Source organism: Salinispora mooreana (assembly GCF_000379065.1).
In the GTDB taxonomy this organism is placed as follows: Bacteria; Actinomycetota; Actinomycetes; order Mycobacteriales; family Micromonosporaceae; genus Micromonospora; species Micromonospora mooreana.
Map to the genome: position 1 here is coordinate 3,552,235 of NZ_KB900614.1, position 56,394 is coordinate 3,608,628.

Below are 56,394 nucleotides of genomic sequence, written 5' to 3' on the forward strand. Positions count from 1 at the left end.
CGGTCGTGGGCTCGGGGGTGCGGATACCGGTCGTCGGAAATTCGAGAATGACGAAGCCAGCGCCGTTCAGGGCATAGTTGGGTCGCGTGTCCCAAGGCACGATTCGGATCGCCGCTACTTCTGCGGCTACTTGGTTGTGCAGGTGGTTGAGCTGTTCCGCCATGCCGGGGAACGGCCGGCGCAGTACGCCCTCATTCACTATGACGTCTAGCCGCGGAGGCTCCGGCTTCTTCCGCATGAGGATCTTCTGGCGCTCCATGCGCAGCTCGACGAGATGCCCGATCTCTCGCTCTGCAAGTTCCGGATGCGACCGGAGCAGGTGCTCGGCATACCCTCTCGTTTGAAGCAACCCGGGAAACGAGTCCGGCTCCCAGTGCCGCAGACACGATGCGGCTGACTCCATCCCTACGTACAGCTCGAACCAAGCTGGCAAGGTATCGCCGTAAGCGTGCCACCAGCCCTTGGCCTTGGTTTCAGCGGCCAAGGCAATCAGCGCCGAGGTCATCTCGGGGGACAGGCCATACAGGGCGCACATGGCCGCTACATCGCGTGCTTTGACTGCCGATCCCCCGCCCTCAATTCGGTACATGGTGGACCGCGACCACTCCAGCGCCTCGCCGGCGGCCTCCAGCGAGAGGCCAGCCTCCTCGCGTCCCTGCTTTAGGTACCGCCCAAGCTGCCTACGCGGTATGGATGATCCGGCATGGGTCATTCGGCCTCCTGTCTCAGATTGGAGCAGTCCGTCTACCGAGCGTGGGACCACTTTCGGCCCACTCTCAGGAGTGGGACACCCATCGTGACATGTCCCAGTCTAAATGATTGCACGGCTGCGCCTGGGGGCTGACAGTGGTTGCAGTGCGTGCCTGCTCCACTGTCTCTGGACGGGAGTGGGCGTTGCCTTGGCCGCTCCACTGCGGGGAGTGAAGCGGCCCTCCATACTGCTGAGGAGGTAGCCATGCTGTTCCGCTTCCCAGGTCGTCGCCGCAATCGCCAGAGCTACCGCCGGGACAACACGCCAGTGGAACCGACACCCCGGGCCCAAGGTGTCGCCCCGGGATCTTGGGGTGACCCAGCCGACCCCAATCCTCCAGCCTGGTCGGGTCGGGTGGCTGACGCCCGCTCAGACGTGGCGGGCGAATGGCGGTCGATGGTGAAACTGCACGCGCTGCCGCAGCCGAGGAACAACGCCCCGCACCCCGTGACGGTGCAGTGCGCTAGGCCGGTCAATCTGCCGGCGTGGATGACCCAGCCCACCGTCGCCAATCCCCAGGTAGGTCGCGTGGGCTGGCTCACCCCGGCCCAGCAGTGGCGAGCCAACGGAGGTCGCTGGTGACCGCGCACCAGCCGCCCGCCCGAAGCGCCGACAGGCGAGACTGAGGGGACGTCGATGGCTGTCGTTGCTACTGCCGCAGTCGTTGGGCTCGCCGTTGGCGTGCTCCTGGGCCTGGTGACCAAGAGCCGCTCGGGCAGTTGGTGCCCCAGGTGTGGTGACCTCAAGCGCTGCCTACGTGACCACCACACGGGCGGGAGCCGGCGGTGGTGAGACAGGCACACGACCCCATGCGCCCGCTCTGGCGGTGCCGGGCCTGCCGCGCCGACTGGCCCTGCCAACCCGCGCGGCTCGCGTTGCTGGCCGAGTATCGCGGCAGGAGGTCAGCGCTGCTGGCCCACCAGCAAAAGCTCCTGGCCGAGGCATCAGATCAGCTATCCCGACTCAACGGCACCAGACCGGACCTCAGGGAGAGGTTTGTCGACTGGTGCTGGCAGGCGGAACCCGACCACCCCACAACCAGCGCCGTCGAGCCGGCAGACCTGGACCGGGACCTGGTGTTTCGCGGAATCGAAATGATCATCCGTAGCCACTGGGGAGGGCGAACCTGCCCCCGGTGCGTGAACAAGGGTTGTCCGCATCTCGACTGGGCCGACGACTGGCTGGCCCAACTTCGACGAACACCGCACGGCAATCAGGCAGAGCGCCCCGGGCAGCGTTCCGTCACTACTTCCAGCGGAAGTGCACGAAGACCCGGCCGAAGTTCTTCGAATCCTTCTCCACCCGATGGTAGAGCGCCTTGACGTCCTTCTGATCAAGGAACCGCAGCACCCGCTTCTTGAGCTGGCCGGACCCCTTGCCGGGGATGATCTCCACCAGGGTGGCTTTCTTCGCCACCGCCTCGTCGATGATTCCGCGCAGGGCCCGGTCGATGTCGGCGCCTCGGTTGTAGATGTCGTGTAGGTCCAGCTTCAGCTTCACCGCCGGGCCTCCGCCACGTCGACTCCGTTGCCAGCACCATCGTAGGTGGCGGGGTGGGCGATGGGCCTACCGGTAAGAGTCAGCGACCGACCCGGGCCTGCACCCGGCGCAACGCCGCCTGATAGTCGGCGTTGCCGTGGTCCATCGCCGCCGCGATGCGCAGATGCCGCAGCGCGTCCACCGGCCGATTCAGCCGCTCCAGCGTCCGGCCCAACACGTGGTGGGCGTAGTGGTCACTCGGGTCCCGATCAACCAGCTCGCGTAGCTGCTCCTCGGCGCGGCTGAGCTGCGCCGAGGAGAAGTATGCCCGGGCCAGTAGCTGGCGCACGGCGGTGTTGCCGGGCTCGGCCGCGAGGATGGGCTCGAGCAGCCGAGCCGCTTCGGACGGGTCCCCAGCTTCGAAGCACCGGGTCGCCCGTCGATACTCGGCCAGCAGATCCATCCGACCCACCCCTCATGTCGTGTCGGCACCCCACCGCCACCGCCCTCAGCCGTGCCACCGGCACGGTGGGCGCTCTGCACCGGCGGCGGCAGCCAGCCGGCCTATCGGTTGAGGATAGGTTCACCGGCCGAGGGCGGGAACCCGAAGTGATCCATGGCCGGTCTCCGCCCGCCGAGGCCGGGGGCATACCGGGCGGGTTTCCGGGTAACGGGCGGCCGGAGGTGGGCCATGGTCGCGCTGACACAGACACCGCCCTCAGCACAACGGCTGCGGGCGGTTGACGAGTTCCTCGCCGAGGCCTGGGCAGACCAGGCGCGGCACGACAGCCGGCTGCGGGATCTCGCCGTCGAGGTGGACTTCGACCGGGGAGTAGCCCACCTGACCGGAGAGGTCGATGAGCCGGGTGACCTACGGCTGGTGCGGGACCGGGTCGGCCGGCTCGCCGGGGTCCTGGCCGTCTGGGCTCGGGTCCGGGTCGGAGGCCGGAACCCGGTCGTGGTGGACCTGGGCTGCGGGGGGACCAAGCAGTGGCCGGACAACCTGGGCCTGGACATCTACCCCGCGGTCGGGGTTGACGCGGTGGCCGACCTGTCGCGCACCCTGCCGCTGGCCGACAACTCGGTGGACGTCTTCTTCGCCGTCCACATTCTGGAGCACCTGATCGACTTCCTGCCGTTGGTGGATGAGGCGCACCGGGTGCTCCGGCCCGGTGGCGTTCTGCACGTGATGAGCCCCTGGTGGGGGCATGTCAACGCGGTCGCCGATCCCACCCACGTACGGCTGCTGGACATCCAGACCATCAAGGGCATCTGCCTCCAACGCCCGCCGGACGCTCCGCGCTGGTACCCCCTGCACGCCGGCTGTGACGGGGCCAGCATCTTCGCCGACCTGACCCTCCTGCCGCCCGGTGCGCCTGCCCCCACCCAGGCCCACCTGGCCCGCTTCTTCGCCTGAGCTCAGTCGGGCTCGTGACCGACCCAGGTGGGATCCGGCGCACTCGGGGCACGAAGTGGCCGCTCCATGGGGCTGGTGCGGGCGGATGGGGCGACACCAGCGACGAAACGGGTCGAATCAGCGGCCAGGTCGGGGTGTTGGACTCCGAGGGCAACCGCCGCCGCCTCCCGGATGCCCAACCCCGTACCCTCGCCGTACGTCTGGTCGAAGATGACATCGCCGAGCGCCCCGCGCACCTGCGCCTGCCACCGCGCAAGATAGTCGCCGTTGATGCCCGGCACCGCCCCCAGGGCGACCCCCCGCGCCTGCGCCGCGCCGAAGAGTCGGGCGGCGGTCAACGGGTCGCCCCCCGCGGCACAGCGCACGGCAATCGCCTGCAGTGTGTCGCAGGCACGGCGGTGGAAGCCGTGCGCCATCCGGGACCGCAGCGAGACCAACAAATGCTCGTGCGCGGCGATCAGGTCGCCACGGGCGAGTGCCACCAGGCCGAGCAACATGTCCACCGTCCGGCGGCCCCGTTCCACCGGGCGTCTCGCCTCCACCGGCCGGGCCGCGCCGAGCAGCTCCGCCGCCTCCACCAAGGCACCCCGACGCCACAGCAACTCCGCCAGGCTGAGGACGGCGAAGAGGGCATCGTCGACCACGTCCTGCCGCTGCGCCCAGTCAATGACGTCCCGGCACACCTGTTCCGCCTCGACGAGCTGCCCCAGGTCAACCAGGGGAGCCGCCCGGCTGGCCAGCACCCGGGCCAGCAGGCCGGCGTCACCGGCCCGCCGGGCCACCGTCTCCGCCCGCTGCGACAGGCGCAGCTCCTCGACAAAGTCGCCGTCTGCCCCCGTGTGCAAGGAATACGTGTGGTGCGCCGCCGCCAGTTCCGCGTCCGGGATGTGCTCACCGGTCTCCACACTCCGGTCGTACAGCCGGGACAACCAGAGTCGGCCCTTCCCGGCCAGGCCCCGCTCCCGCCACCATTGGTCCAGCCCGACGACGAGCCCGAGCCCCGCCCGGGCGCTACCCCCCGTCGTGCACCAACGAAGCGCGGCCCGCAGCTCCCCGACGAGCGGATCGAACGCGTACAGCGAGAGCGTCACCGGCCGGCCGTCCGGCCCCGAGCCCAACCGCTGTAGCACGTGTGCGGACCAGGCCACGTGTCGATTCCGCGCCGCCTGCTCCTCACCCGCCGCCACCAACCGGCCGGCCGCATAGGCACGAATCGGGTCGAGCATCCGATAGGTGCTACCACCGACTTCCGGCTCGGCCAGCACCATCGACTTCTCCACCAACACCGACAGCGGATCGAGCTGGTCGCTGTCCAACAGCCACTCCACTGCCGCCAGATCCACCGGTCCGGCGAACACCGCCAGCCAGCGCAGCAGCCGGGCCGCCCCCGCGCCTAGCTGCCGGTACGACCAATGGAGGTTCGCCTGCATGCTGCGGTGCCGCACGGCCAGCCCGGTATCGCAATCACCCCGGCCGGCGTCGAGGGCACCCAGGATGTCGTCGAGACGGTCGGCGAGCTGCCCGACCGAGAGCACCCGCAGTCGGGTGGCGGCCAGTTCGATGGCGAGCGGCAGGCCATCCAACCGACGTACGACCCGACGCAGGTCCACCCACTCCACCGGGTCGGGCCGCCGACCGCCCCGCGCCGCTGTGGCACGGTCGAGCAGCAGGGCAACCGCGTCGCTCTCCGCCCCGGCCACCGGTGGGTCGACCGAGAGTGGAGGAATTCGCCACACCACCTCACCGGGAAGTCCGAACGACTCCCGACTGGTCGCGAGCACCCGCACCCCCACCCCGCCGGCGAGTAGCTGGGAGATCACCTGGGCTGATGCCGACAGCTGGGCGTCACCGGTGTCCAGCAGTATCACCATCCGGCGGGCAGCGGCGTACTCCACCAGGGTGTCCACCATCGAGCGGCCCGGCTCCGGGCGGAGGCCGAGCCCGGCGGCGACCGCGTACGCCACCAGCCTCGGCTCTGCCACGGTGGCGAGGTCAACGAACCACACACCGTCCGGATGGGACTCGACCAGGTCGGCGGCGAGCTCCACGGCCAGCCGGGTCTTGCCGGATCCCCCCGCGCCCACCACCGTGACCAGGCGGTAGTTCTCCACCAGCCGGCGCAGCTCGGCCCACTCGACCTGCCGGCCGACGAATGAGGTGACCGAGGTGGGCAGATTGTGCGCCGCCGCGTCAGCGGTACGAGGACGCGGAAACTGCCGCTCCAGACCGGCTGCGGCCAGCTGGAAGAGCCGTTCCCGGTCGTCGAAGCCACGCAGTCGGTGCAGGCCCAGGTCGAGTAGGGAGGCACCGCCGGGCAACGGGTGGGCATGCTGGGCGGTCGATGCGGAGCAGAGCACCTGTCCACCGTGCGCGGCGGCGGCGATCCGGGCGGCCCGGTGCACCTCCGCGCTCACGTACTCGCCGTCGCGGGGTTCCGCCCACCCGGTGTGCAGCCCCATCCGTACCCGCGGGGTGGCGTCCGGGGTCGGCCAGTCGTGGTTGGTCAACGCACGCTGGGCGGCCAGGCAGGCGGTCAGCGCGGCGGACGCGTCCGCAAAGGCCAGAAAGAAGGAGTCACCCTCGGTGAGCAACTCCGCCCCCTTGGTGGCGACGATCGTTCGGCGCAGCAGACGCCGGTGTTCCCGCAGCACCGGCCGGTAGTCCGGCCCGAGCAGTTGGGCCAGCCGGGTGGAGCCCTCGATGTCGGTGAAGACGAAGGTCACCCACCCGGTCGGGAGGTGGATCCGTGGCGACATGCGTGGAACCTCCGCCCAGGACGTCTGGTTCATGCTGCGAGAATCCAGCCCGTCACGCATCGCGAGCGTGACGGCCCGGTTCTGCTCCAACGTGCCACTCCGCGCCGACGTCGGCAAGCGCGGTGAGAGGTCGACGAATCGAATGCCGACTCAGCAGCCGCAGCCCCCGCCGCAGCAGCCACCACCTGCAGTGGGAGCGATCCCACCCGGTCCGCTACGACTGACTGTCGCGACCCTGGAAAGGAGTTTGACTGTGTCGTCGTGCCCCTGCGGGCAACGGGCCGGCTCGGCGGCTCGGGCCATGGGTCGGTTGACCTCGAAGGTGTCACCGCAGACGCGGCAACGGAACTCGTACCGGGGCATGCCTCCAGCCTACGACCGCCCCGGACGAACAACCGGACATGGGTGATACTCGACAGGTGGTGGACGGCGAGCAGAACCAGACCCTCCGGCCCCTGCGCCCGGCCACACCGGGTGGGGGAGCGCAGAATGGATCCGACGTGGCCGCCGGCCGCCGGTCCCGGTGGGTGCCCCGGCCGCGCCGACCATGGCTGCAACCGCCGACGGCCCCCGACGCGAAGCCCACCCAGAACCCCGACGCGAAGCCGACCCAGAGCTCCGAGGCCGACCCGGTCAACGAGGTCACACCGTCAACTTCTGGCGACGCGGACCGGGCCGACGAGGTCGAACCGGCAGGTTCCGCCGACCCGGCCGGGCCCGAACGGGCCACGAGCGCCCGGCGGCGCCGGGTCCCCTTCGCGCACGCCATCCGCCTCTCACCCACCCGGCTGGCGGTCGGTGCGGCGCGTTCGATCCAACGCTGGTCACGACGCCCCAGCGGCCAGCTCACCCTCCCCGGCGGCTTCCTGCTGCTCCTGGTCGCGGCAACCGTGGCGGCCGGCGCCCTGCTGGTGCCCGCCACCCTGCGCCCCGGCCCGAACATCGCTGCCGCCACCGCCGGCGCGACGGCACCGACCTCCGCGCCCGACGGGGCGCCCCCCGCCGGCACCCTGCCCCCACCCGACGCCACGCTGACCGCCCCGCCCCCCGGTCTCGGCCGCCCCGCCGACACGCTCGCGAGCTGGGCAGCCCAGACCGCGCCGAAGGTCGGCATCGCACCGGTCGCGCTACAGGCCTACGGCTACGCCGAACTGGTCCTCGCCCAGACCAACCGTAGCTGCGGCCTGAGCTGGACCACGCTCGCCGCGATCGGGCACGTCGAGTCGGCGCACGGGCAGGCCAACAACGCCCGGCTCGGTTCGGATGGTCGAGCCGCCCCAGAGATCATCGGCCTGCCACTGGACGGGCAGGGCGGGCGGATGCTGATCCGCGACACCGACCGCGGCACGCTGGACCGGGACGCCACCTACGACCGGGCGATCGGGCCGATGCAGTTCATTCCGACCACCTGGCAGGAGATCGGGGCCGACGCGGACAACGACGGCCGCAAGGACCCGCACGACATCGACGACGCCGCCCTGGCCGCCGCCAACTACCTGTGCAAGGGCGGCCGGAATCTGACCATCGCCAGCGACTGGTGGAACTCCATCCTGTCGTACAACAACGTGCGGCAGTACGCCCAGGACGTCTTTGACAAGGCAAACCAGTACGGGCAGGCAAGCCGGAGCTGACGTGATCATCCACGTTTCCGGGGAATCCCCTACTTCCCCCGAGCAGCAGTAGGCGGCAAGCTAGACGGGTGATGATGCGCGAATGGGACCTTAGGGCCGCGTCGTCCGCCGAGATGGTGTCCCTGCTGGACACGTTGAACGCGGTCCTCGCCGCCGATCTGCCGCAGGACCCGCCCTGGCAGGGGAGTTTCCTGCGGGAGTACCTGACCGAGATGATGCCGGGCGAACGACGAATCGCCTGGGTGGCCGAGGCCGACCCGGTCGGGCCCGGCGGGGTGGCCACACCGGGGATGGTCAACGTGCTGCTGCTCGGCAGCATCGGCGTGCTCGAGGTGCTGGTGCACCCGTCGGCGCGCCGCAGCGGCCTCGGCCGCGAGCTGGTCCTGACCGCTGCCCGCCGCGTCTACCAGGAGGGGTTCCAGACGATCGGCGTGGAGGTGGTCGGCGACACCCCGGCGGTCACCTTCTTTCAGTCGCTCGGTTTCACCCGAGAGTACGTCGAAACCCGCAGCGTGCTCGACCTGGCCGGAGTGGACTGGGCGGAGTTGGGCAGGACGGCCGACGGCGTCAGCCCGGGGTACGACGTGCAGTTCCACCCCGGTGGGCTGCCCGATCAACTCATCGACGCGTACGCGCGGGCCAAGGCGGAGGCGCGCGATGTCGAGGAGGGCGAGCTCCGCCCCAGCTCCTACGACCCGCAGCGGCTCCGGGACAGCCTCGACTGCCTGCACCGACGAGGGATGACCCCGTACATCGTCCTCGCGCTGCACCGGCAGACCGGGGAGGTGGCCGGGCTGACCGAGGTGGTGGTGCCGGCGCAGCACCCGACCCGGGCCGACCAGTACGACACGATCGTCGTACCGGCGCACCGCGGGCACGACATCGACCGGGCGATGAAGGCACGCATGCTGTTGGAGCTGCGCTCGGCCGAGCCGGCGCTCACCGAGGTGCAGACCTGGAACGCGCAGGACAACGAGGCGATGCTGAAGGTCAACGCCGAGCTGGGCTACCGCCCCGACCGGGAGTGGTACGAGTACAGCGTTGACGTTGCCGAGTTGGTGCACCGGCTCGACGCCACCGCCAAGATTTCACCATCGGGCCCTTCAGGGGATAGGGCGAGGTAGGGCACACCCTCTAATCTGCGCACGTTCCTATCCACTTACCGTGGAGGCTTCATGCGCCCGCGCCGCGCACTCGCCATCTTCGCCATCGTCACTGCTACCGCGAGCATCGCGGCCGTCGGTGTCACGCCCAACGCCGCCACCGCCGCCCCCACCGACCTGTTCATCTCCGAGTACGTCGAAGGCTCGTCCAACAACAAGGCGATCGAGCTCTTCAACGGCACCGGTGCGCCGGTCGACCTCGCCACCGGCGGCTATCGGCTGCTGCTCTACTTCAACGGCTCCACCACGCCGACCACCCTCGCCCTCACCGGCACGGTTGCGGCGGGAGATGTCTTTGTCTTCGCCCACTCATCGGCGAACGCGGCGATCCTCGCCCAGGCCGACCAGGTCACCGGTGCCGGACTCTTCAACGGCGACGACGCGGTCGTGCTGCGCCGCGACAGCACCGTGCTCGACGTGATCGGCCAGGTGGGCGTTGATCCGGGCAGCGGGTGGGGCACCGGCCTGACCAGCACCGCCAACCACACCCTCCGCCGGCTGAGCAGCGTCGCCTCGGGTGACACCGACCCCGGCGACAGCTTCGAACCGGCCGCCGAGTGGGCCGGCTTCGACACCGACACGGTGGACGGGCTCGGCGCGCACCACCTCGGCGACGGTCCGGTAGACATCCCCGCCACCATCACCTGCGGCGATCCCCTGGTCACGCCGGCGGGCACCGCGGCGTCCCGGGAGGTCACCGCGACCGACCCGGACGATGAGATCGTCGACCTGGCGGTCACGTCAGTTTCCCCGACGCCGGCCACCGGCACGATCAGCCGGACGGCGTTCACCCCGGCCGGAGCGGTCGGTGACACCGCCCGGGCCACCGTCAGCGCGAGCGCCGACCTGGACGCCGGGGCGTACTCGGTGGTCCTGACGGCGACCGACACCGACGGCACCACCGCGACCTGCACCCTGCCGGTGCAGGCCGCCCGGGAGCTGACGGTCGGCGAGGTGCAGGGCCCGACCACCGACGCCGAGGAGGGTGGCACCGACCGCTCGCCGCTCGCGCCGGCCAGCGGCAACGGTGCCAGCAGCGCGCGGTACGCCGTCCGCGGAGTGGTCACCCAGCGCACCCTGGCCCGCGACTCCGCCGGCCGGGACCAGCACGGGTTCTTCCTCCAGAGCCGCGCCGACGCGACCGACGGCGACCCCGCCAGCTCCGACGGCATCTTCGTCTTCATGGGCTCGAACACGTCTCTCATCGGCGGTTACGTGCCGACCGTCGGCGACGAGGTGGTGCTCCAGGCCCGGGTCTCCGAGTACTACCACATGACGCAGCTCTCCAGCGCCTCGCTGGTCCGGCGGATCTCCACCGGGCTGGACGTGGACCAGGTGGTCGCGGTGACCGACGCGGTACCCCCGGCGGACCTGGCCGACGCGGAGCGCTTCTGGGAGCGGCACGAGGGGGCCCGGATGCGGGTGCGCGCGGACAGTCAGACCGTGAGCGGGCGCACCGTATTCGCCTCCAGCGCCGACGCCGAGACCTGGCTGGTCGACCGGGATGACCCGCTGGTGGACCGGAGCGACCCGGACACCCGCCGGGTGTTCCGCGACGCCCACCCGCTGGACAACGACCCCACCCAGATCTTCGACGACGGCAACGGCCAGCGGATCATGCTGGGCAGCCTGGGCGTCAAGGCCGCCAGCGGCGACAACACCACACTGCTCCCACCGGCACGCACCTTCGACACGCTGACCGCCGACGCGGTGGGCGGCCTCTACTACTCGTTCCAGAAGTACGGCGTCCAGGTCGAGTCCGCGGTGTTCGCGGCCGGCACCGACCCGGCAACGAACCACCCGCCGCAGCCGGCCCAGCGGTCGACGGAGTACGCGGTCGCCGCGTACAACGTGGAGAACCTCTACGACTTCCGCGACGACCCCTTCGACGGCTGCGACTTCGCCGGAAACGACGGCTGCACCGGCGTACGACCGCCGTTCGACTACGTGCCGGGCAGCGAGCAGGAGTACCGGGACCAACTCGCCGCGCTCGCCGACCAGATCACCAACGACCTGCACTCCCCCGACCTGATCCTGGTCCAGGAGACCGAGGACCAGGACATCTGCGTGGTTGACGGCGGCACGCTGGTCTGCGGTGACACCGACGACGCCGACGGCGCTCCGGACTCGCTCCAGGAGCTCGCACTGACCATCGCCGACAACGGTGGCCCGGCCTACGCGGCTGCCCACGACCGCAGCGGCGCCGATGCCCGGGGCATCACCTCGGCCTTCCTCTACCGCACCGACCGGGTCGCGCTGGCCGAGGCGACCGCCGACGACCCGCTGCTCGGCGCTGCCCCGACCGTCCAGTACCGCGCGCCCGGGCTGCCGTCCAACGCCGACGTGCAGAACCCCAAGGCGCTCAACGCGGTCCTGCCGCCCGACGTGGACACCAGCACCGGCAGGGACGGCGACAACGTCTTCACCCGCGCACCGCAGCTCGGCCGGTTCACCATCGCCGCAGCCCCCGGTTCGGAGGAACGGCTGACGCTCTGGGCGGCCAGCAACCACTACTCGTCCGGCCCTGACCGCCGGGTGGGGCAGCGCCGGGAGCAGGCGGCGTACGGCGCTGCGATCGTCTCCGCGGTCACAGCGGCAGACCCGGACGCCCGAGTGGTGTTCGGCGGGGACCTGAACGTCTTTCCCCGTCCCGACGATCCGATCGCGACGGCCGCGGACCCGACCCCGTCGGACCAGCTCGCTCCCCTGTACGAGATGGGGCTGCGCAACCTCTGGGATGACCTGCTCGCCGACGCGCCGTCGTCCGCCTACTCGTACAGCTTCGCCGGCCAGGCCCAGACGCTGGACCACCTCTTCGTCACCGCGGCGCTCCACGATGATCTGGTGCGGATGCGGGCCGCGCACATCAATGCCGACTGGCCGGCGGAGTACGCGGGAGACGGGTCACGCGGCGCCAGCGACCACGATCCGCAGGTGGCCCGGTTCCGGTCCCGCCCGACGCTGACCGTCGCCGACGCCTCGGTGGTCGAAGGTGATCGGGGCAGCAGCGAGCTGGCCTTCACCGTCTCCGTCTCGCGTCCCCGCTCCGATCCGACTCTGGTCTGCGCCCTGACCCTGGGCCGAAGCGCGCGGCCTGGCGTCGACTACCGGTCGTACGCCGGTTGCCAGACGCTGCAGGCTGGCCACACCACGCTGACCTTCCCGGTGTCGGTGCGCGGCGACCGGAAACGAGAGACCGACGAGAGGTTGACTCTGCTGGTGGTGGGGAGCCCTGGGGTCCAGATCGCCGATCGGTTCGGCACCGGGACCATCGTCAACGACGACTGACAGCCGCTGACCTCGCCACCGGCGACGGACCGACTTCAGAAGTCGCCACGGGCGACCGTGGAAGCGGCACGGCCCGTCGGCCCGGTACTCGACCGGGCCGACGGGCCGTGGGGGTGCTGCGGACCGGCGGCTGGCGGTGGGCCGACCGGGCGCGGCGGCGTCAGTAGCGCTGACGCAGTAGCTGCGCGGCCTCGACCGCCCAGTAGGTGAGGATGATCTGGGCTCCGGCCCGACGGATCGACGTGAGCGTCTCCAGCATTACCTGCTCGCGGTCGATCCAGCCGTTAGCGGCAGCCGCCTCGACCATCGCGTACTCGCCGGAGACCTGGTAGGCGGCGACCGGCACGTCAACGGCGGCCCGGACCGCCGTGACCACGTCGAGGTACGGCAGCGCCGGCTTGACCATCACCATGTCGGCGCCCTCGGCCACGTCCAGCGCCACCTCGCGCAGGGACTCCCGCAGGTTCGCCGGATCCTGCTGGTAGGTCCGACGGTCGCCGTCCAGCGTCGACTCCACCGCGTCCCGGAACGGGCCGAAGAACGCGGACGCGTACTTCGCCGCGTAGGCGAGGATGGTCACGTCCTGGTGGCCGGCGGCGTCCAACGCCCGCCGGACCGCGCCGACCTGACCATCCATCATCCCGGACGGCCCGACCACGTGCACCCCGGCCGAGGCCTGCGCCACCGCCATCTCGGCGTACGCGGCGAGGGTGGCGTCGTTCGCCACCGACCCGTCGGATGCCAACACACCGCAGTGTCCGTGCGAGGTGAACTCATCCAGGCAGAGGTCGCTCATCACCACGGTGGCGTCGCCCACCTCGGAGACGACATCCCGGATGGCGGCGTTGAGGATGCCGTTCGGGTTGGTCCCACCGGAGCCGAGCTCGTCCCGGTCAGCCGGAACCCCGAAGAGCATGATCCCGCCAACCCCGGCCCGCACCGCCGCGACCGCCGCCTTGCGTAGCGACTCCCGGGAGTGCTGGAGCACTCCCGGCAGGGAGGGCACGGACCGGGGCTCGGTCAGCCCCTCCTTGACGAACATCGGCAGAACCAGCTCGGCTGGGTCGACCCGAGTCTCGGCGACCAGCCGCCGCAGGGCCGGGCTACGACGCAGCCGCCGGGGTCGGATCTCGGGATACGGCACGGGTCCTCCAGGGTCAGCGGAACCGGAGGGCGGTCGGCCCCTGCACCTTCGAGCCGCGCCGCTGCTTCGCCGGCATCGCGGCGAGCTTCTCGCGCAGCTCGACGGCGTAGCCGGCCAGCGCCTCCACCAGGTCGGGGACCGAGGCGTGCGGTGGCTGCACGTCAACCCGAAGGCCGAACTCGGTAGCGGTCTCCGCCGTCTTGGGCCCGATAACCGCAACAACGGTACGCGCGTGTGGCTTCCCGGCGATGCCGACCAGATTCCGGACTGTGGACGACGAGGTGAAGAGCACCGCGTCGAACCCACCCGACTTGATCGCGTCGCGGATCTCGGCCGGCGGCGGCGCCGCCCGAACCGTCCGGTATGCGGTCACGTCGTCGACCTCCCAGCCGCGCTCGGTGAGCCCGGCGGCGAGCGTCTCGGTGGCGATGTCGGCGCGCGGCAGCAGCACCCGACCGACCGGGTCGAGCACCTCGTCATGCGGCGAGAACTCGGCCAGCAACCCCTCCGAGGACTGCTCCCCGGCGGGGACCAGCTCCGGCCGGATCCCGAAGGCGCGCACCGCGTCAGCGGTCGCGTCGCCGATGCAGGCGATCTTGACACCCCCGAAGTGGCGGGCGTCGAGGCCGTGCTCGGCGAACTTCTCCCAGACCGCCCGGACCGCGTTCACCGAAGTGAAGATCACCCAGGCGTACCGGCCGTCGACCAGCCCCTTGACCGCCCGCTCCATCTGCGCGGGGGTACGCGGTGGCTCGACCGCGATGGTCGGTACCTCGCAGGGGATCGCGCCGTACGCGCGCAGTCGGGCGCTCATCACCCCCGCCTGCTCCTTGGTCCGCGGGACGAGCACCTTCCAGCCGTACAGCGGGCGGTTCTCCCACCAGCTGAGCGTGTCCCGCTGGCCGACGCCCTCGCCGAGGGTGAGCACCACCCGGCCGGTGAACCCGAGCGCCGCCGCGACGAAGGAGTCCACCGTCGACGTCGTCGTGTACTGGGTCTCGCCGGTGCCGTCGCCGGTCACGCCGACCGCGGTCGCGTCGTCAACTCCGGCGGCGAGCAACCCGTCCCGGATCGCGGCGAGATCCCCGGCGTCCACCGCGAGGGCCAGCGGTCCCCGGGTGACTGCGGCGGCCAGCGCCTCGAAGTCGAGCGTGGTGACATCCTCGACGTCGGCCGCCGTCCGGACCCCGGGCAGCGGCACACCCGCGTAGGTCGCCACCCCCTCGGCCTGGCCGACGCCCGGGACCACCTCGAACTGGCCGGCGGTCCGCGCGACCGCCTGCACCTCCCGGACCACCGCCTCGTGGCCGAACGGGTCACCGGCGACCAGGTGCACCGCGTTCAACCCGGAGCGGGCCGCCGAGATCAGGACCTTCGCCACGTCGCCCGATCCGCCCTCGGCCAGGGTTAGCTGAGCCTCCTGCTTCGCCTGGGCGCGGACGACATCGAGCAGCGCCTCGGGGACTCCCCGGTCATATACCACCTGGTCGGCACTGACCAGGGCGTCGTATCCCCGGCGGGTCAGCAGGCCCGGATCGCCGGGACCGGCCCCGACGAACGCGATGCGGCCTACGGGCTTACGGGTGCGGGTCATACTGTGCTCCCAAATTGCTGGGTCCCCGGGCCAAGGTTCCGTTGCTGGCCGAGGATCGAGTCGGCGCCGAGGTCGAGAAGATCAGTGGCGAGGGCCTTACCGATCTCCACCGCGTCGGCGGGCGTTCCGGTGCGGGACAGCCGAAGGTCACGAGTGCCGTCCGGGCTGATCACCGCCCCGCGCAGGTAGATCTCTTCACCGACGTCGCCTTCGGCGACCTCGGCGTAGGCGGCGACCGGGGCGCTGCACCCGGCCTCCAGGGTGGCGAGAAGCGCCCGCTCCGCGACGACCGTGGCGCGGGACGGTGCATGGTCGAGTACCGCGAGCAGCTCGACCAGAGCCGAATCGTCGGACCGACACTCCACCGCCAACGCACCCTGGGCGGGAGCGGGCAGCATCAGCATCGGGTCGAGCGTCTCGGTGATCGTGTCGGCGCGATCCAGACGGGCCAGCCCGGCCCGTGCCAGGACCACCGCGTCCAGGTCGGCCTCCGGCCCGAGCACCCGCGCCAACCGGGTACCGACGTTACCCCGGATCGGCTGGACCTCGAGCTGAAGCCCGAGCGCGTGGAGCTGGGCGATGCGACGCAGCGCACCGGTGCCGACCCGGGCGCCGGGCGGCAGTTCGGCGAGGGTACGACCGCCGGTGGCCACGAGCGCGTCCCGGGGATCCTGCCGGGGTGGGACGGCGGCGACGTACAGGCCGGGGGCCGCCGCGGTCGGCAGGTCCTTGTACGAGTGCACCGCGAAGTCGATGGTGCCCGCCGCAAGGGCGTCCCGGAGCGCGGAGACGAACACGCCGACACCGAGCTGGTACACCGGGGCCGCGGAGCGGTCACCGGTGGTCACCACCTCCACCAGCTCCACCGGGGTGCCGGTGGCCGCGGTGAGGGCCGCCGCGACCTGCCCGGACTGGGCCATCGCCAGGGCGCTGCCCCGAGTACCGAGGCGTAGGGGGACCTTCATCACTCACCTCCGGTGGGTAGCGGCTCGGCGTCACCGCCGAGCTGGGGGTCGACGTCGGGCACCACCACATCGGGGACGGTGCCGACCGCAGAGGTCTGCGGAACCTCCAGGTCGAAGAGATCACGCAGCAGCGCCGCGTACTGGTCGCCGCCGGGCTCGGCGGCGAGCTGGCGGACCCGTACGGTCGGCTGGTGCAGCAGGCGCTGGACGACCCGGTGCACCGTCCGGGCGACCTCGGCCCGCTGCTCATCGGTCAGATCCGAGCGACGCTGCGCGAGCCGGCCCAGCTCCGTGGCGACCACGTCGTCGGCGCGCCCGCGCAGCGCGGCCACGGTCGGTGCGACGTCAGTTCCCCGTAGCCAGGTGAGGAAGGCGTCAACCTCGGCGGCGACGATCTGCTCCACCGCGGCGACGTCGGCGGCGACGGGGCCGTCGGCGACCAGGGCCGCCATCCGGTCGATGTCGATCACCTGGACACCGGGCAGGTCGGCCACGCCGGGCTCGACATCGCGCGGGACAGCCAGGTCGAGCAGGACCAGCGGCCCCCGGGACGGGTCCCGACCAGCGAGCGCCTGGGTCACCACCGCGCGGGTGAGGACCGCCTCGGGGGCGGCCGTGGCAGCCACTACGATATCCACTGTGGAAAGCGTTTCGGCGAGGTCGGCGATCGGTATGGCGGTGGCGCCGTACGACTCGGCCAGCCGGACCGCTCGGTCGGCACCCCGGTTGGTCACGGTGACCGGCCCGGCACCCAACCGGGAGAGGGTGGCCACACCCAGCGAGCCCATCGCTCCCGCCCCCACGACCAGCGCGGGGCGGCCGGCCAGGTCACTGTCGAGCAGCTCGGCAGTGAGGCTGAGCGCGGCAGTGACGACGCTCTGCCCAGCCCGGTCGATGCCGGTCTCGGAATGGGCCCGCTTCCCCACCCGCAGGGCCTGCTGCATCAGCTCGTGCAGCAGGCGGTCAACGGTTTCCGCCTCGGATGCCCAGTGGTATGCGTCCCGGAGCTGGCCGAGGATCTGGGCCTCCCCCACCACCATGGAGTCCAGCCCGGCAGCGACCCGAAAGACGTGGTTGACCGCCGCGGCGTCGAAGTGCACGTACAGGTGGTCGGCGAGGGCTGCCGGCTGGCAGCCTGCCGGCTCGGCCAGGACAGCACAGATGTCGCCGAGGCCACCATGGAAACCGGACACAACGGCGTATACCTCCACCCGGTTACAGGTGGAGACGAGCACCGCCCCACTCACGTACGGCTGCGCTACCAGGCGGTTCAGGACACGGGGGAGATCGGCGGGGGCGACCGCGAGTCGCTCCAGAGCGGCGACCGGGGCAGTGCGGTAAGACGCGCCGACGACTAGCAGCTTCACGTGCCGATCGCCTCCTGGGGGTCGGTGGCGGCGAGGCTACCCGGCAATGGGGTGAGGGTGGCCTCGCCAGCGGCGGGGAGTGCGGTCAGGGACGCCTTACGGTGCTCGTGGAAGGACAGGATCTGCAGCTCGACGGCGAGGTCGACCTTACGTACGTCAACCCCGTCCGGCACGGTTAGCACGCAGGGCGCGAAGTTCAGGATGCTGGTCACTCCGCCGGCGACCAGCCGGTCGGCCACCCGCTGCGCGGCGGCGGCCGGGGTGGCGATCACGCCGATCGCGATCGACTCCTCGGTGGCGACCCGGGACAGCTCGTCCACGTGCCGGACGACCAGACCGTTGATCTCCTCACCGACCCGGACGGGGTCGGCGTCGAAGAGCGCGGCGATGCGGAAGCCACGGGTGGCGAAACCGTCGTAGCCAGCGAGGGCGTGACCGAGATTACCCACGCCGACCAGGGCGACCGTCCGCCGCTGGGTGAGCCCCAGGACGTACTCGATCTGATCGATCAGCAGAGCCACGTCGTAGCCGACACCCCGGGTGCCGTAGGAGCCAAGGTGGGACAGATCCTTGCGGAGTTTGGCGGAATTGACGCCCGCGGCCGTGGCCAACCACTCGCTGGAGACCGTCTCGTGACCGTTTTCGGCCAGGTTGTGCAGGGCCCGAAGATATTCGGGAAGCCGGGCGACGGTCGCCTCTGGCAGGTCCGGCAACGCCGGCACGGCGACAGAGCGTTCGGGCGCGCCGGGCGGGCGGTGCTGACTCATGAAACTCCGTGCGGTGGGATCCTGGGCCAACTCCGCCGGGCCGGGTAGGGACTCCCGCTGGCCACCGAGAAGACCGGCTGTGCTAGCGGGGCGGGTCGGAACTACAGGGTAAGCGCTTGTGAAGACACGCACAAATCGCGATCTTGGTCGCCCACGACGCGACTCCACCCGACCCCCCGTTTCACAAGATCAATGCATCGACAGCGCCCACACCGTCCGGCGATTATTACTCAATTAAGACTTCTCTGACCAATCACACGGGAGGCGCGTCGCCCACTTCCCCGTGGGCGTGGTAACACCGCGGCCCTCTCCCGGGCGCGGTAGCGCCAGCAGCTTCGAACAGGTGCGGTAACACCGGTAGTTTCCAACGGGCGTGGCAGCACCAGCACCTTCCAACGAGCGTGGTCATGCCAGCACCTCCAGACTTTCGGCCGCAGGCAGGATGGGTTGGTTCGGTCGCACTGCCTAGCCTCGGGGTATGACCGCCACCCGCGGGGCCGCCACCCCCGCTTCCCACCCGCTGCGCAACCTGCTCCGCCAACTCCTGCGCGACTCGGGCTACGTACTCTCCGGCCTACCCCTCGCCGTGGCTGGCTTCGTGGTGGCCGTCACCGGGTTCACCCTCAGCCTGGGCCTGCTGGTGACCACGCTGGGCCTGCCGGTCCTGGCCGGCACGTTCTACGCCGTCCGGGTGCTGGCCGACATCGAACGGCTCCGGCTGCCCACCGTACTGAGCGTGCCTCGGATCCGCCCCGTCTACCGGGGCCCCGATCCGGATGCCAATTTCTGGCGCCGGGTCCTGGCACCGGTACGCGATCCGCAGTCGTGGCTCGACCTGCTCCACGCATTCAGCAAGCTACTGGTAGCGGTGCCGGCCTTCGTCATCCTGGTCTGCTGGTGGGTACTGGCACTCGCCGGCATCTGCTACGCAGCATATGATCGGTACATTCCGTACGACACAGACAGCGTGTCCCTCAGCGAACTCCTCGGGATGGGCGATGGCGCCGGTGCCCGCATCTTCCTGAACACCGCCATTGGTGTCTTCGCCCTGCTCACCCTGCCGCTGGTAGTCCGCGCGTGCGCGCGGACCGAGGGTGGCCTGGCCCGCGCTCTGCTCACCGGGGTCGCCGAGTTGCGCAACCGGATCACCACCCTCGAAGAACAGAAACGAGCAGCCGCCTCCGCCGAGGCGAATGCGCTGCGTAAGCTGGAGCGAGACATCCACGACGGGCCACAGCAACGGCTGGTCCGACTCGCAATGGACCTCAGCCGGGCCCGCGAGCAGCTCACCAACAACCCGACAGCGGCCCGGGACACGCTCGACGAGGCAGTTGACCAGACCCGGGAGACCCTGACCGAGCTGCGTGCGCTGTCCCGCGGCATCGCACCGCCCGTCCTGGTCGACCGCGGACTGCCGAGCGCCCTCGCGGCGCTGGCCGGGCGCGGGCTGATCCCGATCGAGCTGCAGGTTGACGCCGGGCTCGGCAAGCCCGGCGGCCGACTCGACCCGGCGGTAGAGAGCACGGCGTACTTCGTGGTCGCCGAGGCGCTCACCAACGTCGCCAAACACAGCCGGGCCACCGAGTGCCGAGTCACGGTGGAGCGGGCCGGGCAGCGGCTGAGGGTCGGCGTCGACGACGACGGCCAGGGCGGCGCGCACCTGGCAAAGGGGCACGGACTGGTCGGCATCGCGGACCGGGTCCGGGCAGCCGGCGGGCAACTCCTCGTGACCAGCCCCGCCGGCGGCCCCACCGCGATCCGCGCCGAACTCCCTGTGACGACCGGAAAGTGGTAGACACGCAGCCATGCGGATCGTGATCGCTGATGACGCCGTCCTGCTCCGAGAAGGGCTAATCCGCCTTCTCACCGAACGCGGCCACCAAGTGGTGGCCGCCGTCGGTGACGGGGACGCCCTGGTGCAGGCGGTGGTCAACCACCGCCCCGACGTGTCGATCGTTGACGTACGAATGCCGCCGTCCCACACCGACGAGGGGCTCCGGGCCGCCGTCCACGCGCGTGCGCTGGTGCCAGCGACGCCGATCCTGGTGCTCTCCCAGTACGTCGAGGTCTCCTACGCCGACGACCTTCTGGCCACCGGGGTCGGGGTCGGCTACCTGCTCAAGGACCGGGTGGCCGCGATCGACGAGTTCCTCGACGCGCTGGCCCGGGTCGCCGCCGGGGGCACCGTCCTCGACCCCGAGGTGATCACCCAGCTCTTCGCCCGCCGCCGGCGCGACGATCCACTGCGGGCCCTGACCCCGCGCGAACGCGAGGTGCTGAGTTTGATGGCCGAGGGTCACTCCAACACCGCGATCGCCCGCACGCTGGTGGTGACCGACGGCGCGGTCGAGAAGCACGTCCGCAACATCTTCACCAAGCTCGATCTCCCGCCGGACGTCGAGCAGCACCGCAGGGTCCGCGCTGTCCTGGCCTACCTCCGCGGCTGAGCCGGGCGCGTCATCAATCAAGCTGGGCCAGAGCGACCGCCTCGGTGAGGGTCTCCGCGACCGGATGGCCGGAGGCCCGCAGCCGGGTGGGGTCGGTGAGACCCCCGGTGTAGAGGACCGCGCGGCCACCGACCGACAGGGCCGCTTCGGCGTCGTCGAGCGAGTCGCCGATCAGCACCACGTCCCGGCCATCCAGCCCCAGCTCGGCCAGGTGCCGGGTCAGTGACTCGGCCTTCCGGCCCCCACCGACCTCAGTCCGGAGCCCGTCCACCCGCAGGAAGTGCTGGGTCAGTCCGTAGGTCTGCACGGTTGGCACCAGATCCTGGTGGAACCACATGGAGAGCAACGACTGATTCCCGGGCCAGGACGACATCGCGTCCACCGCGTCATGTGCCAGCGCGCAGGTGGTCAGCCCGTCCAGGTACGCCTCGTGGAAGATCTTGTCCAGCTGACCGAACGCCGCCTCGTCCACGGTCTGCCCAAGCACCTCCGCGTAGTAGTCGGCGATCGGCCGACGAAACCGCACCCGATGCTCGTCGGCGGTCACCGCCGGCCCGCCGACGCTGGCGAAGGCGACGTTGGTCGATGCCACGATCAGGTCCAGATCGTTGAGCAGGGTTCCGTTCCAGTCCCAGACCAGGTGCGGGTGCGCAGAACTCATCGCCGTACCCTACCTGGCAGCCTCAGAGCTGAGGGGTGGTCAGATCGCGGAGCAACCGCTCCTCCTCGACCCGCCAGTAGCCGTGCTCCTTGCCGTCGAGCAGCACCACTGGCAGCCGGTCCCCGTACTCGCGCTCCAGCTCCACATCGTCGGTGACGTCCTTCTCCACCCACCGGTCGTTGGTGACCGACACCACCCGTTCCAGCGCCGCCTTCGCGTCTTCGCAGAGGTGGCAACCAGGCCGGGTGATCAGGGTGAGGCGGGGTTCGCGCATCGGTCTCCTCCGTCGGGACGGCCCCGGCCCGACGACCGGAACAGTGTCTTGCGGCGCGTACAGCATCCCATCCATGGGACCGAGCCGTCACGTGCCGTGAGAACACGCACGCCTTCCACCTGCCGGCGCGGGCCGCCGCTGCCGCCATCTCGCCCCACCGAGCGGCCGGCACACACCTCGCCACAACCGTCCACACCCCGATCCACCTGGGAGTCTCCTCGAAACACCGGGGAATCCGAAAGTCAACCGCACACGACGGACAACTGGTCCGGCAGCAGTGCGACACGACCAGAAATACTTTGGCCCTGTGTAACGGACTTGCCACGCGCGGGTGACGTTGACCCCTATCATCACTCGGGTTGGCTCACCCCGTTTTCCGTGAGTCAACAACCCCTCAGCCCGAGGAGGCCCCCGTGCCCGACAGCGCATTGGACCAGCACCTCAAGGGGATTCGCCGTGTGCCGGCAACTCCCCTACCCACACCATGCGTGCCCGATCGACCCCAACCACACGCCGGGGACTCGGGCCGCTCGACGGAGGTGCCCCGATGACGACCTTCGGCTACGCGCAGCGGCCGATCGGCCTGGGTGACACGCCCTCCCGATCCACAACGAACGAACGGCTGACACCCCGCACGCCCCGAGATGACGGCCGGCTCGGCGCCTGGAGCGAAAACGGGGTGCGCAGTCGTCCACACCCCAACGAATCCCCCGCCCGGACCGGGACACCGGGCACGAACGCCAAGCCGGTCGGGGCCCGGGTCGCCTCGCCAGCCCGGCCAGCTATGCCCGTACAGGGCCGCCGGAGCGCCGACCCATCCACCACCACCGACTCCGCCGCCACCGACACGGCGGTGCTGCCCGCGCTGCCCGCCAGCACACCCGCCACCGGCTTTCCGAGCCGTCCCGACCCGTCCGACCCGGCAACCGAAATCTGGGCCCTGGTCGAGCGCGCCCAGGCCGGGGAGGCCGAGGCCTTCGGCCTGATCTACGACCGGTACGTGGACACCGTCTTTCGCTTCGTCTACTTCCGAGTGGGCAACCGTCAACTGGCAGAGGACCTCACCTCCGACACCTTCCTCCGGGCGCTGAAGCGAATCGGTAGCTTCACCTGGCAGGGCCGAGACCTCGGTGCCTGGCTGGTGACGATCGCCCGCAACCTGGTGGCGGACCACTTCAAGTCCGGACGCTACCGGCTCGAGGTAACCACGGGTGACGTCCTCGACGCCGAACGCGAAGACCGGGGGCCGGAAGGCAGCCCCGAAGCGGCCGTCGTCGAGCACATCACCAACGTCACCCTGCTCGGCGCGGTCAAGCAGCTCAACCCGGAGCAGCAGGAGTGCATCGTGCTCCGTTTCCTCCAAGGCTTCTCGGTGGCGGAGACGGCACGGGCCATGGGCAAGAACGAGGGCGCGATCAAGGCCCTGCAGTACCGGGCGGTTCGGGCCCTCGCCCGGCTGCTCCCGGACGGCTTCCGGGCATAACCACACCGGCGGGGGCGGTGACGCCCGGATAGATCGAATGTCGATGATATCGATCACTTTCCGTGCTTTCTCCGCCACCAGCCCCGTAACCCCAACCCGGCGCGGCGCGTTCATCCGGGTGCGACCGATGCAGTCCCGGCGTCCCCGGGTTCGGATCCGGCCCCGCTGCCGGCCTCGAGCCTCCCGCGATGCCCGCCCGTCCCCGGTCGCCGGTGACGATCGCGGCCGACCGGCCGCGCCCAGCGAGGGAGGTGCCAGCGGTGAACAGCGACCTCTTTGTCTCCCGTCGGCGCGCCGAGCGCTTCGCGCAACTTCTCGACGAAGCAAGCGGCGGCCGACGACACCACGTCCGCTCTCGGGTTGACAAAAAGCTCACGGACCTCGTCGCGGTCGGGCAGCAGCTCGGTGACGCCGCCCCGACGGTCGAGGTCAGTACCGAGTTCCGGACCGGCCTGAGGGCGATGCTGCTGGCCACCGCCGAACGCGAGGGCCTCGGCCGGCCTGCCCCGGCGGTCACCACCGACCGGACGGAACACCGCCCGGCGGCGAACCGTTCCTTCCTCCTCCCCGCCGTCAGCGCGCGGCGGGCCCGGGCCCGTGGTGCGATCCTGATCGGCATTGCGACCGGCGCCGTCGCCGTCTCCGGTATCTCCACGGCCAGTGAGAACGCGGTACCGGGTGACGCGCTGTACGGGATGAAGCGGTCGACCGAGCGCGCTCAGCTTGCGTTGACCGGCTCGGATCACAGCCGTGGGCAGCTCTTCCTGGACTTCGCACGGACTCGCCTGAGCGAGGCGGCCCAGCTACGCGGCGATCGGGTCGGCTACAGCGGTGTCCTGGACGACATGGACGCCGACACCCGCCAAGGCGTACGCCTGCTCACCACCGCCGCGGTACAGGACTCCGACCTGACGGCGCTGGACGTGGTCAACACCTTCGTCGCCACGCAGCGTACGGCGGTCAATGAACTCCTGGCCGACGGAACCCGCGCCGACCGTGACCGCACCCAGCGCTCACTCGCACTCCTCGACGATGCCCTTCGGCGCTCGGACGCGCTGCGCGCCGCCATCGGCTGCGGCCTGCCCGCGCCGAGCGGCAGCGACAACCTCGGCCCCACGCCGGCGAGCTGCCCCGCCGACCGCTGACACCGCCCGAGGCACACCCGGGTCGATTGCCCGGGTGCGAGCCCGCCTCGGTCGGCTACCCGGCTACCCTCGCCAGGTGGCGCACGGTGCGCCGGTCGTACGGAGGGGGAGCGCGCGTGGCCAGCCGAAAGGTGCCCGTCGACACCGACACCCGTAGCCACCGCTCCGGGGGGAGCTCGGCCGACGGCGTGCCGACCCCGCCGCCGGACCGGGTCGCGGCTGCCTTCTTCGACGTGGACAACACCATGATGCAAGGAGCATCGATCTACTGGTTCGCCCGCGGACTCGCCGCGCGCAACTACGTCACCACCAGCGACCTACTCCGATTCGCCTGGCAACAACTTCGGTTCCGGGTGCTCGCCACCGAGCATGTCGGCGACATGTCGCAGATCAAGGAGGCCGCGCTCGCGTTCGTCGAGGGCTGGCGGGTGGAGGAGGTGGAGCGCCTCGCCGAGGAGATCTTCGACGAGCTGATGGCACCCCGGATCTGGGACGGCGCCCGCCGGCTCGCCCAGGGCCACCTCGACGCCGGGCAACGGGTCTGGCTGGTCAGCGCCGCACCGGTGGAGATCGGCCGGGTGATCGCCGCCCGGCTGGGTCTCACCGGTGCCATCGGAACGGTGGCGGAGGTGGTTGACGGCGCGTACACCGGCCGGCTGGTCGGCGACCTGATGCACGGGCCCGCGAAGGCGGAGGCGGTGACCCGGCTCGCCGCGGCGGAAGGGTTGGACCTCGCCCGCTGCACCGCCTACAGCGACTCCGCCAATGATCTGCCGATGCTCGCCGCGGCTGGTCGCGGGGTCGCCGTCAACCCGGATTCCGCGCTGCTGCGGGAGGCCCGCCGACGCGGGTGGGAGGTACGGGACTTCCGTACCGGGCGTCGGGCCGTGAAGATCGCCGTCCCCTCCACCGCCGCCGTCGGGCTGGTCGCCGGGGCGGTCACCGCGGGGCTGGCGCGGCACCGCCGCCGCTCGTCCCTCCGGACGTGAGCTCCCGCCAAGACGTCCACGCCGCCGTCAGTGGGTGGTTGACCCGGCCGGAACCGGGGTTGGCGTCGGGTCGTCGGTGTGGGCGAGGTGGCCGAACTGACGCCACAGCCCCCCGACGAGCAGCGCCGAGCCGACGAAGGCGAACCAGAATGGACCGGTCATCCCGAGGAGGGTGACCAGCGGGCCACCAAGGGCCGCGCCGACCACCAGCCCGCCGAACCCACTCATGGTGTAGATGCTGTTGACCCGACCCTGAAAGTAGATCGGAACCGCCCGCTGCAGAATGGTCAGGGCGGTGGTGCCCCAGGCGAACGCGTGCGCCCCGAAGCCGAAGAGGATAGCCGAGGCGACCCAGGGCGAGGTGGTGACGGCGAGACCGAGGTGGGTGAGGGTTTCGATGATCAGCCCGGCCCGCATGACGCCCCCGAGGCTCACCCGGCGGGTGAGCCAGCCGTACCCGACGGTGGCGAGCAGCCCGCCGGCCGCCAACGCCGTACTGATCAGGCCGAAACCGACGGCACCGAGGCCGAGCCGCGCCTCGGCGTAGAGCACCAGGATGGACCAGGCGGCGCCGTAGGTGATGTTGAAGACCAGGGCGGTCAGGCAGAGCGTCCGAACGGCCGGATGACGAACGGTCCAGCGGAACCCGGCCACGATGTCCTGCCGCAGATCACGGTGCTGACCCGCCGATTCCCGCTCCCGCGGTGGCAGCGACACCCGGGACACCAACAGCAGCCCGGCCGCGAGGAGAACCGTGTTGGTGGCGAACGGCCAGGACCGACCGGCTGCGAAGAGCACGGCCCCGAGCGCCGGACCGACCAGTTTGTTCAGCGTGATGAACCCGGCCAGGACGCGGGCGTTGGCGATCGCCAGGTCCTCCCGACGCACCAGCATCGGCGTCAGCGTCCGGGTCGTGTTGTCCACGAACACCTCGGCGGTGGCGAGCAGTGCCAGCGTCAGCAGCACCACCGGCACCGACACCCGGTCGGTCACCAACGCCCCGACCAGCACACCCAGAGCGCCGACCCGGACCGCGTTCGCCACCAGCACGATCCGCCGCCGGTCGAGACGATCGGAGAGCACGCCGGCCCAGAGGCCGAACACCAGCTGCGGTGCCCAGCGCAGCAGGGCCGCCAACGCGACCAGGAGCGGGTCGGTGGTCAGCGACGCCACCAGCAGCGGTCCAGCCGCCACCGCGATCCCGTCGCTCAGATTCGTCGCCCACGACGACGCCAGCAGCCAACGGAACCCGTTGCCCAACCGAGCTGGTACGACCGCCTCGACGACTCTGCGCACAACGAGCATCGTACGAAGACACCGGTCGGTCGCAACCGAATTCCGCCCGCCCGCCGACTCGCCGCTGGGGGCGCCCCCTGGTCAGGGGCCGAACGGGTCCGGCCGCCGCTCCAGCAGCCGGTGCAGGGTCTGCTGAATGGTCTCCCGTACCTGGTCGGCGAGGTTGAACACGACCAGCGGGTCATCGGCCGAGTCGGTCAGGTGCTCGGTGGCGATCGGCGGGCAGAACTCGATCATCCATTTGCTCGGCAGCGGCACCATGCCCAGCGGGCCGAGCCAGGGGAAGGTCGGCGTGACGGGGAAGTATGGCAGCTTCAGCAGCCGGGCGAGAGGCTTCACATCCGCGAGCATCGGATAGATCTCCTCGCCCCCGACTATCGCCACCGGCACGATCGGGGTACCCGTACGCAACGCCGCGGAGACGAAGCCGCCCCGACCGAATCGTTGGAGCTTGTAGCGCTCCGCGTACAGCTTGCCGACGCCCTTGAAGCCCTCGGGGAAGACGCTGACCAACTCACCGGAGTCGAGCAGGCGCTCGGCGTCCGGGTTGCAGGCGACCGTGCCGCCGCCCTTGCGGACCACCGCCGACACCACCGGCATCCGGAAGACGAGGTCCGCGCCGAGCAGCCGGAGAAACCGGTGCCGGGGGTGCTGGTCGTGCAGCACCGCCGAGAGGATCAGCGCATCCAGGGCCACGGTGCCGGAGTGGTTGCCCACCACGAGGCCCGCCCCCACGTCGGGCACATGCTCCAGCCCGGTGACCTCGGTGCGGAACCAGTCTCGGTAGAGCAGCCGCAGCAGCGGATGAAAGACGGATTCGGTCAGCTGCGGGTCGAAGCCGAACTCGTCCACCTCGTAGTCGCCGGCGAGGCGTCCGCGCAGAAAGGCCAGCCCGCTCGCCACCTTCCGGTCCCAGTGGTCGCCGGGCTGCTCGGAGACCACCCCGCCGCTCACGACCGCTCCCCAGCGGCGGTGGAGCGGACCTGCCGGACCCCGTCGAGCACCAGCTGCTCGGCGGCGGCGAGCCGCTCCCGGGTCACCAGGACCCCGTTGCGGTGGGCGCGGATGAAGTCGTCGAAGGCGGCAGCGGTGGAGCGTGGGGTGAAGCCGAACTTCCGCTCGAGCCGGTTGGTGTCCACGACCCGACCGTGCACGAAGAGATCGACCTGGTCCAACCCGTAGCGGCCGAACCCGAGCGCACGGGCCAGCGCGGCCGCCCCGGACAGGCCCGGCTCCAGCACCGGCACCGCGACCCGGCCGGCCCGCCGGATGGCCTGGGAGAGCGCCAGCACCCCGGGGCCGGCGACGTTGTAGGTGCCGGGACGGTCCAGCACGATCGACCGGTGCAGCACCTCCAGCGCATCCTCGAAGTGCAGGAACTGCAGCCGCGGGTCGCGGCCGAACACGGTGGGCACCAACGGTTGGGCGAAGTAGCGGGTGAGCGTGGTGTCGGCGGTCGAGCCGATGAACGGTGCGAACCGCAGCACGGTGGCGGTTACGTCGGGGCGGCGGCGGCGAAAACCCCGCACGTACCCCTCGATGTCCAGGATGTCCCGACCGAAACCTCCGCGGGGCACCTCACGCGGCTCGGTCTCCTCGGTGAAGACCGCCGGGTCGCGGAAGGACGCGCCGTATGCGGCGGTCGAGGAGCGGATGACGAGCTTGCGCAGCCGGGGCGCGTGCTGCGCGGCGGCGAGCAGCTGCATCGTGCCGATGACGTTCTGGTCCTTCATCGCCGCGCGGCCCCCGTGTTGCGGGTCGGGAGCGCTGACCAGGGCCAGGTGCACCACGGCGTCAACGTCGAGGTCGGCGAGGAGGCCACCGATCGAACCCGCATCCACCCGGACCCGCTCGACCCCGTTGAGCAGGTCGGTGAACTCTCCACCCGCCTCGGGCGGGTCGACTCCGAGGACCCGCCCGACCCGCGGGTCGGCGGCGAGCCGTGCGGCGACGTGGGCGCCGAGGTAGCGACTGACCCCGGTCACGACGACGACCCCCGGGGCGCCGGAGGGGCCACCGGGGGTCATGCCGCACACCGTCCCCGGCAGGCGGGATCGAGCCGGAACATCCGTGGCTTGATCACCTAAGCCTCCGAGGGTCGACAGCTAGCACGTGATGACGGCGCCGGGACCAGCCCGGCGCCGCATCACTTGCCGAGACGGCGACGCTGGACGCGGGTCTTGCGCAGCAGCTTGCGGTGCTTCTTCTTAGCCATGCGCTTGCGGCGCTTCTTGACCACCGAGCCCATACGACAGCCTTTCGATGCAATGTGCGGGGCGGACCGGATGACACCGGCGTCCGCTTGCGGACAACGGACCGGACCTGCGGGACGGGCGGCGGAGCGCATCTGTGGTCACGGTCGGGTCCAGGGTAGCCGGGAAGCTTCAGCAGGACCAACGCGGCCCCTCAATGCCGGTCATCACGGCCGCTTCCCGCCCGCGGACGGGCGGTTCAGGCGGTTTCCTGAAAGGCGCCACGCAGGTACTCGTGCACCGCGTGCTCGGGGACGCGAAACGACCGACCGACCCGGACCGCGGCGAGCTCGCCGCCGTGCACCAGGCGGTAGACCGTCATCTTTGACACCCGCATGACCGTCGCCACCTCGGCGACGGTGAGGAACCTGACCTCCGACAGCTGCTCGTCGGACCGCGACCCGGCCATGGCTCACCGCCTCATCCCACGCCCGGCGCGCGCTGTCCCGACGGGGCTTCCACCGGACCAGCGACGCGCGTGTTACCAGTACGGTAGCGGGGCCAATGTGACCGGCGCGATCCCTTCGGACAAACCATCCCGATTCACACCAGCGGAGTCGTGGCGGGCTCGCCGTCAGCCGTACGGCACCCTCGTTCGGCCCCACGGAGCCCGGTGGCACCGGTGGCGCCACCGGTGCCACCGGACGAGCGCCCCGAGCCGCTTCCGGACGCGGATCGGGGCTCCGTGCTGGGAGCGGGCACCAGTGTGTCAGGGCGCCCGTCGGAGCCCGACACCGGTAGATCATGCCCGCCACCGGGGCCCGGCGACCGACCCCACAGGATGCGGCTACCGGCCCATCAGGGCGTGGGCGAGGAACCCCAGATTGGCGGGGCGCTCGGCCAGGCGACGCATGAGATAGCCGAACCACTCCTCGCCGTACGGCACGTAGGTACGCACGGTGTATCCGTCGCCGATCAGGCGGGCCTGATCGGCGGAGCGGATGCCGTAGAGCATCTGGAACTCGAACTGGTCCGGCCCCCGGTCGAACCAGCGGGCCCGGTCCTCGCCGATCGTGATCAGCCGAGGGTCGTGAGTGGCCAGCATCGGATAGCCGGCCCCGGCCATCAGAATGCTCAGGCAGCGTACGTAGGACCGGTCCACGTCCCGAGCGGACTGGTATGCCACCGACTCGGGTTCCCGGTACGCGCCCTTGCAGAGCCGAACCCGGGAACCGGCGCCGGCCAACTGCCGGCAGTCGGACTCGGTCCGGCGCAGGTACGCCTGGAGCACCGCCCCCGTGGACGGGTAGTCCGCACGCAGCTTGACGAGAATGTCCAGAGTGGAGTCGGTGGTGGTGTGGTCCTCCATGTCGAGGGTGACCGTGGTGCCACTCGCCTCGGCCGCCGCGCAGATCGCCCGGGCATTGTCGTAGGCAAGCTGCTCGTCAAAGGTCTGCCCGAGCGCGGAGAGCTTGACGCTCACCTCGGCGGCGGGGGTGAGCCCGCCGGCGGCGAGCGACTCCAACAGGCCGAGGTACTCGTCGCGAACGGCGCTGGCCTGCTCGGGTGTGACCGTGTCCTCACCGAGGTTGTCGAGGGTGACCGCGAGCCCGTCGGTAACGAGGGCACGGGTGACTCGCAACGCGTCCTCGGTCCGGGGGCCGGCGACGAACCGGCGCACCACGTTCCGAGTCAATGGGGCTGTCGCGACGAGCCGCTCGCACCGCGATGACCGGGCCGCAGCGAGAATGACGGTACGAAGCATGGGCTGAGAGTAGCGCTCACCGCAGCAAAACGGCGGTGCCGTCACATCGCGCTACATCGACACGCCGCATGCCCGGGAAGTCGTCTACGGTGGGTGACGTGAACTTCGACGCGTACGCCCGGACCGGAGTTGATCTGATCAATATTCGGCTGGACGACCTCGACGCCCTCCGTTCGCTCTTCCCCGACGACATCTCGTGGATGCGGGATGAGGTTTCGGAGCGCGATCTTTCGATCTTTCGACGGGCACCGAAGCGCCTTCGCGGTGTCTTCGAGTACGGCACGTCCGGACGGGACGTCCAAGCGGTCGCTGAGCTGAATGCGCTGCTGGAGGCGTACCCGGTGCAGCCGCGCATCTCCGGGCACGACTCCAGTGACTGGCACGTGCACGTCACCAGCCGCGGCGCCTCGGTAAGTGCGGAGTACCTGGCCGGCGCGGTCTGGGGGCTGTCGGTGTGGCTCTGCGAGTACGGCAGCGCCCGCTTCGGGGTCTGCGCGGACGAGCGGTGCGGCAACGTCTATCTGGACACCTCGTCGAACTGCTGCCGGCGGTTCTGTTCGGAACGCTGCGCCACCCGTTCCCACGTGGCGGCGCACCGGGCCCGCAAGCGGGCCGCGATCCGGGACCGGGTCGCGGTGGCGGCGCAGTCCACCGCCCCGGCCGACAACCTGACCACGGTGCGCTGAGCGCCGGTCCCCACCGGCTACTCTTCGGCTTCCCGGTCGCCCCGCCGTACCGGCTCCGGCCCGGAATAGGTTGCGGCCGGAGGGTCGAGGTGCTGGCGGGCGAAGGCCAACGCCGCCCGTAGGTCCGCCTCCCGGACCGCGCGGCTCTTCGCCCGCCGGGTTGACACCTCCACCGCCACCGAGCCGGTGAAGCCTCGGCTGGGGAGCGAGCGCAGCAGCTCGGCGCAGGGTTGGGTCCCCCGCCCGGGGACGAGATGCTCGTCGCGCCCCTCACCGGTGCCATCGCCCAGGTGCACGTGGACCAGTCCGGCGCCCATCCGGTCGGCCAACTCCAGCGCGTCGGTGTGGGACGCGGCGCAGTGCGACAGGTCAAGGGTGTAGGAGGAGTACCCCGTCGTGGTCGGGTCCCACCCCGGGGCGTACGGGACGAACTGCCGCCCCGCCATCCGCACCGGATACATGTTCTCGACCGGGAAACTGATGCCACTGAATCGCCCGGTGACCTCGTCCAAGCCCTCGGCGAAGTTGCGGGCGTAGTCCCGCTGCCAGGTAAACGGGGGATGCACCACCACGGTCGGCGCGCCCAGCTCCTCGGCTAGTTCACCGGAGCGACGCAACCGCTCCCACGGGTCGGCGCTCCACACCCGCTGGGTGACCAGAAGGCACGGGGCGTGCACGGAGAGCACCGGCACGCCGTAGTGCGTGGCGAGTCCGGCGAGTGCGCCAGCGTCCTGGCTGACGGCATCGGTCCAGACCATCACCTCGACGCCGTCGTAACCGAGCGTCGCGGCCAGCTGAAACGCCGCCGCGGTCCGCTCGGGGAAGACCGACGAGGTGGACAGGAGAACCGGGACTCGGGAAGGCACAGCATCGAGAGTAGCCGGCACCGATAAGGATCTTCAGGACGAGTCCCGGCAAATACCGCTGGATGTCACGTATACGCTACATCGGCGCAAGCTGATCCAGCCGGCGCAGGATCACTCCCTCCCGCAACGCCCACGGGCAAATCTCCAGGGTGCCGATGTCCAGCCGGCGCATCGCCGCCTCGGCGACCACCGCACCGGCCAACAGTTGATGTGCCCGGCCAACGCTGACCCCATCCAGCTCGACGAGCTGCGCCGGGGGGATGTGCCGGATGAACCCGAGCACCTGCCGCAGCCCGGCCCGGGTGAGCCGACGACGGGCCCAGACGCCCGCCCCGGAGGGGGCTGCCCCGGCGAGGCGGGCCAGGGTCCGGAAGGTCTTCGAGGTGGCGACCGGGCGCTCCCAGCCCACCTTGTTCAGCTCCCCGGCCACCGCGTCGAGCTGGCCGTCCACGTACGCTCGCAGCTTCTCCACCTGCTCGGCCCCGGGCGGGGTGGTACTGCCCGCAGCGACCCGGAGATGGCGGCGGGTGAGCCGGCCAGCACCCAGCGGCAACGACACCGCGGCGTCCGGATCCTCGTCGATGCCCGCCGCGATCTCCAGCGAGCCGCCGCCGATGTCGAGCACCAGCAGCCGCCCGGCCGACCAGCCGAACCAGCGACGCACCGCGAGGAAGGTCATCCGAGCCTCGTCGGCCCCGGTGAGGACCTCCAGTCGAACCCCGGTCTCCGCCTGGACCCGGGCCAACACCGCCACCGAGTTGGTGGCGTCCCGAACCGCGGAGGTGGCGAACGCGATCAGATCGTCGGTACCCAGCCCGATCGCGGACTCCTTCGCGGCGGCAACCGCCTGCACCAGGGAGTCCGCGCCGGCGGTGGTGAGTGCGCCATCCGGGCCGATCTTCTCGGCCAGTCGCAGCACCGCCTTCTCGGAGTGCGCCGGCCAGGGGTGTGCGCCCCGGTGCGCGTCCACCACCAGCAGGTGCACCGTGTTGGATCCCACATCAAGGACGCCCAGCCGCATGAGGCAAACCCTAGAGGCAACACCCGGCCGCGGCGCACCGGGCCAGCCATCCACTGGCGCGTACGCTGGTCAGGTGAGAGGGCAGATCGAGCTCCGTACCCGGCCGGACGATCCACGCCGCCGGGAGGTCCCGCTGGACTTCCCCCGGGAGTGGATCGAGTTCGGCGACCCGGCCGACGACACCCACCTGATCCGGGCCGACCTGACCTGGCTGCTGTCCCGGTGGACCTGCGTCTACGGGCGCGGCTGTCACGGCATCAGCGCCGACCGCCCCGCCGACGGCTGCTGCTCGCACGGGGCGTTCTTCACCGACTCCGACGACGAACAACGGGTCCGATCGGCGGTCAAGCGGCTGACCCCGGGGACCTGGCAGCACCACCGGCGGGGCTTCAAGAACTGGACCGAGACCGACACGGTGGAGGAGAAAACGCCCGCCCGACGTACGGCCACCCGGCCCGACGGCCCCTGCGTCTTCCTCAACGACGCCGACTTTCCCGGTGGGGCGGGCTGCGCCCTGCACGCCCAGGCACTCCGCGACGGTGCCCACCCGCTGGAGTACAAGCCGGATGTCTGCTGGCAGCTACCGATCCGCCGCGAACAGGAGTGGGTCCAGCGCCCGGACGGCACCAAGGTCCTGCTCTCCACGCTCGGGGAGTTCGACCGGCGCGGCTGGGGCGCCGGCGGGCACGACCTGGACTGGTGGTGCACCTCGTCCCGGGACGCGCACGTGGCGGCCGAACCGATGTACGTCTCGTACGCCCCCGAGCTGACCGCCCTGATCGGTGCGCCCGCGTACACCGAGTTGGCCGCGTTCTGTGCCGCCCGCGCCCAGCGCGGGCTGGTCGCGCCGCACCCGGCCGACCCGGGCTGACCACGTACGACGCAGGCGCGGCCGGGCCACGGAACGGCCGCGTACGACAGGGCCACGCGAGGACGTTCAGCGCGAGGCCGGTCAGCGCCGCGGTGGGCAGCACAGGCGTCCGGTCACGGCTCGAACTTGTAGCCCAGGCCCCGCACGGTGACGATGTAACGGGGAGCGGATGGCTCCGGCTCGACCTTGGAACGCAGCCGCTTGACGTGTACGTCGAGGGTCTTCGTGTCGCCGACGTAGTCGGCCCCCCAGACCCGATCAATCAGCTGGCCCCGGGTGAGCACCCGACCGGCGTTGCGTAGCAGCAACTCCAGCAGCTCGAACTCCTTCAACGGCAGTTGCACCGGGGCTCCGCCAACCGTGACCACGTGCCGCTCGATGTCCATCCGAACCGGGCCCGCGGCCAACGTCGCCGCACCGGTCTCCACCGTCTCGACGCTCTTGCGGCGCAGCACCGCGCGGATCCGGGCGACGAGCTCCCGCGGCGAGTACGGCTTCGTGACGTAGTCGTCGGCTCCGATCTCCAGCCCGACCACCTTGTCGATCTCACTGTCCCGAGCGGTGACCATGATGATCGGCACGTGCGACCGCTGCCGGAGCTGCCGACACACCTCGGTGCCGGACATCTCGGGCAGCATCAGGTCGAGCAGCACGATGTCGGCACCGGTCCGGTCGAACTCGGTGAGGGCGGAGGGGCCGGTCGCGGCAACCGAAACCTCGAAGCCCTCCTTACGGAGCATGTACGACAGGGCATCAGAGAACGACTCCTCGTCCTCGACCACCAGAACGTGGCTCAACGAAGGTTTCCTTTCACTGTCACGTCTGCTGGGACTCGGCCGGTTCGGCCTCGATCTCAGCCGAGGGCGGTATCACCAAAAGTTCGTCCGGGGGGCGGGCGGGGAGCCGGAGGGTGAAGGTCGAGCCCTCGTCGGGAGTGCTCGCGACCTCCACCCGTCCGCCGTGATTGCTGGCGATGTGTTTGACGATGGCGAGCCCGAGACCGGTGCCGCCGGTCGCGCGGGATCGGGCCTGGTCGGCCCGGTAGAAACGCTCGAAGATCCGGTCCACGTCGCTCGGGCCGATCCCGATGCCCTGGTCGGTGACGGCGATGGTGACGTGTTCGTCGTCGCGCCGGGCGGTGATCCGAACGGTGGTGTCCTCACCCGAGTAGTTGATGGCGTTCTCGACCAGGTTCGACACGGCGGTGGCCAGCTGGGTGTCACTGCCGTACACCGTCAGCCCGCGCTCGCCGCCAACCGCCACGTCGATCCGACGGGCGCTGGCACCGGTCCGGGTCCGATCCAGCACCTCGCCGACCACCCAGTCCACGGCGACCGGCTCCGGCGCGGGCTGCGGGTCGGCACCCTGAAGCCGGGTCAGCTCCAGCAACTCCTGCACCAACCGGCCCAACCGGGTCGACTCGTGCCGGATCCGTTCGGCGAACCGGCGAGTGGCGACCAGGTCCTCGGAGAGATCCGGCTGCTCCTCGTCGGCCGGCTCGGTCGCGTCCAGCAACGCTTCGGCGAGGAGTTGGAGCGCCCCGATGGGGGTCTTCAGCTCGTGACTCACATTGGCCACGAAGTCTCGCCGCACCCGGGCCAGCCGGTGCGCTTCGGTCACATCCACGGCTTCCACGGCGACATGGCCGCCGCCAAGACCGATCGCCCGCAGGTGCACGCCGAGCGGATTCTCCGCGGCGACGCCGTCGTTCCCCCGGGGCAGGTCCAGCTGGATCTCTCGGCGTACGCCGGTCCGCCGCACCTGCCCCGCGAGGGTCCGGATCAACGGATGGGCGGCGGCCGTGCCCGGCGTGCCGCCAGCGCGGAGCAGCCCCATCGCGCGGGCGGCCGGGTTGACCAGGACGGGGCCGTCGTCGTCGGCGAGCACCACCACGCCGACCCGGAGGGAGTCGATCGTCCGGCGACCAAGGCTGGACTGTGAACCGTCGGCTATCGCGGGCCTCCCCCAGGGTCGAAGCGAGCCGGACTGTTGGGTCCCGACCACGGTCGATCCGACTCGCCCCGATTGGACGAGCCGGGTCAACAGGACCCCGACCGCCAGTCCCACGGCCAGCGCGATCACCACTACCCACTCCACCGGGCGATCGTAGGTCCTGGTTAACCCAGCATCCGAACAGACCGGTACGAAGCGCCCTCACTTTCGCAGATATTCACCGCCTCGTCCGACCTCGTTCACCCAGGGGGTCCCCCGCACCGGGCCCGGTGCGGTCGGGGTCGCTCGGCCCGCGTCAGCGACCCTGGTTCGCTACCGCTGCGGCGGCATCCCGCGCCGCCGCCGGGTCCAGGTAGGTGCCGCCGAGCGTCATCGGACGCAGTTGCGGGTCGAGGTCGTACCGCAGCGGGATCCCGGTCGGGATGTTCAGCTTGGCGATCGCCTCGTCGCTGATCTGGTCCAGATGCTTGACCAGCGCGCGCAGCGAGTTGCCGTGCGCGGCCACCAGCACCGTCCGGCCGGCCAGGATGTCCGGCACGATCGAGTCGTACCAGTAGGGCAGCATCCGATCGACGACGTCCTTCAGGCACTCCGTCCGCGGCATCAGCTCGGTCGGCAGCAACCGGTAGCGCGGGTCACCGACCTGCGACCACTCGTCGTCGTCCGCGATCGGCGGCGGCGGCGTGTCGTACGAGCGGCGCCAGAGCATGAACTGCTCCTCGCCGTACTCGTCGAGCGTCTGCTTCTTGTTCTTGCCCTGCAGGGCGCCGTAGTGGCGCTCGTTGAGCCGCCACGACCGACGCACACCGATCCAGTGTCGTTCGGCGGCGTCCAACGCCAGCTCCGCGGTGCGCATCGCCCGGCGAAGCAGGCTGGTGTGCACCACATCCGGCAGCAGGTTGTGCTCACGCAGCAGCTCACCGCCCCGACGCGCCTCAGTCTCGCCCTTGCCGGTCAGGTCCACGTCGACCCAGCCGGTGAAGAGGTTCTTGGCGTTCCAGTCGCTCTCACCGTGTCGTAACAGGACCAGCGTCCCGATGGTGGGCCCCTCACTAGCAGTCATGCCGGCCATCCTGCCCCACCGACGAACCCCTCACCTGCGAAGGGGTGATGACCACCACCAGGAATTCCGGTGACCAGTACATCGCCGACCACTAGGTTGTAAGGCGCTTTGACAATGCCGATGATTACGGAAGCGGGGCGCCGAGTGCGGACCATGCGAGGTTGGTTACACGATACGGCCGGCGGCCTTCCCCGCACCTTCTGGTATCTGTGGACCGGCACCCTGATCAACCGGCTCGGCTCGTTCGTCCTCATCTTCATCGCCATCTACCTCACCCAGGAGCGGGACTTCTCCGCCGCCCAGGCCGGCCTGGTCCTGGGGCTGTGGGGGGTCGGCGGCGCGGTGGGCACCACCGTCGGTGGCACGCTCGCGGACCGGTGGGGCCGCCGGCCCACGCTACTCACCGCGCTCCTCGGCGCCGCGAGCCTGATGCTCGCCCTCGGCTTCGCCCGGGACCTCTGGTTGATCGCACTCGGCGCCCTCCTGCTCGGACTCTTCGCCGAGGCCGCCCGGCCCGCCTTCGGCGCGATGATGATCGATATTGTGCCGGCGAAGGACCGACTGCGCGCCTTCAGCCTGAACTATTGGGCGATCAATCTCGGCTTCGCCTGCGCCGCGGTCCTCGCGGGGCTCGCGACCGAGGCCGGCTACCTGCTGCTCTTCGTGGTTAACGCGGTCGCCACCCTGATCACCGCGCTGATCATCTTCTTCAAGGTCAGCGAGACCCACCAACCGCTGGTCGCCGCCGTCGGCGGGCCGAAGGCCCAGACCGGAGCGCTGCGCGCCATCCTGAGCGACCGGGTCTACCTCGGGTTCGTGACGTTGAACCTCTTCGCCGCGATGGTCTTCCTCCAGCACATCTCGATGCTGCCGATCGCCATGGGCGACTCGGGTCTGAGCCCGGCCACCTACGGCTCGGTGATCGCACTCAACGGTGTGTTGATCGTGGTGGGCCAGCTCTTCGTACCACGGTTGATCAAGGGTCGTAGCCGGTCCCACGTGTTGGCGCTGTCGACGGTGGTGCTCGGGTGCGGGTTCGGGCTGACCGCGTTCGCCGAGACCGCCTGGTTCTACGGTCTGACCGTCCTGATCTGGACCATGGGCGAGATGCTCAACTCGCCGTCCAACGCCACCCTGATCGCCGAGCTCTCCCCGAGTGAGCTACGCGGTCGCTACCAGGGGGTCTTCTCGCTCTCCTGGCAGATCGCCGGTGCCGCGGCGCCGGTGCTCGGCGGGCTCGTCCGGGAGGGGGCCGGCAACGCCACACTCTGGCTGGGCTGCGCCCTGATCGGCGGACTGGTAGCGGTGGCACACCTGATCTCCGGACCAGCGCGGGAGCGCCGGGCCGCCGCGCTACGGGCAGTCAACCAACCGCCGCCGACCCCGGTCGGGCAGCAGCAGGCGACCGAGGTGGGCTGAACGGCCTCGAGCTGGACGTCAGGGCCACCGGAGTATGCGAAACGCCCATCGCGAGTTCGTCACGATGGGCGTTTCGCTGCGTACGACCGGCGGCGGCGGGCGACACTCACCCCCGTAAGCGGCGCCCGCTCACGCCGCCGGTCAACAGGTGGACACCGTCCCCCAACGGTGTGGCTCCACCTGTCCCCGCGCCACACTCGATGCTCGGATCTGATCGATCCTCCGCTCCCCCGAACGGAACCGAGCGTCGCACGGTGCAATAAAGTTAGTTCGCCCGGAATGCGGATACAAATTGACCGGCTGTCTCGCCGGTCACAAGCCGGCTGCCCCGCGGTCCGGTCCACCCTCCGGTCACCAGCGGTCTACCCGCCGGCAACTCCGGCAAACAACTCATCCGTCCTCCCGATCGGGTGACTCGGTACGGAAAAAGTTGCTCATTCGACCGTCCCGCAGCCGCTCCTGATAGATCAGATTCAGCTTCCGCAGGTCAAAGGTCCGAAACCACTCGTCCCATGTGATTTCGCGCACGCGGGAGCTCTGTCGGTACCCCGGCATGTTGAAGGTGAGCACCCCGGCCCGGCCTTCCCGTTCGGTGCCCCGGATCGTCGCCGGCTTCGCCCTGCGCTCCCGCGCCCACCGCCGGATCACCTCGTGGTTCGTGGTGACCAGGCTCCGGCCCGGACGCTCCGGCCGATCGGTCAGGGCGGCGATGACCTGCGAGGACCGCACCGACCGCGAGGTACGGGGCCCGGTACGCACCGCGGCGCCACCCGCCGACCGCCCGCCGGACGTCGCCCGGCGGCCAGGCCCCTTCGTCCCGCCCGATCGGCGCTCCGCCCGCAAGGTCCTCACCAGCGTCCGCACCAGCTCTGGCTTGCGCAGCGCGGAGATGCCGGAGACACCATGCTGGCGCAACTGCCCCCGAATCTCGTCCACCCGCATCCGGGAGATCGTGGCCTCGGACACCTGCGGCGTGCCCGGGGTCTGGTTTCCTGGCCGACGTGCGGTCCGGGTCGCCGTACCACCGCGGCCTGCGCTGCTTCGCTGAGCCATGGAACGCTCCTCCGCCAGTCCGTCCTCGGCGCGCGGCCGGTCCCAGTACCGCACGCACACCGAGGCGTACCCGTCAGGGCCGCGTCGAATCCCCCGGGGCAGCGGTCGGGTCACCGGCCGCGGACGTCCCGACCGCCGGTGCGGCCCCGCCGTCAGCCGACTCGACCAGGTGGGCGAAGGCCGCGAGGTTGGCGGTCGACTCGCCGCGCCGGACCCGCCACTCCCACTCCCGCCGAATCGAGCTTCCGAAGCCGATCTCCAGCATCGTGTCGAAGGACTCGTCGGCGTACGTGAGCACCGACCCGAAGAGTCGATCCAACTCATCGGCGTCCACGCCCGCCGAATTCACCCGGCCGGTCAGGTAGACGTCACCGACCGCGTCAATGGAGAAGGACACCCCGTACATCCGGGCGTTGCGCTGGAGCAGCCACGCCCACAACTCCTCGCGGCGCTCGTCGGGCTGGCGCATCACGAACGCCTCGACCCGCAGCGCGTACTCACCGATGATCAGGTTGCAGATCGTCCGCAGCTTGTGAGTGCCCGGCAGGGTCACCGCGTACGAGTTCGGGCCGGTGGCCTCCCAGGCCAGGTCCCGCTCCGCGCAGACCGACTCGATCAACGCCCCGAGCTCGCTTCTCCCGTTCACCGCCCCACTCTACGACCGCTCCCGCCCAGCCGCGTCCCGCGCCGGCCCTCGCGGGCTCGGTCCTCACCGGGAGCAGGTGGCGAAGTCAGACGATCGGGTTCGGTGCTCGGCGACCGCCTCGCCGTAGACGTCCAACAGGTCACGCACCGTCCGGTCCCAGGAGAAGTTGCGGGCGTGACGTTGCGCGCCGTGGGCCAAGCTCGCGCGCCGGCCGGGGTCAGGCAGCAGGCGACCCAACGAACGGGCCCACGCGACCGGGTCGTGGCCGTCCACGAGGACCCCGCTGACGTCGTCGCGTACCGCGGTGATCAAACCGCCGACGGCGGCTGCCACCACCGGCGTGCCGCAGGCCTGCGCCTCCAACGCGACCAGCCCGAAGCTCTCGTTGTAGGACGGGACCGCCACCAGGTCGGCCGCCCGGTACAGGGCGGGCAGGTCGTCGCCGGTCTGCGGCGGCAGGAACCGGACCCGATCGGCGACGCCCAGCTCGGCGGCCAGTTCGATCAGGCGAGTGGGCCGATCAAGACCGCTGCCGCTGGGGCCACCGCAGACCACCACCGTCATGTCGTCGGCGATCGCCGGATCCCGCTGGCGCAGCGCCGCCGCCGCGCGGATCAGCACGTCGGGTGCCTTGAGCGGCTGGATCCGGCCGACAAACGCCACCACGTACCCACGCTCGGGCAGGCCCAGCCGACGACGGGCGAGGACCTGCGCCCGGGCGCGATCACCGGCTGGTGGGCGGAACCGGGCCAGATCCACCCCGGGCTCAACCACCTCAACCCGGGTCGGGTCGGCGTCGTACCGGTCGATCAGGTCACCGGCCTCGGTCTTGGTGTTGGCGACCAGCCGGTCGGACTCGGCCACCACCTGCTCCTCGCCGATCACCCGGGCCTTGGGTTCCGGCCGGTCCCCGGCGGCGAGCTGCGCGTTCTTGACCTTGGCGAGGGTGTGCGCGGTATGCACCAGCGGAACCCCCCAACGCTCCTTGGCCAGCCAGCCGACCTGCCCGGAGAGCCAGTAGTGCGAGTGAATGAGGTCGTAGTGCCCCGCGGCGCGGACGGCCTCGGCCCGCAGCACCCCCGCGGTGAACGCGCAGAGCTGGCCGGGCAGCTCCTCCTTGGTCAACCCACCCAACGGTCCGGCGGTGATGTGCCGGACGTGCACGCCCGGCACCATCTCGACCACCGGCGGCAGGTCGGCTGCGGTCGCCCGGGTGAAGATCTCCACCTCGACGTTCGCCTCGGCCAACCGCCGGGCAACCTCCAGGATATAGACATTCATCCCGCCCGCGTCACCCGTGCCCGGCTGGTGCAGCGGCGAAGTGTGCACGGAGAGTGTCGCGATCCGGCGGGGCCGGGGCCACGGACGGGAACCTCGCTGACGACCGACACCGGTGTGCTGTTCCGCCACGTCCGCTCCCTCTGCCACGGTTGCCGTCCCGCACGACCGGCGCTTCTCGGTCAACCTCCACGCCAGGTGTCATCTTCCCGATCAGGGATCGGTAATTCCTCCCAGCCGTCCCCGGGCGTGACGGACCTCATCGCCCCCGCCCCCGAGCGCGGGGTCAGAATGGGGGGATGACTTCCGTCGCTGTCGTCACCGGGGCATCCAGCGGGATCGGGGCGGCCACCGTCCGCCGACTCGCCGCCGAGGGATTCCATGTACTGGCCGCCGCCCGGCGCACCGACCGCCTCGCCGACCTGGTCCGGGAGGTCGACGCCAACGGCGGGGCGGCCACCGCGGTCGGCTGCGATGTGACCTCGGACGAGTCGGTGGCCCACCTCGCCGCCGCGGCGGCGGCCGCGCCCGGACCGGTCACCCTGCTGGTCAACAACGCCGGGGGAGCACGCGGCCTGGACCCGGTGGAGACCGGCGCGATCGGTGACTGGCAGTGGATGTACGACGTCAACGTCCTGGGCACGCTCCGGGTCACCCAGGCGCTCCTGCCGGCGTTAATCTCCTCCGGAGCCGGCACGATCGTCGTCGTGTCGTCAACCGCCGGCTTCACCGTGTACGAGGGCGGGGGCGGCTACGCCGCCGCCAAGCACGCGCAGACCGCGGTCGCGGGCACCCTGCGGCTGGAGCTGTGCGGCCGGCCGGTTCGGGTCGTCGAGATCGACCCCGGGATGGTACGAACCGAGGAGTTCTCACTGGTCCGCTTCGACGGGGACGCCGACCGGGCGGACGCCGTCTACGCCGGGGTGTCCGAGCCCCTGGTCGCCGACGACGTGGCGGACTGTGTCGCCTGGTGCGCGACCCGCCCGCAGCACGTCAACGTGGACCGGCTGGTGGTCCGGCCGTTGGCGCAGGCCGCGCAGCACAAGGTCCACCGGGCCGGTTGAGCCGGGTGGCGGCGGTGCCGGCACGACGCCCGCTCGGCGTCGTGACCCGCGGGACGACACACCCCAACCGGCTGCGCCGGGTGGACAACTGGATCGCCGGCACCTGCGGGGACGTGCTGCGTGCGGCAGCGGACCCGCTCGTGGTGGACCTGGGCTACGGCGCGACCGGGGTCACCGCCGTCGAGCTGCGCTCCCGATTGGCCCACGCGGTCCGCCCCGACGTACGCGTGGTCGGGCTGGAGATCGACCCGGTCCGCGTCGCCGCCGCCCAACCGGTCGCCGACCCACCCCGACTCACCTTCGCCCGGGGTGGCTTCGAGCTGGCCGGCCTCCGCCCCACCCTGGTCCGCGCCTTCAACGTGCTACGCCAGTACGACGAGGGTGCGGTGGCGGGTGCCTGGGCGACGATGACCGGCGCGCTCGCCCCGGGTGGCCTGCTGGTCGAGGGGACCTGCGACGAGTTGGGGCGGCTCGGCGGGTGGGTGCTGATCGACGAGGGCGGCCCCCGCACCCTGACCCTGGGCGCCCGGCTGGCCACCCTGGACAGCCCCGCCCGGCTCGCCGAACGGCTCCCCAAATCCCTGATCCACCGCAACGTCGCGGGGGAGCCTGTCCACGCCCTGCTCCAGGCCCTGGAGAGCGCCTGGCGGGCAGCCGCCCCCTACGCCCCCTTCGGTCCTCGCCACCGCTGGCTGCGCACGGTGACCGCCGTCCACGACCAGGGCTGGCCGCTGGCGTACGAACCCCGCCACTGGCGCCAGGGCCTGGTCACCGTCGACTGGGCGGCGGTGGCTCCCCGCTGACCCGTTGCCTGGGCGGCGGTCCTCCCCCGCCGACCCGACTCACCGTCGTGCCGGCCGGGTGGTCGGACGCCGGGTCAGAGGGCGCAGTTGATCAGGACTGGCTCGGGGTGCAGGGTCACGTCGAAGCGGGCCTGCACCCCGTGGCGAATCTCGCGGGCCAGGCGCACCAGGTCCTCGGTCCGGGCGGTGCCGGAGCGGTGGGTCAGCGCCAGGGTGTGCTTGGTGGAGATGGTGACGACGCCTTCCGGGCCCGGGTGGCCCCTGCCGAAGCCAGCCTTGTCGATCAACCAGGCGGCACTGACCTTCACCGTGCCGTCGGCACCGGGCCAGGACGGCGGCTCGCCGAACTCGGTGGCCCGTTCCCGCAGCCGCTCGAAGTCGGCCTGGTCCAGCACCGGATTGGTGAAGAACGAGCCCACCGACCAGGTGTCCGGGTCGGTCGGGTCGAGCACCATGCCCTTGCCCGCGCGCAGCCGCAGCACGGCGGCGCGGGCCTTCGCCAGAGGCACCCGGTCACCGACCGACACGTCGAGCGCCCGAGCGAGTTCGGCGTAGCGGACCGGGCCGGACAGTGGCGACCGGGCGAGACGGAAGTCGACCGACAGCACCACCCACCGGTCGCTGTACTTGAAGATGCTGGACCGGTAGCTGAACCCGCAGTCGCGGGCCTCGATCCGACCGGTGGTGCCGGCCACCCGGTCGTACACCTGTACCCCGGTGATGGTCTCGGCGACATCCTGCCCGTACGCGCCGACGTTCTGAATCGGCGTCGCGCCGGTGGAGCCGGGTATCCCGGACAGACACTCCAGGCCGGACCAGCCGCTGGCCACGGTGTGGGCGACCAGGTCGTCCCAGGGCTCGCCGGCCTCGACCCGCACCGTGACGGTGTCGGTGTCGGTGTCGGTGTCGGTGTCGGTGTCAATAATCCGCAGGCCTCGGGACCGGACCAACACCACTGTCCCCGGGAAGCCCGCGTCGCCGATCACCACGTTGCTGCCACCGGCGAGGACCAGGATCTGCTCGCCGCGCTCCCCCGCCTCTCGCACCCCGCGGACGAGGTCATCTGCGCTGGTGGCGGTGATCACGCGGGAAGCCCAGCCGCCGAGACGAAGTGTCGTGTATCGCGACAAATGACACTCGGCGTCGCGTTGGGCGCCGGATGTCGACTGGAGAACCTCTGCCACGCTCATCACCCTAAGCTGAGAGGTAGCCGCGGCACCTACTGGTGGCCCGGTCACCCCCGGGAGGATGGCGATGAACAGAACGCACGGCACGAAGGACTTCTGGATCGGGGCACTGCGGATGGAGGGGCCGGCCTTCGCCGCGGCGATCGCCGAAGCACCCGGCGACACCCCGGTGCTCTCCTGTCCCGGCTGGACAGTGACCGACCTGACCCGGCACCTGGCAGGCGTCTACCGCTGGGTGCACGGGACCCTGTCGGCCAACTCTGTCACCCCGCCACCCCTCCACTCCGAGCCGCTGGAGCCACATCCGGGCGAGACCGACCTCCAGCTGTGGCAGCAGGCGTACGACGAGCTGATGGTGCGCTTTGACGCGCTGGATCCGGAGGCACCGGCGTGGAACTGGGCGCCGCAGCCGAAGAAGGCCGGCTTCTGGCCGCGCCGGATCGCACACGAGACAACGCTGCACCGCTGGGACGCCCAGCTCGCCATCGGTGCGGGTGACCCGATCGAGACGAAGCTCGCAGCCGACGGGGTGAGCGAGGTGCTCGACACCTGCCTGCCAGCCGGACGACGTCCGGAACATGGGCAGTGGCACGGGGTCGTACACCTGTCGGCCTCCGACGCCGGGCAGGAGTGGTTCCTGCGATTGCGCGGCGAAGGGGTTGCCCTGCTGGACACTGCCACGATCTTCGATGACCACGATCATCACGCCCGGGTCCAGGTCGTCGGCACCGCCAGCGATCTGCTGCTCGCGCTCTGGGGGCGAGTCAGTTTCGACACCCTGGCGGTGACGGGTGAGCGCGCGCTCCTGGCTGGTCTCCGGACCGGCTGACGCCGCCGGCCGCATCCGGTGCCATGCCCGGCCGGGGGCTGCTCGCGCAAGGAGCCGCCCCCGGCGCCCACCCGCCCGAATGGACCCGGACCCAGCCGGGGAGAGCGTTCTCTTGACATTGGTGACGCGTCGGGAGACGCTGCGCGAACGGAGGGACCTGTCCTATGAGCGCGCTGCACTTTCCGGAGAACTTCCGCTGGGGCACGGCCACAGCGGCATACCAGATCGAGGGCGCGGCCCGCGACGACGGCCGGGGCCCGTCGATCTGGGACACCTTCAGCCGTACGCCGGGGAAGGTCTACCAGGGCCACACCGGTGATGTCGCCTGCGACCACTACCACCGGTACGCCGACGACGTGGAGCTGATGGCCGGGCTGGGGATCCAGACGTACCGGTTCTCGGTGTCCTGGCCCCGGGTCCAGCCAGACGGCACCGGCCCGGTCAACCCGCGGGGGCTGGACTTCTACGACCGCCTGGTGGATGCCCTGCTGGCCCGGGGAATCGATCCGATGGTCACGCTCTACCACTGGGACCTGCCGCAGACCCTGCAGGACCGGGGCGGCTGGGCCGCTCGGGAGACCGCGGAGCACTTCGCCGACTATGCCGCCGCCGTCCACGGTCGCCTCGGTGACCGGGTGGACTCCTGGACCACACTCAACGAGCCGTGGTGCTCGGCGTACCTGGGCTACGGCAACGGGGTGCACGCTCCCGGGATCGCCGACCCGGGCGCCGCCTTCACCGCCGTGCACCACCTGCTGCTCGGGCACGGCCTGGCGGCCCGGGCGCTGCACGCGGCTGGCGCGGGGAGCGTCGGGATCACGCTCAACCCGGCCGATGTCCGCCCCGCCGACCCGGACAGCGCCGCCGACGCCGCCGCGGTACGCCTGGTCGACGGGCTCCACAACCGGATCTTCCTGGACCCGCTGTTCCGGGCCGCGTATCCGGAGGACGTGCTGGAGCACGTCGCCCGAATCGTGCCGCCGGCGTTCCTCCGGGACGGCGACGAGAAAGTGATCGCCACCCCGATCGACCTGCTCGGCGTCAACTACTACGCGCCCCTCTACGTCGCGGGTAGGCCGGACGGCGCCGGCGGCGGCGGCGGGGCGTTCCCCGGCACCGACGGGGCGGTGGAGTTCCTGCCACCTGCTGGACCGCTGACCGACATGGGTTGGATGATCGAGCCGGCCGGGCTCACCCGGCTGTTGGAACGCCTCGCCACCGACTACCCGGGCGTACCGCTGATGATCACCGAGAACGGGGCGGCCTTCCCGGACCACGCCGCGCCACCGGCCGGCCCGGACCAGCCGGCAACGGAGGGGGCCGGCGGGGTGGTTGACACCGACCGGATCGCCTACCTCGACGGGCACCTCCGCGCCGCGCACGAGGCCATCGCCCGCGGGGTGGACCTACGCGGCTATCTCGTATGGTCGTTGCTGGACAACTTCGAGTGGGCCGAGGGCTTTCGGAAACGGTTCGGGATCGTCCACGTCGACTACCGGACCCAGCGACGCACACCGAAGGCGAGTGCGCACTGGTACCACCAGGTGATCTCCCGGAACGGGCTCTGAGCGGAGGAGTGCAACCAGGAGCGGGCTCCGGGGAGAGGGCGATGACGACGGCGCAACGGCCGACGCTCGAGGCGGTGGCGCGCCGTGCCGGTGTCTCCCGAGCCACCGTCTCCCGGGTGGTGAACGGCTCCACCACAGTGGCCGAGCCGATCCGCAAGGCCGTCCGTCGAGCCATCACCGAGCTGGGGTACGTACCGAATCTGGCCGCGCGCAGCCTGGTCACCCAGCGGACGGACTCGGTCGCGCTGGTCATGCCGGAGGCGGCCACCCGGGTCTTCTCCGACGACCAGTACTTCCCCGGCATCATCCGCGGAGCCGCCCAGGAGTTGGAGGAGGCCGACAAACAGTTGGTGCTGATGCTGGCCGGTTCGCCGGCCGGGCACGAACGGGTGGAGCGGTACACCACCAGCCGGCACGTTGACGGGGTCCTGTTCGCCTCGCTACACGGGGCCGACCCACTCCCCGGCCGGCTGGCCCGGCTGGGCATTCCGGTGGTGTGCAGCGGCCGGCCGCTCGGCGGCACCCTGGTCCCCTACGTCGACGTTGACCACATCGGCGGGGTGAACCGGGCCGTCCAACACCTGATCGACAGCGGCCGGCAGCGCATCGCCACCATCGCCGGCCCCCAGGACATGGTGGGCGGGATCGAGCGGCTGACCGGCTACCAGGCCGCGATGACCCCGGCCGGGCTGCCGGAGTGGGTGGCGTACGGCGACTTCACCCGCGAGTCGGGGGTGGCCGCAACCCGGCGGCTCCTCGCCGAGCACCCCGACCTGGACGCGATCTTCGCCGCCTCCGACCTGATGGCACACGCCGCCCTGCGGACGCTACGCGCGACGGGGCGACGGGTGCCCGACGATGTCGCGGTGATCGGTTTCGACGACATCGAGAGCGCCGCATACACCGACCCGCCCCTGAGCACCGTCCGCCAGCCGATTCAGGAGATCGGCCGGCGAATGACCCGCCAGCTACTGCGCCTCGCGGCCGGTGAGCCGATCGAACCGGCGGTGGTGCTCCCCACCGAGTTGATCCTCCGCGACTCTGGTTGAGCAAACCAACGAAAACCAGATCGAACAACCGTCGGGACTGCACTAGCGTCACTTCATGCCCCAACTCCGCCACGTCCCCGCCCTCGCCGAGGCCGAGTACGCGTACGTCAGCACTGTCGAGCCGGCAACGCGCCTCGTCTTCACCGCCGGGGCGTGCCCGCTCGACGCGGACGGCCGGACGGTCGCCCCCGGTGACCACGCCGCCCAGGCCCGGCAGGTGATGGCCAATCTGGAGACCGCCCTCACCGCAGCGGGTGCCCGCCTCACCGATGTCGTCAAAACCACGGTGTACGTGGCTTCGGCGCACCAAGCTGACCTGGTGACCGCCTGGCAGGTCGTCCGGGACGCCTTCGGCGACCACGACCCGACCAGCACCCTGCTCGGGGTGGCCGCGCTCGGCTACTCCGAGCAGCTCGTCGAGGTCGAGGCGGTCGCCGCCGTGAGCGTCGCGTGAGGATCCGCGCCGCACAGCCCGCCGACGCGCCCGCCGTGGTGGCGCTCCGCACCCGAGTTCTTCCGCATCTGGTTCGCGGGGTGGCGACGACGCGCCAGATGATCTCCAAACCACCCCCGGGGCGGCAGCACTGGACTGCCTTCGTCGCCGAGGTGGACGACGAGATCGTCGGTTGGGTCTCGGCCTTCCGCAACGCCAGTTCCTCCCGAAGCGTCGGCGAGATCTCGCTCCTGCACGTCCACCCCGACCATCGGGGGCACGGCATCGGCAGCGGGCTGCTGACCGCCGCCCTCGACCACCTCGCCCCACTCCGGCTTCCCCTGCTGCGCGGGCGAGTGCTACCGGAGTCGTTGCCGTACGCGCGGCGGCGCGGCTTCCTACCCAGCCGCGAGGAACGCTTCTCCGCGCTCGAGCTGACGGCCCTGCCACCCCTGGCCGTTCCCCCGGGCGCCCGACTGGTGCCACTGTCCGAGGTTGACCCCCACCACGTGTACGAGGTGGAGCGCGACGCCAGCGCCGACGAGCCGGGGGACGTAGCCTCCGACACCCGCACCTACGAGCACTGGCGGGCCGAGACGTGGGACAACGTCGGTCTGGACCGGGAGGCCAGCACCGGCGTCGAGGTCGACGGCGTCTTGGCGGCAATCAGCCTGGTCCAGCGGGACGGTTCGCGGATGTGGTCGGACTACACCGCTTCCCGGCCGACGCACCGGGGGCGAGGGCTCGCGACGGCGGCGAAGCTGGCTGCCCTACGCCGGGCGGCGGCCAGTGGGGTGACGGTCGCATACACCGGCAATGACGAGGCGAACAAGCCGATGCTCGCGATCAACGAACGGCTCGGTTACCGGCCGGTCGCTGCCCAGTGGAGTTGCCTCCGGGAGATGAGTTGAGCGGCAGTGCGTCACGCGCCGTCCTGAGCGGTCGGCCCCACGGTGGTGGGCTGGCCCAGTACCCGGCGGGCCAGTAGGGCGGCGCCCGCGACGGCAGCCGGCATGAGCAGCACGGCGCCGAGTGGGATCAGGAAGCTGACGAAGACCGCCACCCCGAAGCCGAGCGCGGTCGGCCGGTCGGCCCGGAGGGCGGCCCGCCGGTCGGACAACCGCAGCCCACGCCGGTAGAAGGGGGCGCCGACCAGCTCCACCGCGAGGAGCCAGCCGCCGATGGTCGCACCGAGTGCCGGCACCACGGTCTGACCGACCACCGGAATGAAACCGGCCACAAAGAGGGGTACGCCGAACAGCACCGCCAACCCCACCAGCCGCAGTGAGTCGACGATGCTGTGCCGCAGCGACGACCAGAACGGCACGTCCACCGCGTTGGGCGTACCGCCGAGGCCATCCTCGACCCGTTCGGAGATCTTCTCGTAGAACGGGTCCCCGATGACCAGCGTGACGGCGGTGAACGCGACCACCGTGAGCAGGCCACCCAGCCCAAGCAGCGCCAGGCCGGCGGCTACCCGCGTCAGACCTCGCCCGGCGCCGGACCAGTCGTCGGCGAATGGCGTGATCAGCGCGGCCAGATCGTCCACGAAGTAGACGAGCGCACCGAACGCGGTGATGAAGAACACTCCGGAGATCAGTGCTGGTAGGACGCCGAGCAACATCAGGCCGGGGTTGCGGAGGTAGAGGGCGATGCCACGCAGGAAGAGGCCGACACCGGCGAAGAATCGGCCGGCCGCTCCGGCCAGGGGCGCGGCGAAAGCGGGGGATGCGTTCATGTTCGCCGAGCCTAGTCACGCCGAGTTCCACCCCGGGACAGCCAGTTAGCTCCGCCGGTCTACCCAGGTCCGGTAGCTCGCGGACGCCGCACACGCCCTTCCCCAGCCAACGTAAGTCGCTTTCACCCAGTTTTATGGATTTTTCGGGTTCATGTTCCCTTAGTGCCTATGTGCGCCTAACGTCCGAATTGGCCCTGCTACCGCCGGCCTGGTAGCCGAGAAGCGCCATGCCCGGTCCACCCCGAGGCTGGCAGCTCCTCGCCGCGCATGGGGAAGGAGATCGACACCGCGATGACGTACCACCACCACACCAGATCTCCTGGCGTAAGCCAGGCAGCGGCGCGACGACGGCGGCGCTGGGCCGTCGGGCTGGCCGGCATGACCGGGCTCGCCCTCACCACCGCCGGCCTCACTCCCGCCCCCGCAAACGCCAACGTTGACGCCAACGCCGTCGAACGACCCCACACCACCACCGGCAACCACCTCGAAAAGGCCGACCAATCCCCCACCAACAACCACCGGGGCAACAGCAAGGACAGCAAGGGGAAGGAGGCAGAGAAGCCGAAGGGCACCCCGGTCCCCTGCGACGCCGACGCGCTCATCGCCGCGATCACCCTCGCCAACGCCCGCGGCGGCGCCACCCTCGACCTCGCCAGCAAGTGCACCTACCTCCTCACCGCCGACATCGACGGCGCCGGCCTGCCCGCCATCACCACCCCGATCACCCTCAACGGCGGCACACACACCACCATCGAACGCGCCGCCGCCGCCGACGAGTTCCGCATCCTCACCGTCAACACCGGCGGCGACCTCACCCTCAACAAACTCACCATCACCGGCGGCCAGACCGGAATGTTCGACGACGGTGGCGGGATCCTCGTCAATTCCGGCGGCGCCCTCACCACCAACCACAGCACCATCACCCGCAACATCACCGACAGCGACGGCGGCGGCATCGCCGGCGACGGCACCATCCATGTGAAACACTCCACCATCAGCCACAACATCGCCGGAAACGCCGGCGCCGGCATCAACAGCACCGGCCTCCTCGACATCAATAAGTCCGACGTGGAGTACAACACCGCTGCCGCCGACGGGGGTGGACTTGTCAACTTTGGAACCGTTCGGATCGCACACAGTACCATTACCGCCAACCACGCCCAGGGCGGAAATGTCGGAGGCCTTCTAGTTAACGGTATCGGCACCGTCACGGACACCCACATCTCACATAACTCAGGGCTGGAGATTGGTGGCATAGCCACGGGCACTGCCGCACAGCTCACACTCCGAGCCGTCACCATTGTCGAAAATACCGCCAGAACCGGCCGGGCCGGCGGCCTGGGAACCGGACCGACCTCCCCTGTGGTCATCGAAGGGAGCACCATCGCGAACAACACTGCCAGCACGGCCGGCGGCGGCATCTTCAACTTCGGGGATCTGGTGGTACGAGACACCAAAATCACGGGCAACCAGGCCGATATCGGTGCCGGGATCTACAACGACGAGACGACCACCCTTTTCAACACCAAGGTGGTCAAGAACGTCGCCATCACCGACGGCGGAGGCATCACCAACGTCGCCGGCACGGTCGAGCTCAACACCGCGACCGGCACCGTCGTGATCAAAAACCGACCCAACAACTGCGTCGACGTCCCCGGCTGCGCCGGTTAACAGCCTCCGACAAACTGCACGAAGGGTTCCGCCCCTCCTCCGCTTACCAGGCGAAGGAGGGGCGGAAGCCTGCATGCTCATCCCGTTTGGTGGGTCTATTTCCTTAAACCATCAAGTGGGCTTAAAAAGCAAATAGTATGAGGATGGCCGCTACCGCCGCTCGGTAGCCGAGGAAAGCCGCCCGACCCGGCCTGGGTCTACGCTCCGCTCCGCCACTGGGAAGGACCTCAACACCGCGATGAATTACCAGCACCGCAAGCACGAACCCGGCCCCGCCTACCGGAGCCGGACCAGATCACGACGGCGGTGGTGGGTAGCCGGATTGGCCGGCATGACCCTCACCACCACCATTGGCGCCGCACCCGCTGTCAGCGCAGTCGAGCACCCCTTTCCTCTCACCGCCGACGACCGGAACAGAAAGCGCGACCAGCCCTCCGCCGACAATCACCAGGGCGACAGCCAGGACAACGGGAAGGGGGCGAAAAAGCCGAAGGGCACCCCCGTGCCCTGCGACACCGACGCCCTGATCGCCGCGATCACCCTGGCCAACGCCCGCGGCGGCGCCACCCTCAACCTGGCCACAGACTGCACCTACCTGCTCACCGCCGACATCGACGGCGCCGGACTGCCCGCCATCGTCACCCCCATCACCCTCAACGGCGGCACACACACCACCATCGAACGTGCCGCCGCCGCCGACGAATTCAGAATCCTCACCGTCAACACCGGCGGCGACCTCACCCTCAACAAACTCACCATCACCGGCGGAAACACCACCGATGCTGGCGGCGCAATCCTCGTCAACGCCGGCGGCACCCTCACCACCAACCACAGCACCATCACCCGCAACATCACCGACAGTAACGGGGGTGCAATCAGCTCCGACGGCAGCACCTCCGTGAACCACTCCACCATCAGCCACAACACGGCCGGCAATGTCGGCGGAGGCATCACCAACTTCGGCCTCCTCGACGTTAAGAAATCTCAGGTGAACGACAACACGGCCGCAACGGGCGGCGGAGTCATGAGCTTTGGAACAGTGCGGATCGCGCACAGCACCATCGCCGCCAACAGCGCACCGACCGGAACTATCGGCGGCGTATTCATAAGCGGCACCGGCACTGTCACAGAAAGCCACATTACAAAAAACACAGCCACCGAGGCCGCCGGGGTGGTAATAGACTTCAACACGCAACTCACGCTCAGATCCGTCGCTCTGGTCGGAAATACCGCCACCTCGGGCCGCGCTGGAGGCTTGGCGACCAGCGAGAACTCCGCCGTTGTCATCGAAGGCAGCGTCATCGCGAACAACACCGCCGCCACCGATGGCGGCGGCATTTACAACCCTACAGAGCTAGTGTCCCGAAACACCAAGATCACTGGAAACCAGGCTGATCGAGGCGCTGGCATTTTCAATCTTGACGCAGCCACCCTCGTTGGCACGAAGGTGGTCAAGAACGTCGCCATCACCGACGGCGGAGGCATCTTCAACGACGGCGGCACGGTCGAGCTCAACACCGCAACCGGCACCCTCGTGATCAAAAACCGACCCAACAACTGCGTCGACGTCCCCGACTGCGCGGATTAGCAACCGCCCATGCCCGCAAACCGAACGAAGAGATCCGCCCTGGACGATTGCGCCTTCATCCAGGGACCGGACTGACCAACGAGGCAACCCCGAGCCTTTTGCCCTACCCGGCGAGCCGCCGCCCGCCTCCGACATGCCCAGATCCACCTCACCCACCTATCTGGTTCGAGGTATTTTCTTCAGATTCATGCTTGTCCGAGATGGTGGCTAGTTAACGTCCGAATTGGCCTGCTACCGCCGGCCTGGTAGCCGAGAAGCGCCATGCCCGGTCCACCCCGAGGCTGGCAGCTCCTCGCCGCGCATGGGGAAGGAGATCGACACCGCGATGACGTACCACCACCACACCAGATCTCCTGGCGTAAGCCAGGCAGCGGCGCGACGACGGCGGCGCTGGGCCGTCGGGCTGGCCGGCATGACCGGGCTCGCCCTCACCACCGCCGGCCTCACTCCCGCCCCCGCAAACGCCAACGTTGACGCCAACGCCAGCAGCGACACCAACGCCAACGCCGTCGAACAGCCCCACACCACCACCGACGACGGCCTCAAGAAACCCGACCAACCCCCCACCGGCAACCACCGGGGCGACAGCAAGGGGAAGGGGAAGGAGGCAGAGAAGCCGAAGGGCACCCCGGTCCCCTGCGACACCGACGCCCTGATCGCCGCGATCACCCTCGCCAACGCCCGCGGCGGCGCCACCCTCAACCTGGCCAAGGGCTGCACCTACCTGCTCACCGCCGACATCGACGGCGCCGGCCTCCCCGCCATCACCACCCCGATCACCCTCAACGGCCACACACACACCACCATCGAACGCGCCGCCGCCACCGACCAGTTCCGCATCCTCACCGTCAACACCGGCGGCGACCTCACCCTCAACAAACTGAGACTCACCGGCGGCCAGACCACCGGCGACGGCGGCGCAATCCTCGTCAACCCCGGCGGCGCCCTCACCACCAACCACAGCACCATCACCCGCAACATCGCCGACAGCACGGGCGGCGGCATCGCCAACAACGGCACCACCCGAATCAAAGACTCCACCATCAGCCACAACACCTCCAGCAACATTGGTGGCGGCATCAACAGCACCGGCCTCCTCGACATCAAAAAGTCCGAAGTGAAGGCCAACACCGCATTCGCAGGTGCTGGAATTGTTGGCTTCGACACCGTCCGGATCGAGCACAGCACCATTACCGCCAACCACACCCAGAGCGGAAACGTCGGAGGCCTCTTTGTCGCCACGACCGGCATCATCACGGGCAGCCGTATTTCACACAACACGGCCATGGAAGCTGGTGGCCTACTCACCGGCTTCGGAGCACAACTCACGCTCCGCTCCGTCACCCTCGACGGCAACACTGCCAGCGCAGGCCGGGGCGGCGGACTAGCGATAAACCCGTCTTCATCCGTCGTGACCGAGGGCGGCGTCATCACGAACAACACCGCCACCACCGAAGGCGGTGGCATTTACAGCCTTGGTGATCTTGTTTCGCGAAACACCGCAATAACGAACAACCAGGCCGATCAAGGCGGCGGGGTTTTCAATCTCGACTCAGCCCGCCTCATCGGCACGAAGGTCGTCAAGAACATCGCCATCACCGACGGCGGAGGCATCTTCAACAACGGCGGCACGGTCGAGCTCAACACCGCGACCGGCACCGTCGTGATCAAAAACCGACCCAACAACTGCGTCGACGTCCCCGACTGCGCCGATTAGCACCCCAGGGCCCAGCACAGTCGTGAAGGTGTCTGAGGTGAGAGGCCTAGAGTGGGAGCGCCGTTGTTGGATATCACGGGCGACCCTGCCGGAGCCCTGGGTGCCACACTGAAGCCGTCCCCCTTTCGCAGCGCTTGGACGGTGACGGCGACGCCGGTGGCTGCGGGTGCGACGGACGGCCCATGGTGTTCCGGTGTGGGGAGTGCCATCGGACGCCTCCGACGCTACGCGCGAGCGCGGCCACCACCGCTGCTACGGCCGACGGGTGGGTCCGCCGGAACAACCGCACCAGCGCCATCACGACCCCAACCAAGGTGGCCTCCCAGCCACCCGGCTCGTCCACGACCCAGGCGACCACTAACAGCGCCACCAACCCGGAGACGGCGACGTCGAAGGCGACGCTGCGCAGCGGGTGGCCGAAGATCACGCGGTCCACGATCACCCGGCGTACGGGGTGTCCGACAGTCGTCCGCCCGGCTGTCTCACCAGACTCACCCGTCGGTATTCCAGGGCGAAGCGACGGCCTCATCATGGCGCCCTCAACGTCAATCTGTCGTACCCGCAGTCCAGGATTCACGTTGTGACGTACGGCGGCGCCGGCCGGCTCCGGCGTCGAACTGGTCATGGGAAATTTCGGTGCGCGGCGGGCGGGGAGGTCGAAAGGGTGGCGGATGTGGACGATGCTGGGTGGGCACGGCGAAGTGTGGTGCGGGTGGTAGCTCCCGCCCGCCCTCGCAAGCTGGTCAAGGTACCGTTCGTGGAACTGGCCGACGGGCGGTTGCAGGGCGTGGTGTCCAGCGGGTCGGATATCGGGCGGGTGTACGTGTCGTCGATCACGGCCAGCACCCACGCCTACCACTGCAGCACCAACAACAACCGGCCGTGCGGCGGCCTCCGCGGCGCTCCGTGCAAGCATCTGGAGACTCTGGCCGATGAGGCGGTGCTGCAATACGGGCTCGATCGGGTGGCCCGCTACCTGCGAGTCGAACCCGATGCCGAGGTGAACACCGGCGGGGAGCTGCTGTACGGCCTGGACACGCGACACGAACCAAGCTCGGCAGCGGTGGTATTCAGCCGGTTTCTGCGTCACCTGTCCTACCTGGAGGTGCCGGGCAGCACCACGCCGCTGCCCGAGCTGCACTGGTTCCCGTCGACCAGGGCGACTCGCTGATGCGCGGAACGCAGATCTCCGCCCTCACCGATGGCGATTCGGCCGGGCTGACCGACGCTCTCAACCTGGTGACAGGTGTTGATGCCGCCCTGACCCGAGGCCTGGCCCGGGTCGGCGAGGAGGACGCCACGGCGTTGGCCGGCCTG

At 70.3% G+C, this 56,394-nt stretch carries 53 protein-coding genes and 1 pseudogene (2 of these 54 cut by a window edge); 24 read left to right on the forward strand and 30 right to left on the reverse strand.

Translation table 11 applies throughout. The features are described 5' to 3' along the window. From SALPAC6_RS0116965 to SALPAC6_RS0116975, 3 genes are all read right to left on the reverse strand, one after another. Positions 1 to 712, reverse strand: the 5' portion of a protein-coding gene (locus SALPAC6_RS0116965) for a helix-turn-helix domain-containing protein (RefSeq protein WP_018254569.1). Its footprint begins 155 nt before the window's first position; only the first 712 of its 867 coding nucleotides appear in the window; it begins with the start codon at positions 710 to 712; the stop codon falls past the left edge of the window. Positions 713 to 1,996: 1,284 nt separating this feature from the next. Beyond that, a complete protein-coding gene (locus SALPAC6_RS0116970) occupies positions 1,997 to 2,251 on the reverse strand; it encodes a Smr/MutS family protein (protein WP_018254570.1) in 255 nt (84 codons plus the stop codon). A gap of 79 nt (positions 2,252 to 2,330) precedes the next feature. After that, a complete protein-coding gene (locus SALPAC6_RS0116975; protein ID WP_018254571.1) occupies positions 2,331 to 2,693 on the reverse strand; it encodes a tetratricopeptide repeat protein in 363 nt (120 codons plus the stop codon). Between the two features lie 228 nt (positions 2,694 to 2,921). On the opposite strand from SALPAC6_RS0116975, the gene SALPAC6_RS0116980 reads away from it, so the two are divergent. Continuing rightward, positions 2,922 to 3,647: a BON domain-containing class I SAM-dependent methyltransferase gene (locus SALPAC6_RS0116980; RefSeq protein ID WP_018254572.1), complete on the forward strand. Its 726-nt coding sequence runs from the start codon at positions 2,922 to 2,924 to the stop codon at positions 3,645 to 3,647. Between the two features lie 2 nt (positions 3,648 to 3,649). On the opposite strand, the gene SALPAC6_RS0116985 is transcribed toward SALPAC6_RS0116980, so the two are convergent. Continuing rightward, entirely contained in the window at positions 3,650 to 6,436 is a 2,787-nt protein-coding gene (locus SALPAC6_RS0116985) for an ATP-binding protein (protein WP_033666401.1), read from the reverse strand. Positions 6,437 to 6,553: 117 nt separating this feature from the next. Continuing rightward, positions 6,554 to 6,766, reverse strand: a complete 213-nt coding sequence (locus SALPAC6_RS28000) for an FmdB family zinc ribbon protein (RefSeq protein ID WP_026189766.1) — start codon at positions 6,764 to 6,766, stop codon at positions 6,554 to 6,556. A 38-nt stretch (positions 6,767 to 6,804) separates the two neighbouring features. Here SALPAC6_RS28000 and SALPAC6_RS0116995 point away from each other — a divergent pair, with 38 nt between their 5' ends. The 3 genes from SALPAC6_RS0116995 (at position 6,805) to SALPAC6_RS0117005 (ending at position 12,485) form a co-directional block, all read left to right on the forward strand. Beyond that, positions 6,805 to 8,034 carry a lytic murein transglycosylase gene (locus tag SALPAC6_RS0116995; RefSeq protein ID WP_018254574.1) on the forward strand — a complete coding sequence of 410 codons (1,230 nt, stop codon included), beginning with the start codon at positions 6,805 to 6,807 and terminating at the stop codon, positions 8,032 to 8,034. A gap of 71 nt (positions 8,035 to 8,105) precedes the next feature. Further along, on the forward strand, positions 8,106 to 9,158 hold the full coding sequence (locus SALPAC6_RS0117000) for a GNAT family N-acetyltransferase (RefSeq protein WP_018254575.1): 1,053 nt from the start codon (positions 8,106 to 8,108) through the stop codon (positions 9,156 to 9,158). Between the two features lie 51 nt (positions 9,159 to 9,209). Next, positions 9,210 to 12,485: a lamin tail domain-containing protein gene (locus SALPAC6_RS0117005; RefSeq protein ID WP_018254576.1), complete on the forward strand. Its 3,276-nt coding sequence runs from the start codon at positions 9,210 to 9,212 to the stop codon at positions 12,483 to 12,485. Positions 12,486 to 12,645: 160 nt separating this feature from the next. Here the strand turns inward: SALPAC6_RS0117005 and hemB are convergent, their stop codons facing one another. Genes hemB through SALPAC6_RS0117030 form a run of 5 tightly spaced genes read right to left on the reverse strand, consistent with a single transcriptional unit; the run spans position 12,646 to position 18,322 of the window. Beyond that, entirely contained in the window at positions 12,646 to 13,629 is a 984-nt protein-coding gene (hemB, locus tag SALPAC6_RS0117010; protein ID WP_018254577.1) for a porphobilinogen synthase, read from the reverse strand. Between the two features lie 13 nt (positions 13,630 to 13,642). After that, positions 13,643 to 15,223 (reverse strand): bifunctional uroporphyrinogen-III C-methyltransferase/uroporphyrinogen-III synthase, encoded by a 1,581-nt coding sequence (locus SALPAC6_RS0117015; protein WP_018254578.1) that lies wholly within the window; start codon positions 15,221 to 15,223, stop codon positions 13,643 to 13,645. After that, the gene (gene hemC / locus SALPAC6_RS0117020) at positions 15,220 to 16,188 is read right to left on the reverse strand and encodes a hydroxymethylbilane synthase (RefSeq protein ID WP_018254579.1); all 969 of its coding nucleotides are present in this window, start codon (positions 16,186 to 16,188) and stop codon (positions 15,220 to 15,222) included. The genes SALPAC6_RS0117015 and hemC overlap by 4 nt, the downstream gene beginning before the upstream one ends. Continuing rightward, complete coding sequence (locus SALPAC6_RS0117025; RefSeq protein WP_018254580.1) at positions 16,188 to 17,555, reverse strand: glutamyl-tRNA reductase; 1,368 nt, start codon at positions 17,553 to 17,555, stop codon at positions 16,188 to 16,190. Before SALPAC6_RS0117025 ends, hemC begins: the two co-directional genes overlap by 1 nt. Further along, positions 17,552 to 18,322: a redox-sensing transcriptional repressor Rex gene (locus SALPAC6_RS0117030; RefSeq protein ID WP_018254581.1), complete on the reverse strand. Its 771-nt coding sequence runs from the start codon at positions 18,320 to 18,322 to the stop codon at positions 17,552 to 17,554. Before SALPAC6_RS0117030 ends, SALPAC6_RS0117025 begins: the two co-directional genes overlap by 4 nt. Positions 18,323 to 18,800: 478 nt before the next feature. Here SALPAC6_RS0117030 and SALPAC6_RS0117035 point away from each other — a divergent pair, with 478 nt between their 5' ends. Beyond that, on the forward strand, positions 18,801 to 20,117 hold the full coding sequence (locus SALPAC6_RS0117035) for a sensor histidine kinase (RefSeq protein WP_018254582.1): 1,317 nt from the start codon (positions 18,801 to 18,803) through the stop codon (positions 20,115 to 20,117). A 10-nt stretch (positions 20,118 to 20,127) separates the two neighbouring features. Beyond that, entirely contained in the window at positions 20,128 to 20,769 is a 642-nt protein-coding gene (locus tag SALPAC6_RS0117040; protein WP_018254583.1) for a response regulator, read from the forward strand. 13 nt (positions 20,770 to 20,782) lie between these two features. Here the strand turns inward: SALPAC6_RS0117040 and SALPAC6_RS0117045 are convergent, their stop codons facing one another. Both SALPAC6_RS0117045 and SALPAC6_RS0117050 read right to left on the reverse strand, forming a co-directional pair. After that, complete coding sequence (locus SALPAC6_RS0117045; RefSeq protein ID WP_018254584.1) at positions 20,783 to 21,430, reverse strand: HAD family hydrolase; 648 nt, start codon at positions 21,428 to 21,430, stop codon at positions 20,783 to 20,785. Between the two features lie 22 nt (positions 21,431 to 21,452). Beyond that, on the reverse strand, positions 21,453 to 21,704 hold the full coding sequence (locus SALPAC6_RS0117050; RefSeq protein ID WP_018254585.1) for a glutaredoxin family protein: 252 nt from the start codon (positions 21,702 to 21,704) through the stop codon (positions 21,453 to 21,455). Between the two features lie 547 nt (positions 21,705 to 22,251). On the opposite strand from SALPAC6_RS0117050, the gene SALPAC6_RS0117055 reads away from it, so the two are divergent. The 3 genes from SALPAC6_RS0117055 (at position 22,252) to SALPAC6_RS0117065 (ending at position 25,321) form a co-directional block, all read left to right on the forward strand. Beyond that, on the forward strand, positions 22,252 to 23,187 hold the full coding sequence (locus SALPAC6_RS0117055) for an ECF subfamily RNA polymerase sigma factor, BldN family (RefSeq protein ID WP_018254586.1): 936 nt from the start codon (positions 22,252 to 22,254) through the stop codon (positions 23,185 to 23,187). 260 nt (positions 23,188 to 23,447) lie between these two features. Then, positions 23,448 to 24,332, forward strand: a complete 885-nt coding sequence (locus SALPAC6_RS0117060; protein WP_020493594.1) for a DUF5667 domain-containing protein — start codon at positions 23,448 to 23,450, stop codon at positions 24,330 to 24,332. A gap of 116 nt (positions 24,333 to 24,448) precedes the next feature. After that, on the forward strand, positions 24,449 to 25,321 hold the full coding sequence (locus tag SALPAC6_RS0117065; protein ID WP_018254588.1) for an HAD family hydrolase: 873 nt from the start codon (positions 24,449 to 24,451) through the stop codon (positions 25,319 to 25,321). Between the two features lie 27 nt (positions 25,322 to 25,348). On the opposite strand, the gene SALPAC6_RS0117070 is transcribed toward SALPAC6_RS0117065, so the two are convergent. From SALPAC6_RS0117070 to SALPAC6_RS0117095, 7 genes and pseudogenes are all read right to left on the reverse strand, one after another. Beyond that, positions 25,349 to 26,626, reverse strand: a complete 1,278-nt coding sequence (locus SALPAC6_RS0117070; protein ID WP_018254589.1) for an MFS transporter — start codon at positions 26,624 to 26,626, stop codon at positions 25,349 to 25,351. Between the two features lie 72 nt (positions 26,627 to 26,698). Next, the gene (locus tag SALPAC6_RS0117075; RefSeq protein ID WP_018254590.1) at positions 26,699 to 27,571 is read right to left on the reverse strand and encodes a lysophospholipid acyltransferase family protein; all 873 of its coding nucleotides are present in this window, start codon (positions 27,569 to 27,571) and stop codon (positions 26,699 to 26,701) included. Further along, positions 27,568 to 28,644, reverse strand: coding sequence for an NAD-dependent epimerase/dehydratase family protein (locus SALPAC6_RS0117080; RefSeq protein WP_018254591.1), 1,077 nt, complete (start codon positions 28,642 to 28,644; stop codon positions 27,568 to 27,570). The genes SALPAC6_RS0117075 and SALPAC6_RS0117080 overlap by 4 nt, the downstream gene beginning before the upstream one ends. Positions 28,645 to 28,763: 119 nt before the next feature. Next, entirely contained in the window at positions 28,764 to 28,865 is a 102-nt protein-coding gene (locus tag SALPAC6_RS28005; RefSeq protein ID WP_007465623.1) for a 30S ribosomal protein bS22, read from the reverse strand. Between the two features lie 203 nt (positions 28,866 to 29,068). Beyond that, positions 29,069 to 29,278, reverse strand: a complete 210-nt coding sequence (locus SALPAC6_RS0117090) for a helix-turn-helix domain-containing protein (RefSeq protein WP_018254592.1) — start codon at positions 29,276 to 29,278, stop codon at positions 29,069 to 29,071. Positions 29,279 to 29,412: 134 nt separating this feature from the next. Beyond that, positions 29,413 to 29,622 (reverse strand): annotated as a pseudogene (locus SALPAC6_RS28010) (hypothetical protein); the annotation flags it as partial. A 34-nt stretch (positions 29,623 to 29,656) separates the two neighbouring features. After that, the gene (locus tag SALPAC6_RS0117095; protein ID WP_018254593.1) at positions 29,657 to 30,574 is read right to left on the reverse strand and encodes a proline dehydrogenase family protein; all 918 of its coding nucleotides are present in this window, start codon (positions 30,572 to 30,574) and stop codon (positions 29,657 to 29,659) included. Between the two features lie 98 nt (positions 30,575 to 30,672). On the opposite strand from SALPAC6_RS0117095, the gene SALPAC6_RS0117100 reads away from it, so the two are divergent. Continuing rightward, the gene (locus SALPAC6_RS0117100) at positions 30,673 to 31,260 is read left to right on the forward strand and encodes a CGNR zinc finger domain-containing protein (protein WP_018254594.1); all 588 of its coding nucleotides are present in this window, start codon (positions 30,673 to 30,675) and stop codon (positions 31,258 to 31,260) included. A gap of 17 nt (positions 31,261 to 31,277) precedes the next feature. On the opposite strand, the gene SALPAC6_RS0117105 is transcribed toward SALPAC6_RS0117100, so the two are convergent. Then, on the reverse strand, positions 31,278 to 32,126 hold the full coding sequence (locus SALPAC6_RS0117105) for a sugar phosphate isomerase/epimerase family protein (protein WP_018254595.1): 849 nt from the start codon (positions 32,124 to 32,126) through the stop codon (positions 31,278 to 31,280). Between the two features lie 76 nt (positions 32,127 to 32,202). Then, positions 32,203 to 33,147: a Ppx/GppA phosphatase family protein gene (locus SALPAC6_RS0117110; protein ID WP_018254596.1), complete on the reverse strand. Its 945-nt coding sequence runs from the start codon at positions 33,145 to 33,147 to the stop codon at positions 32,203 to 32,205. 73 nt (positions 33,148 to 33,220) lie between these two features. Here SALPAC6_RS0117110 and SALPAC6_RS0117115 point away from each other — a divergent pair, with 73 nt between their 5' ends. Then, on the forward strand, positions 33,221 to 34,018 hold the full coding sequence (locus SALPAC6_RS0117115) for a hypothetical protein (RefSeq protein WP_018254597.1): 798 nt from the start codon (positions 33,221 to 33,223) through the stop codon (positions 34,016 to 34,018). A gap of 113 nt (positions 34,019 to 34,131) precedes the next feature. Here SALPAC6_RS0117115 and SALPAC6_RS0117120 read toward each other — a convergent pair whose 3' ends face one another. The 3 genes from SALPAC6_RS0117120 to SALPAC6_RS0117130 form a co-directional block, all read right to left on the reverse strand. Further along, positions 34,132 to 34,815, reverse strand: coding sequence for a response regulator transcription factor (locus SALPAC6_RS0117120; RefSeq protein WP_018254598.1), 684 nt, complete (start codon positions 34,813 to 34,815; stop codon positions 34,132 to 34,134). Between the two features lie 19 nt (positions 34,816 to 34,834). After that, positions 34,835 to 36,115, reverse strand: a complete 1,281-nt coding sequence (locus SALPAC6_RS0117125; protein WP_026189769.1) for a sensor histidine kinase — start codon at positions 36,113 to 36,115, stop codon at positions 34,835 to 34,837. A gap of 151 nt (positions 36,116 to 36,266) precedes the next feature. After that, positions 36,267 to 37,034, reverse strand: a complete 768-nt coding sequence (locus SALPAC6_RS0117130; protein ID WP_026189770.1) for a phosphoglyceromutase — start codon at positions 37,032 to 37,034, stop codon at positions 36,267 to 36,269. Between the two features lie 153 nt (positions 37,035 to 37,187). Here SALPAC6_RS0117130 and SALPAC6_RS0117135 point away from each other — a divergent pair, with 153 nt between their 5' ends. Next, the gene (locus tag SALPAC6_RS0117135; RefSeq protein WP_026189771.1) at positions 37,188 to 38,453 is read left to right on the forward strand and encodes an MDR family MFS transporter; all 1,266 of its coding nucleotides are present in this window, start codon (positions 37,188 to 37,190) and stop codon (positions 38,451 to 38,453) included. Between the two features lie 390 nt (positions 38,454 to 38,843). On the opposite strand, the gene SALPAC6_RS0117140 is transcribed toward SALPAC6_RS0117135, so the two are convergent. The 3 genes from SALPAC6_RS0117140 to mshA all read right to left on the reverse strand — a co-directional run bounded on the left by SALPAC6_RS0117140 (position 38,844) and on the right by mshA (position 41,562). Beyond that, entirely contained in the window at positions 38,844 to 39,506 is a 663-nt protein-coding gene (locus SALPAC6_RS0117140; protein WP_026189772.1) for a hypothetical protein, read from the reverse strand. A gap of 73 nt (positions 39,507 to 39,579) precedes the next feature. Continuing rightward, the gene (locus SALPAC6_RS0117145) at positions 39,580 to 40,152 is read right to left on the reverse strand and encodes a type III secretion system chaperone family protein (protein WP_018254603.1); all 573 of its coding nucleotides are present in this window, start codon (positions 40,150 to 40,152) and stop codon (positions 39,580 to 39,582) included. A 63-nt stretch (positions 40,153 to 40,215) separates the two neighbouring features. Continuing rightward, on the reverse strand, positions 40,216 to 41,562 hold the full coding sequence (gene mshA, locus SALPAC6_RS0117150) for a D-inositol-3-phosphate glycosyltransferase (protein WP_026189773.1): 1,347 nt from the start codon (positions 41,560 to 41,562) through the stop codon (positions 40,216 to 40,218). A gap of 167 nt (positions 41,563 to 41,729) precedes the next feature. On the opposite strand from mshA, the gene SALPAC6_RS0117155 reads away from it, so the two are divergent. Beyond that, positions 41,730 to 42,494, forward strand: a complete 765-nt coding sequence (locus tag SALPAC6_RS0117155; RefSeq protein ID WP_018254605.1) for an SDR family NAD(P)-dependent oxidoreductase — start codon at positions 41,730 to 41,732, stop codon at positions 42,492 to 42,494. 5 nt (positions 42,495 to 42,499) lie between these two features. Continuing rightward, positions 42,500 to 43,297 carry a class I SAM-dependent methyltransferase gene (locus SALPAC6_RS0117160; protein ID WP_018254606.1) on the forward strand — a complete coding sequence of 266 codons (798 nt, stop codon included), beginning with the start codon at positions 42,500 to 42,502 and terminating at the stop codon, positions 43,295 to 43,297. A gap of 74 nt (positions 43,298 to 43,371) precedes the next feature. Here the strand turns inward: SALPAC6_RS0117160 and SALPAC6_RS0117165 are convergent, their stop codons facing one another. Beyond that, a complete protein-coding gene (locus tag SALPAC6_RS0117165; protein ID WP_026189775.1) occupies positions 43,372 to 44,487 on the reverse strand; it encodes a UDP-N-acetylmuramate dehydrogenase in 1,116 nt (371 codons plus the stop codon). A gap of 64 nt (positions 44,488 to 44,551) precedes the next feature. Between SALPAC6_RS0117165 and SALPAC6_RS0117170 the strand changes: the two genes are divergently transcribed. The 5 genes from SALPAC6_RS0117170 to SALPAC6_RS0117190 all read left to right on the forward strand — a co-directional run bounded on the left by SALPAC6_RS0117170 (position 44,552) and on the right by SALPAC6_RS0117190 (position 49,274). After that, complete coding sequence (locus SALPAC6_RS0117170) at positions 44,552 to 45,313, forward strand: maleylpyruvate isomerase N-terminal domain-containing protein (RefSeq protein ID WP_018254608.1); 762 nt, start codon at positions 44,552 to 44,554, stop codon at positions 45,311 to 45,313. 164 nt (positions 45,314 to 45,477) lie between these two features. Beyond that, positions 45,478 to 46,881, forward strand: a complete 1,404-nt coding sequence (locus SALPAC6_RS0117175; protein ID WP_018254609.1) for a GH1 family beta-glucosidase — start codon at positions 45,478 to 45,480, stop codon at positions 46,879 to 46,881. 41 nt (positions 46,882 to 46,922) lie between these two features. Next, complete coding sequence (locus tag SALPAC6_RS0117180) at positions 46,923 to 47,930, forward strand: LacI family DNA-binding transcriptional regulator (protein WP_018254610.1); 1,008 nt, start codon at positions 46,923 to 46,925, stop codon at positions 47,928 to 47,930. A 55-nt stretch (positions 47,931 to 47,985) separates the two neighbouring features. Next, positions 47,986 to 48,384, forward strand: coding sequence for a RidA family protein (locus SALPAC6_RS0117185; protein ID WP_018254611.1), 399 nt, complete (start codon positions 47,986 to 47,988; stop codon positions 48,382 to 48,384). Beyond that, positions 48,381 to 49,274: a GNAT family N-acetyltransferase gene (locus SALPAC6_RS0117190; protein WP_018254612.1), complete on the forward strand. Its 894-nt coding sequence runs from the start codon at positions 48,381 to 48,383 to the stop codon at positions 49,272 to 49,274. Before SALPAC6_RS0117185 ends, SALPAC6_RS0117190 begins: the two co-directional genes overlap by 4 nt. Positions 49,275 to 49,285: 11 nt before the next feature. Here SALPAC6_RS0117190 and SALPAC6_RS0117195 read toward each other — a convergent pair whose 3' ends face one another. Then, entirely contained in the window at positions 49,286 to 50,101 is an 816-nt protein-coding gene (locus SALPAC6_RS0117195) for an EI24 domain-containing protein (RefSeq protein ID WP_018254613.1), read from the reverse strand. A 267-nt stretch (positions 50,102 to 50,368) separates the two neighbouring features. Here SALPAC6_RS0117195 and SALPAC6_RS0117200 point away from each other — a divergent pair, with 267 nt between their 5' ends. The 3 genes from SALPAC6_RS0117200 (at position 50,369) to SALPAC6_RS0117210 (ending at position 55,077) form a co-directional block, all read left to right on the forward strand. Next, complete coding sequence (locus SALPAC6_RS0117200; protein WP_018254614.1) at positions 50,369 to 51,772, forward strand: autotransporter outer membrane beta-barrel domain-containing protein; 1,404 nt, start codon at positions 50,369 to 50,371, stop codon at positions 51,770 to 51,772. 238 nt (positions 51,773 to 52,010) lie between these two features. Next, on the forward strand, positions 52,011 to 53,360 hold the full coding sequence (locus SALPAC6_RS0117205) for an autotransporter outer membrane beta-barrel domain-containing protein (protein WP_026189776.1): 1,350 nt from the start codon (positions 52,011 to 52,013) through the stop codon (positions 53,358 to 53,360). Between the two features lie 301 nt (positions 53,361 to 53,661). Beyond that, on the forward strand, positions 53,662 to 55,077 hold the full coding sequence (locus SALPAC6_RS0117210) for an autotransporter outer membrane beta-barrel domain-containing protein (protein WP_018254616.1): 1,416 nt from the start codon (positions 53,662 to 53,664) through the stop codon (positions 55,075 to 55,077). A 73-nt stretch (positions 55,078 to 55,150) separates the two neighbouring features. Here the strand turns inward: SALPAC6_RS0117210 and SALPAC6_RS30365 are convergent, their stop codons facing one another. Further along, complete coding sequence (locus SALPAC6_RS30365) at positions 55,151 to 55,702, reverse strand: hypothetical protein (protein ID WP_223874230.1); 552 nt, start codon at positions 55,700 to 55,702, stop codon at positions 55,151 to 55,153. 78 nt (positions 55,703 to 55,780) lie between these two features. On the opposite strand from SALPAC6_RS30365, the gene SALPAC6_RS0117220 reads away from it, so the two are divergent. Further along, on the forward strand, positions 55,781 to 56,248 hold the full coding sequence (locus tag SALPAC6_RS0117220; protein ID WP_020493596.1) for a hypothetical protein: 468 nt from the start codon (positions 55,781 to 55,783) through the stop codon (positions 56,246 to 56,248). After that, positions 56,248 to 56,394, forward strand: partial view of a hypothetical protein gene (locus SALPAC6_RS0117225; protein WP_018254618.1) — the 5' portion only. The gene runs 1,263 nt beyond the window's last position; the window shows 147 of its 1,410 coding nt (coding positions 1-147); it begins with the start codon at positions 56,248 to 56,250; its stop codon lies beyond the right edge, outside the window. The genes SALPAC6_RS0117220 and SALPAC6_RS0117225 overlap by 1 nt, the downstream gene beginning before the upstream one ends.

Bases quoted from the DNA above. Each gene is read 5' to 3' on its own strand.
- SALPAC6_RS0116975 (WP_018254571.1), bottom strand. From the start codon at position 2,693: ATGGATCTGCTGGCCGAGTATCGACGGGCGACCCGGTGCTTCGAAGCT.
- SALPAC6_RS0116980 (WP_018254572.1), top strand. From the start codon at position 2,922: ATGGTCGCGCTGACACAGACACCGCCCTCAGCACAACGGCTGCGGGCG.
- SALPAC6_RS0116985 (WP_033666401.1), bottom strand. From the start codon at position 6,436: ATGAACCAGACGTCCTGGGCGGAGGTTCCACGCATGTCGCCACGGATC.
- SALPAC6_RS28000 (WP_026189766.1), bottom strand. From the start codon at position 6,766: ATGCCCCGGTACGAGTTCCGTTGCCGCGTCTGCGGTGACACCTTCGAG.
- SALPAC6_RS0116995 (WP_018254574.1), top strand. From the start codon at position 6,805: ATGGGTGATACTCGACAGGTGGTGGACGGCGAGCAGAACCAGACCCTC.
- SALPAC6_RS0117000 (WP_018254575.1), top strand. From the start codon at position 8,106: ATGATGCGCGAATGGGACCTTAGGGCCGCGTCGTCCGCCGAGATGGTG.
- SALPAC6_RS0117005 (WP_018254576.1), top strand. From the start codon at position 9,210: ATGCGCCCGCGCCGCGCACTCGCCATCTTCGCCATCGTCACTGCTACC.
- SALPAC6_RS0117015 (WP_018254578.1), bottom strand. From the start codon at position 15,223: ATGACCCGCACCCGTAAGCCCGTAGGCCGCATCGCGTTCGTCGGGGCC.
- hemC (WP_018254579.1), bottom strand. From the start codon at position 16,188: ATGAAGGTCCCCCTACGCCTCGGTACTCGGGGCAGCGCCCTGGCGATG.
- SALPAC6_RS0117030 (WP_018254581.1), bottom strand. From the start codon at position 18,322: ATGAGTCAGCACCGCCCGCCCGGCGCGCCCGAACGCTCTGTCGCCGTG.
- SALPAC6_RS0117035 (WP_018254582.1), top strand. From the start codon at position 18,801: ATGACCGCCACCCGCGGGGCCGCCACCCCCGCTTCCCACCCGCTGCGC.
- SALPAC6_RS0117040 (WP_018254583.1), top strand. From the start codon at position 20,128: ATGCGGATCGTGATCGCTGATGACGCCGTCCTGCTCCGAGAAGGGCTA.
- SALPAC6_RS0117045 (WP_018254584.1), bottom strand. From the start codon at position 21,430: ATGAGTTCTGCGCACCCGCACCTGGTCTGGGACTGGAACGGAACCCTG.
- SALPAC6_RS0117050 (WP_018254585.1), bottom strand. From the start codon at position 21,704: ATGCGCGAACCCCGCCTCACCCTGATCACCCGGCCTGGTTGCCACCTC.
- SALPAC6_RS0117055 (WP_018254586.1), top strand. From the start codon at position 22,252: ATGACGACCTTCGGCTACGCGCAGCGGCCGATCGGCCTGGGTGACACG.
- SALPAC6_RS0117070 (WP_018254589.1), bottom strand. From the start codon at position 26,626: ATGCTCGTTGTGCGCAGAGTCGTCGAGGCGGTCGTACCAGCTCGGTTG.
- SALPAC6_RS0117080 (WP_018254591.1), bottom strand. From the start codon at position 28,644: ATGACCCCCGGTGGCCCCTCCGGCGCCCCGGGGGTCGTCGTCGTGACC.
- SALPAC6_RS28005 (WP_007465623.1), bottom strand. From the start codon at position 28,865: ATGGGCTCGGTGGTCAAGAAGCGCCGCAAGCGCATGGCTAAGAAGAAG.
- SALPAC6_RS0117090 (WP_018254592.1), bottom strand. From the start codon at position 29,278: ATGGCCGGGTCGCGGTCCGACGAGCAGCTGTCGGAGGTCAGGTTCCTC.
- SALPAC6_RS0117095 (WP_018254593.1), bottom strand. From the start codon at position 30,574: ATGCTTCGTACCGTCATTCTCGCTGCGGCCCGGTCATCGCGGTGCGAG.
- SALPAC6_RS0117110 (WP_018254596.1), bottom strand. From the start codon at position 33,147: ATGCGGCTGGGCGTCCTTGATGTGGGATCCAACACGGTGCACCTGCTG.
- SALPAC6_RS0117130 (WP_026189770.1), bottom strand. From the start codon at position 37,034: ATGACTGCTAGTGAGGGGCCCACCATCGGGACGCTGGTCCTGTTACGA.
- SALPAC6_RS0117135 (WP_026189771.1), top strand. From the start codon at position 37,188: ATGCGAGGTTGGTTACACGATACGGCCGGCGGCCTTCCCCGCACCTTC.
- SALPAC6_RS0117140 (WP_026189772.1), bottom strand. From the start codon at position 39,506: ATGGCTCAGCGAAGCAGCGCAGGCCGCGGTGGTACGGCGACCCGGACC.
- SALPAC6_RS0117155 (WP_018254605.1), top strand. From the start codon at position 41,730: ATGACTTCCGTCGCTGTCGTCACCGGGGCATCCAGCGGGATCGGGGCG.
- SALPAC6_RS0117165 (WP_026189775.1), bottom strand. From the start codon at position 44,487: ATGAGCGTGGCAGAGGTTCTCCAGTCGACATCCGGCGCCCAACGCGAC.
- SALPAC6_RS0117170 (WP_018254608.1), top strand. From the start codon at position 44,552: ATGAACAGAACGCACGGCACGAAGGACTTCTGGATCGGGGCACTGCGG.
- SALPAC6_RS0117175 (WP_018254609.1), top strand. From the start codon at position 45,478: ATGAGCGCGCTGCACTTTCCGGAGAACTTCCGCTGGGGCACGGCCACA.
- SALPAC6_RS0117180 (WP_018254610.1), top strand. From the start codon at position 46,923: ATGACGACGGCGCAACGGCCGACGCTCGAGGCGGTGGCGCGCCGTGCC.
- SALPAC6_RS0117185 (WP_018254611.1), top strand. From the start codon at position 47,986: ATGCCCCAACTCCGCCACGTCCCCGCCCTCGCCGAGGCCGAGTACGCG.
- SALPAC6_RS0117195 (WP_018254613.1), bottom strand. From the start codon at position 50,101: ATGAACGCATCCCCCGCTTTCGCCGCGCCCCTGGCCGGAGCGGCCGGC.
- SALPAC6_RS0117200 (WP_018254614.1), top strand. From the start codon at position 50,369: ATGGGGAAGGAGATCGACACCGCGATGACGTACCACCACCACACCAGA.
- SALPAC6_RS0117205 (WP_026189776.1), top strand. From the start codon at position 52,011: ATGAATTACCAGCACCGCAAGCACGAACCCGGCCCCGCCTACCGGAGC.
- SALPAC6_RS0117210 (WP_018254616.1), top strand. From the start codon at position 53,662: ATGGGGAAGGAGATCGACACCGCGATGACGTACCACCACCACACCAGA.
- SALPAC6_RS30365 (WP_223874230.1), bottom strand. From the start codon at position 55,702: ATGACCAGTTCGACGCCGGAGCCGGCCGGCGCCGCCGTACGTCACAAC.